Here is a 56,211-nt window from a genome sequence, read left to right as displayed (position 1 = left end):
TATTGTCTCTGGTGTACGTGAGTTCATCGGGCCTTCCGTGAGCGTTCATCTGTTTGGCTCGCGTCTGGACGACTCAAAGCGAGGCGGCGATATCGACCTACTACTGATCTCCAGGACAGCGATTCCTCTGCTTGCCACTGCCGAGCTCAAAATGGCATTGGAGGAACGCATTCAACTGCCGGTAGATATCGTGACCTGCGTATCGACGGATGAGCCAACTCCTTTCCAGGCCATAGCGCTGGGGCAGTCGATCCCTATTGATGGTGAGGAAGCGGCATGAGTCAGGATATTCTCAGCGACCAGCAACGTCATCTTGCGCAGTTACTTGAAGCCATCCAGCGCTGCGCTTGGTTTCTGCAACAGTCTCGCAACAAGGTGACTTGGCCGATTGACGGAGAGTGGCTGGCAGATCACAAGAAAGATGTTGCGCTATTCGAGACGCTCGCCGCCATCAACGAACGTTTTGCCAAGCTGCAGGATTCCTTAGCGTCAGCAATGCGGCACAGTGCCTTGCTTGCAGGTGAATCCACCGACAGCTTTCTCAAGGTACTTGCGCTGTTTGAAAAGCAAGAGGTCATTAACGCGACAAGTGATTGGCAACGCTGCCGCGCTATCCGCAATATTGCGGCACACGACTACGCAACGCCCTACGCTCAGATAGCAGAACACTTCAACCTTCTGAACGAACTCGCCGACATACTCCTGCATACGTCTCGAAATCTCGTGGCCTGGTGCGCTGACCAACTCCAGATTCATCCCGCAAGCCAAGACTTCACCACTGAGTTTGACAGTATCTTTTTATGAGCCAGCCCACCCCACTCGACCCACTCACGCTCCCCCTCCACGGCAGTCGGCTGATTGAAGCCAGCGCGGGAACCGGCAAGACCTTCACCATCGCGCTGCTTTACGTGCGCCTGGTGCTGGGCGGCCAGCACCGCGACGACGACACCGCCTTCGTGCGCCCGCTCACGCCGCCGGAAATCCTCGTGGTCACCTTCACTAACGCCGCGACCCAGGAGCTGCGCGAACGCATCCGCCACCGGTTGGTAGAAGCCGCCGCGGTGTTTCGTCATACGCCTGCTGCCGAGCCACCGGCCGCTGACCCGCTCCTACTCCAGCTCCGCGACCAGTACGACCCGGCCACCTGGCCCGCCTGCGCCCGCCGCCTAGAGCTGGCCGCCGAGTGGATGGACGAGGCCGCCGTCTCCACCATCCACAGCTGGTGCTACCGCATGCTGCGCGAACACGCTTTCGATAGCGGCAGCCTGTTCTCTCTCGACCTGGAAAACGACCAGCACGAACTCGAACAGGAAGTCGTCCGCGACTACTGGCGCACCTTCTACTACCCACTGGACGCCGAAGCGCTGGGCAGCATCACCCGCTACTGGAAATCGCCGCAGCAACTCCACGAAGACGTGCGCAAACTGCTGCCCGAAAGCGACGCCTTGGGTAGCGAGCGGCCCGCACCCGCCGACACCCTCAGCGCCGCCGAGGCCGAACGCCGCGCCACGTTAAACGCGCTAAAAGCCCCCTGGCCCGCCTGGCTGGATGAACTCGGCCCCGCTCTTGAAGACGCTGCCAAGCGCAAAGCCTTCAAAGGCCAAAGCTTCAACGCCAAAAGCCGCGCCAACTGGCTGGGCGCGCTGCGCCAGTGGAGCGAAAGCGACCTGGAGCGCCCCGCACTCACCGACGCCGCCTGGAAACGCATGACGCCGGACGGCATGGCCGAGATCTGGAAAGATGGCGCGCCACCCTGCCCAGAGATATGGCAAGCGCTGGCCGAGCTACCCGCCGCGCTAAACGCCCTGCCCGAGCCGCGCAACGACCTGCTGGTTCATGCCGTGCAGTGGTGCAAAGTGCGCCTAGAGCGCGAACAGGAGCGACGCGCCGAAATGGGGCCCAATGACCTGCTCACCCACCTGGACCGCGCCCTGCAGGGCCCCAACCGCGACGCGCTGGCCGCGCAGATGCTGCGCCAGTTCCCCGTGGCGCTGATCGACGAATTTCAGGACACCGACCCCATCCAGTACCGCATTTTTAACGCGGTGTTTGATGTCGCCAAGCCGCGCCGCGATGCCGCCATTCTGCTGATCGGTGACCCCAAGCAGGCCATCTACGCGTTTCGCGGTGCGGATATCTTCACCTACCTAGAGGCCAGAAGACACACCGCCGGCCGCCACGTTACGCTGGGCACCAACTTCCGTTCCAGCCGCGCCATGGTCGAAGCGGTCAACCACTGTTTCCGTTACGCCGACCAGTACCCCGCCGGGGCCTTTCTGTTCCGCGAAGAGAGTGGCGAGAACCCGCTACCCTTCCAGCCGGTGGGCGCCAAAGGTCGCGACGAACAGCTGATGCACCAGGGCCAGCCGCTGCCCGCGATGACGCTGTGGCCACTTGAAAGCGACGAGCCGCTCTCCAAAACCGCCTACCAGACCGAGATGGCCGAGCGCTGCGCCTCGTACATGACGGAACTGCTCAAGGCAGGCCAGCAGGCACAAAGCGGCTTTCAAGACGGCGATGCGCTTACACCGCTCAAGCCGTCGGACATGGCGGTGCTGGTCAACGGCCTGCAGGAAGCCCGCGCCATTCGACTGGCGCTGGCCAGCCGTGGGGTCAAAAGCGTCTACCTTTCTGACCACGACAAGGTCTTCAGCTCGCCCATGGCCGCCCAGGTGGAGCGCTGGCTGCGCGCCTGCGCCGAGCCGTTGGCGAGCTCCCGCCAGGCCGAAGCCCACCTGCGCGCGGCCCTGGCCACGCCGGTACTGGGCCTGACGCTCGCCGACCTGGACCACCTGCAACAGAGCGAGCTGGCCTGGGAAGAGCGAGTGGAGCAGTTCAGCCGCTACCACCGGCTGTGGCAGCGCCAGGGCGTGCTGCCGCTGGTGCGCCGCATGATGGTGGACTTCGACATCCCCGCCCGCCTGCTGGCGGCGTTCGAAGACGGTGAGCGCTTGCTAACCGACCTTTTACACCTGGGTGAACTGCTCCAGCAAGCCAGCCAGGAACTGGACGGCGAGCACGCGCTGATTCGCTTTCTGGCTGATGCCATCGCCGACCCGGACAGCCACGGCGACACCCACAAGCTGCGCCTGGAAAGCGACGCCGATCTAGTCAAGGTAGTCACCATCCACAAGTCCAAAGGGCTCGAGTACCCGCTGGTATTTTTGCCGTTCATCGCCAACCATCGGCCGGTGAAAGCCGGTGACGTACCGCTGCGCTGGCACGACGGCGAAGGCAACCTGCAACTCAGCCTGGAGGCGGACGAGACCACGCTGGCCACCGCCGACCGCGAACGCCTGGGCGAGGACCTGCGCAAGCTCTACGTCGCGCTGACCCGCGCGCGCCACGCCACCTGGCTGGGGCTCGCGCCGCTCAAGGGCATTGAGGACAGCGCCATCGGCCACCTGATCAACGGCGGCGAAGCCATGGCGCCGGACACGCTCAGCGAAAAACTGGCCGACCTAGCCGCCGGCAGCGAGATCCGTGTCGACGAACCGCCCGCGCCCACCGCCCAGCGGCTGGCGCCCCTCAAGGAGACCGCCACGCTGGGCCATGCCCGCACGCCGCTGCGCCCGGCAAAAGAGCACTGGTGGATTGCCAGCTACTCGGCGCTGCGCCTTTCCGGCACGCTGACCGCCCCGATCACAACGCCGCTGGAACCCACCACCGCCCAGGAAGCCACCGCGTTCGAGGTGCTGGACGAACCCCAGGAACTATCTCAAGAACGATCCCAGCTAGAAGCGTTTCACTTACACAAGTTTCCACGTGGCCCCGGCCCCGGCACCTTTCTGCATGGGCTGCTGGAATGGGCGGGCCGGCAAGGCTTTGACGCCGCCGCGACCGACAGCGATGCCCTCGACGATATGCTCTGGCGGCGGGTGCAGCTGCGCGGCTGGCAGACATGGCAGGAACCGCTTTCCGGCTGGCTGAAAGCGCTGCTCACCACCCCGCTGCCGATGGCCTCTGGGCAGAGTGTGGCGCTTACCGAGCTTGCCCGCTATCAGGTCGAATTGGAGTTCTGGCTGGCCGCCAAGCAGGTGAATACCCAGGCCATTGACGCAGTGGTTAGCAAGCACTTACTGCCGGGCTACGAGCGACCCGCACTGGATGCTGACACCCTCAACGGCATGCTCAAGGGCTTTCTTGATTTAGCCTTTGAGCACCAGGGGCGCTTTTACGTGCTCGACTGGAAATCCAACTACCTGGGGCCGGACGATAGCGCCTATGAACCGGACGCCCTGCGCCACGCGCTGCTGGCCAAGCGCTACGACCTCCAGGCCGCGCTTTATCTGCTGGCCATGCACCGGCTGCTCAAGGCTCGCCTGCCCCACTACGACCCGCACCAGCACTTGGGCGGCTCGATGACGGTCTTTCTGCGCGGCAGCCGCAGCTTGGAGCGTGGGGTATTTTTCGAGCCTGCTCCGGTTGAGCTGATCAACGCCCTGGATCGTCTGTTTACAGGCGCTTCATCGTCATCCCCCGCACAGGAAGCGCTAGTATGAGTCAGCCTAAAGACACCCACACCCTCGACCTGTTTGGGGATGCCCTGACTCACCCTGCGCTGAGCGACACCGCCGAGCTAATGGCCCTCTGCGAGCGCTGGGTCGCCCGAGGCTGGCTACGCGACCTGGACCGTGCCCTGGTGCGCTTTTTAGCAGAGCAAGCACCGGATGCCCCTGCGCTGCTACTGTTAGGCGCGGCGCTGGCCAGCCACCAGCTCGGTCGCGGTCACGTGTGTTTGGATCTCAACGCCACGCTGAACGCGCCGGATTTCGCGCTTTCGCTACCGCCGGAAGGCGACGACCTCACCGACCCGCCGGTGCTGCCAAGCGACGTGCTGGCCACGCTCACGCTGGCCGACTGGAAGGCCGCGCTTGACCACCCCACGCTAGTCAACCAAGGCTCCGGCAATACCCCGCTAGTGCGCAGCGATAGCGAACACACCACCCGCCTCTACCTACGCCGCTACTGGCAGTATGAACAAACCCTGCACCAGGAAATCGCCAGCCGCCTTGAGGCGATGGAAGACCCCAAAACCCCTGATTTACTCCCCCAGGCGCTGGACGTACTGTTCCAACAAACCACGCCCCTGGACTGGCAAAAAATCGCCTGCGCGCTGGCCGCCCGTAGCCGCTTCGGCCTTATCACCGGCGGCCCCGGCACGGGTAAAACCACCACCGTCGTTCGTCTACTCGCCCTGCTGCAAACCCTGCAACTGGCCCAGCACCCCAGCCAACCGCTGCGCATTCGCTTGGCCGCCCCCACCGGCAAAGCCGCCGCCCGGCTGAACGAATCCATCGCCGGGCAGGTGAACGATTTACCGACTGCTCAGCTAAAAGCCCTCTTAACGAATCGCGTCGTGAGTGAAATAGCGATTCCCACCGAAGTGACAACGCTGCATAGGCTGCTTGGTGCAAGGCCGGACACCCGCCACTTCCGCCACAACGCCGCCAACCCGCTGGCGCTTGACGTACTGGTGATCGACGAAGCCTCGATGGTGGATATCGAGATGATGGCCGCCGTGCTGCGCGCACTGCCCGCCGATGCCCAATGCGTGCTACTGGGGGATAAAGACCAGTTAGCCTCGGTGGAGGCTGGGTCGGTGCTCGGCGATCTTTGCCGCCGCGCCGAGGCCGCGCACTACACCCCGGAAACCGCCCGGTGGCTGGAAAGCGCCACCGGCCAGCCGCTGCCCGAGCACTACCTGGACCCCAACGGCCAGCCGCTCGACCAGGCGATTACCATGCTGCGGGTTAGCCACCGCTTCAACGCCGCCAGCGGCATCGGCCAGCTAGCCCAGGCGATCAACCAGCCCCGCCACACCCAGACCGATCAGGAAAAACAGAAGTCGATAAACCGCGTGCTACGCCAAGGCTACCCAGACCTGCACCACCTTGTTCTGACCGACGATGCCGCGCTGGATAAGCTGGTCATTCACGGCAGCCCCGATAAGTTTCTCAACGGCGGCGAGGACCGCGTGAATCATAAAAACGAACCCATCGCCCCGCCCACGGGCTACCGCCACTACCTGAACACGCTAAATGCGCAGCGTCCGCAGGGACTGACGTTTGAGGAAGATCAACAGGCGTATAACGACTGGGCCGGCGCGGTACTCAGCGCCTATAGCCACTTTCAGCTGCTGTGCGCGCTGCGCAAAGGCCCCTGGGGGGTAGAAGGCCTGAACCAGCGCATTGCTAAAACGCTGCGTAGCGAAAAGCTGCTGTACGGGAGTGATTTCACGCTGGAAAAAGGCTGGTATGAAGGCCGCCCAGTGCTGGTGACGCAAAACGACTACGGCCTGAAACTGATGAACGGCGATATCGGCATTACCCTGGCGGTGCCCGACCCGCGCACGCCGGGTAAATCGTTACTGCGCGTCGCCTTTCCTTATACAAGTGCAGCCAGCGACTCGGAAAAAACCATCAACTGGGTGCTGCCCTCCCGCCTGCACGCGGTGGAAACCGTCTTCGCGATGACGGTTCACAAATCCCAGGGCTCGGAGTTCAAACACACCGCCCTGCTGCTACCGCCCACCATCAACCCCATCCTCACCCGCGAGCTGGTCTACACCGGCATCACCCGCGCCCGCGACTGGCTCACGCTGATCGAAGCCAAACGCGGGATATTGAATGATGCGGTGACGAGGGAAGTGATGAGGGTGAGTGGGATGGGAAGGTTGTAATCAAAGCCGACATTACCAATGCTAGTGGTGACGGTTTTCGGCCAATTGCGGACATTGAGGCGATTCTGATGTAGCGGTTTAACGCCTTGCTCACGGGAGAATTGGGAGCACAGCGAGTAATTTTTCCGTGTGCAGCAAATTGTTATGCACCAAGCTAGTACTGGAACTGTACAATATTACTGACAACAACATCTTTGCCTGGCTTCAATGGATTCGGTTGGTGAATTGCAATACGAGCGCTTTTCATCTCGAAATCTGCTTTCTGGAGCTTAAACTCGACACCTTCCAGTTGCCGATGTGAGTACCCGTCAAATACCCATACGACTTGGTTTGGTTCAAGCGGATCAGAAAGCTGAACTCGAACTAAAATTTCTTCTTCGTAGTTGTAGCTATCAGACAATTCAAATACGTTTACTTCTCCGGGCTCTTCTTTATTAAAATCCTTTCCTAGAACGTAATCCCGCCCTCCAACATTCAGTCCAACTATTTTCTTATGCGATATTTTTCCATCATCGTTGAGTTGCTGGTGCTCTGCTTTGCTTATAATTTCTTTTCCTGCCCCGCTCTCAGCCTCATTTCGTGGTCGAGGCGGAGATGGCTTTAGATCACTCCGTTTTCCGTTTGCTAACAATTCCTGCAGACGCGCAATTTCAGTATCTCTCTCAGTAAGGTCAACATAGTAACGAGTCTCAAGTTCGTTGACCTTCCTTTTTAATTGAATGTGCTCCTCTTTAGATGCTGGGGTTTCATCCTCGACTTCGAGCTTTATTTTTTTTAGCTCTTTAAGTTGATTCCGCGTGTACCGGTAAACATACTTCGCTGGAAAAGGATATGCGTACAAGAATGCCATGCCGCTGACCATTGGAAGAAACACAAAATAAATGACGCTCAAGTACCAGTTGGGATACAAGACATTTTCAATAAATGCAATCTTATCGGCTGGAGGAGACGACGCAAATAATATCAGGATTAGCTTGTAGTTCCAAAACACCCACGCGACAGTGACAGCACCTAGCAATGGGTTCGTTACTCGCTCATATAGATGAGCTCTAATTGAACGCGAAAGCTCGTCAATCATTACGACGTGATTCCTTGTATTGCATAACGCCCGCATTTGCGGCTGGTTTGGAGCGCAGCGGAAAACCAGTCCGACAACATGTGCTTGTTAGATTTTTATAATTGTCACGTTTATATAACAGCATGGCGCCCTATGTGAACTGTCTCAACAAACCTTCTAAGGTCCTCCAAACGATCATCATGTAGCGGTATTGAGGATAAAAGCTTGGTGACATATTTCGGGCCATGACTGCCGATTTCTGGGCAAAAATTCTCTATTTCACCTACTGGCACAAGATATATACCTATCTGTTCTAGCCTTTCCTTAAGAGCGCCATAGTCTTTCTGCGCTTCTCCTCTTGGTATACCACGCGAACCATATTTTTTTACTTCAGCCCAAGGTTTTCCTTGCTTCATCGCTTCTATTACGTCACCTTTCGGTAGTTTTTCTGGCTCTGCTTCTTCTAAAAGTGCAGTAATTTCACGTTTTATTTCTTCTGCTTTTTTTGGCTTTATTCCTTCTCTAACAGCCGCGTCAACACGACGCCAAAGCGGCTCTATAGATTTCCATGAACCTCCAAATGCTCCGACTGTAGCTTCTACTAAGCTGCGTTCTGACAAAAAATCAATGTCAAAAACAGCCTTTATTGGAACACCGATTTTACGTAACACTGTTGCTACTTTAGGAACTCCATGCTTTCCACCAGTGGGAACGTAAGAAGTGTCCTGCCATACACCTTCTGAGGAAGAAGATAAATGATCTGCCACACAGTTTATTAGACGACAATCACTATCATCTTCACAAATAACCGTTTGCTCGTGAAAAATACCTTCAAGAGCATTCGAATAACGAAGCTCAGGCTTTTCCCAAAGCTCCTTAATCACATCGGGAGATGCTTCGGAAACTAAGTTCGCACTTCCCTCACGACGGAGTCGAAGAATACGGACGTTACCTTGCGTACCTTCTAAAAAACCTCGCATAATGTCACTGCTGTGCGTCGCCACAAGCAACTGCCCCTTAACTTCTGCAGCTAGAGTCTCTCCTAGGCGACGCATTTGGGGTGGATGCAAAAAAGCTTCTGGCTCGTCGATCAGTGTTATATCTCGATTTGCAAAAATGGCGTCAAAAAGTATACCTGCATAACTTTTCATTCCGTCACCCTGCTTATCAAGCAACGGATTCTCTCGCACAGAACTTACATAAAGATTACTAACTCGATCAGTTACGTTTTCTATATCAGGAGTTTCCCCGCCTCATTCATGAGAACGCCGATTGAGCATTTTTACAGCCCCGGGTTGCCAGCTTCGGTCTTCAGTAGCCGTATTTATGGCGTGTGCATCTGCTGACTAATGCTCCAATGGTGATCTTAACTCAGCTATTTATAACTTTCTGGCATTGATCTCGGCCATCAGGGTAGCCATATCCGCCGGCCACCGTTGTGGCCGCCTTGATCTTGCCTCAGTCAGTATCGCCGGAAGGTCAGCTTAGCGCAGTCAGCTTCGGCAGCCCTTTCAGTAAAGTGGGCCACCATTTGTCAGCAGCGTCACCGAGGTGAACAGTAATGCGCCGAGCGTGCCGTGAGATAGTGGCAGCGACCTTGAGCACCTGCTCGCGCATCCGGCTCAGGCTCCAGCCTTGGCGGGTTTGCCGCGTGAGTAGGCAGCGCAGGCCATGCAGGGTCTGGTAGGCGTAGAGGCTCAGTAGCAGACTCACTTCGTTGCGAGCCATCACCTCCTGAACAGTAGAAGCGCCGCGGTCGGTCGAGGAGAGATGTACGTCGAGTGCTGACTTCACTTCGCCCATGTGCGCCTCGGCGCTGCCGCGTTTGCGGTAGAGCGCCAGGACTTTCTCCGGCGGCCAGTGGAACTTGTTGAGGTTGGTGACCAGGAAGAAGGCATGCAGCAGCAGATCATCGGGACGTTCCTGCACCACCAGCACCACGCGCCGTGACGACGGCCAGGAACCGGCTTGGTACTCCAGGTCGTGGCACCACTCCCGAGGTTGCTCGGGTGGCCGGCCCCGTGGCCGTTTCAGGTACGGCGCTGCCAGCTTCTGCAGTCCCGTGTGACTGCGCAGTCGGCCCAGGTACTCGATGTTGCGGTCTTCCAGGGCCTCCAGCGTGTCGTTGTCGGTGAAGCCAGCGTCAATGCGCACTCGCACCTGGGCGCCGGTGCTCTCGTTGAGTCGCCGTACCAGATGCGGGACCCAGGTGTCGGCATTCTCGGCCGGGCCAGCATTGCCCTCCCGCAGCAAACCGCCCACCATGTCGCCGGTCTCTGCCAACGACGCGACTAGCGGTGAGTAGATGCGGGCACCGTAATGACCATGAAAGGCCGAGCCGCCCTGGTGACCGTGGACCTCAATCGGCAGGCCATCGATGTCCAGTGTCAGTTGATCCGGGCGTTTGCCCTTCTCCAGCGAGGTCAGACGCCAGACCACCAACCGCAGCAAACCTTCGTGTACGGCATCGATGTTGTCGCTACGTCCAAGGCACGTCAGCAGCCGCGACAGCGTGGCTTGGGATGGCCGGTCCTGCGTCAATGGCGTCATCCCGCGCGCATCGCTGCAGGCCAGTTGCCAGAGCGGGTCGTGGCGCAGCATGTCGGTATCGCTGAGATCGATCCAGCCCATCGCACGCTGCAGCACGAGGGTGCGCAGCTGGTTGGCCAGCGAATGGCGGACGCGCAGCGGGTTACGTTGGTCGATCAGGTTTTCATCCAGTGCGTCTATGACACCGCTGCTGTCGAGAGCTTCACGCAGCAGCAAGGCGCCGCTATCGCTTGTGGTGCGCTGGCCATCAAGCTCAACGCGAATGGACCCGTTGCAGGACGGAATCCAGGGAGATACGCTTTCACCCATGGCGGATGGTCCTCTGGAATCAGGTTCTTGCCGGAACGTTCTGATTTCTCAAGAGAATACCATCCGTCATCTTCGTTTTCAGGCTGCCCTCATGAATAAGACGGGGTTTCTCCTACGTGAATTGGAAGCTTGCTCCCCCCTCGGAAGTCGAACATGAGTTCTTTCCCAAATGCGCGACTAAAAAGTTCACTTATTTTCTCCATAAGAACTTCATCGTCATAAAGGATATGCTGCGGTTTGGATTTTTGATCTCCAGGAGCGATGCTATTTTGTTGATCGCAGATTCTTAAGCGATCATCAGCGGCAATTTTCCTTATAAATCCGCCAGCCATGCCCCGAGTCAGGAAAGGTTGCCCCCAAAATTGGAGAACGTTTTCTCTTATCTGCCAATCCTCAAATCGATACATCTCGCCTACTAAATCAGCATTATCGGCTAAAAATTTACGTAACTCTTCGACATTACCTGATTTGGAAACGGTTAAATTAGTAACAACGAGGTTGTTCGGCTTAACTCCATTTTCGCATATAGAAAGTATTTCACGAAGTGATTGAGATTTTCCGCTGTTATTGGGGCCGACGATAATAACCTTTTCGTCTTCCTTAAGCGCAAACGTATTGCCGCCAGAGAATACTATTTCACTGATCGAAGCTGATGGCTTGCTAAAACTTCCTGACATAAAATTATTCCTTAAATCAAACTTTCGGGTTCGCTGCTCCGAAAATCTAACAGCTTTATTCATGCGCATGCGCGTTTTTCTGGGAAGCCCCACCTTGCCAAAATGCATCTAATCTACTGATAAAAAAAGGGGTAAATACTATTTCCTCCTAGTAAGGCTCGTTAGAAAAATGCGCATGCGCGTTAACACTCTCACCTTTCTTTGGATATTGCACATAAACATCAATAGCTTTCACCTAACACTTTGTTTCAAATAAACTTTGAAGAAGCCGCTCCAGAAAAACAAGCATTCATATTTCAAACCCTGCCAGAAAAACGCGCATTGTGAGCCAAAGGTACCTATGAATATCCGGTCTCAGCGAAGACCGCTCAGGGTCCTGGCCGTGTGAAAACAGAAAAAATCTGGTATGACACAAGAATCTTCCCCTTCAACTGCCCGTTGGCCCCATCTGAGCCATTGCTACGATAATCGCCGACCGCTGCTGTTGTGACATATGGAAATGATGGAATCATCAGTAACCCACTGCATTCGCAATCACGGCCCTAGAATACAGAGAAAAAAGGGCTGTTACGCCCTCGCAGCCCTCATCAACGCATTGACGCCCAGGATCTTTATGACGCGCTTCAGGTTGTACGCCAACACATGAAGACTCATTTCCGTGCTCACATTTCTAAAACGCTTTGTCGCGAAGTGTGTCGCCCCCATCCACGCCTTTAGCGTGCCGAATGGATGCTCCACCGTTTGTCGCCTTAGGCGCATCATCTCTGGATTCCAATCGAGACGTGACTGTGCAGGTTCAAGCACATCTTCATGCTCCCAACGTCTGATCCGTCGTTGCTTGCCAGTCGTGCATTTTTCTTTCATAGCGCAGCTTGCACATGCCGAGCTCCAGTAAGTATGCAGCTTCATTCCCTTTTCTATCGTTTCATATCGCCATATGAGCCGCTGACCAGCGGGACAAAAATATTCATTACTTTCAGGCAAGTACCGGAATGCGTCTCTTGGGTAAAAGCCCTTGGCCTGGTTTGGAGATATCATCGGCTTCGGCAGGTAGGTCGTTATCCCTTCTTTATGGCAGGCGAGAATTTCTTCCCCCTTGAAGTAGCCTCTGTCAGCTACGACCTTCAGCTCCTTAATGCCAGTGGCTTCACGCGCTTGCTTCGCCATGTTGAAGAGCTGCCCCCGATCGTGACCAATATTGGTCACCTCATGGGCCACAATTAAATGGTGCTGGCTATCGACCGCTGTCTGCACGTTATAACCTACCGTCCCGGTGCCTCTACCACTGGTGGCCATCGCCCTGGCATCTGGATCCGTCAAAGATACTTGCTGGTCGGGAGATTGCAGCCGCTGTTCCTCAACTGTTTGTAATCGAGCCGTTTCTTCCCTGAGCTTTATAATTTTCTCCTTCAGGTGTTCCGTCTTGGCCTCGGCCAAGGCGGGCTCCGCGTGGTCGGCTGTGTCTAGTTGACCAAGGTACCTATTGAAGCTTTCTTCGATCTGCTCAAGGCGACGCTTCACCTTGGTCGCTGTGAAATTGCGATTGCGGTTGTTGACGGCTTTGAACTTGCTGCCATCGATGGCCACGATGGCTTGGGAGAACAGCTCCAGTCGTCGGCAAAGTACGATGAACTCTCGACACACACGGCGGATGGCATCGCCATTGTCCTTTCTGAAGTCTGCAATCGTCTTGAAATCTGGTGTCAGGCGCTCTGTCAGCCACATCAGCTCGACATTGCGCTGCGTCTCGCGCTCTAAGCGGCGACTCGACTGGATGCGATTAAGGTAGCCGTAGATATAGAGTTTCAGGAGTACAGCGGGATGATAGGCGGGCCTACCTGTTGCATGCGGATCGACGCCCTTGAAACCAAGTTCTCTGAGGTCGAGACCTTCTACGAATGCCTCTATGGCACGGACAGGGTTATCGTCTGCGATGAAGTCGTCCAAAAGCGCAGGGAACAAGGTGCTTTGGTCTCGGGCCTCGCCTACCACGAATCGCTTCATCGCCATTTCCTCATCGGACCTGGTCAAAGTATAGCGGCCAACACGTTTTCACACAGCCTCGGTCGAAAAGCGTCATTCGTTCTTGTCCTCACCAAACGCCACCCTGCCCGCTATCGCTTCCATCCCTTCAATCGGCTGCTCGTAGCTCCAGGCAATGTCTTTATTGTCATTCAGCGAGAAATACACCGTATGGCCTTTAAACGGGCAGTGAGTCGTCGTTTCTGATTTGGCAAGCAACTCCATGCGCACGTCTTTACGCGGCAAGTAGTGGCGCGGTGGGTAGCCGGTTTCGCGGAGTTCGAGGGCTTGGGTGGAGTCGGCTAGCAGCTTACCATCCACATGCACCTGCACGCGTTGGCTAACGGGGTGGAGCGAAATCCGGGGCGCATCCTGCGGCATGGTCTCTTCCTTGTTGGTTTAGTCCTTTCAGGCTAGCAGGGCTCGCCTGGAGGGGCTAGTTAGCCTAAAGCATGACTTGCTGGGTAAGGCGTGGTTTCGATGCGATTAGGTAAGGTGGCAGGTTCTGGCTTTCCTTCAGTTTGCCGGTTTAGAGAAGGCAACAATGGGGCCGCCACTTCCCTGTGGCGGTGAGAGGATTAATTCTCGCGTTGCTCGAAGGCTTCTGCCGCCTGCATGGCGTCCTTGCGAGACTCGTGCTGGCTGACGACGACCTCGTTTTCGGGCTCGGTCTCGTCGATGACGTTCCAGGCAATGATGTTCTGGTGGAGATCATCGGCTTCATAAACGGGATCGACGCGCGCTTGCTTATTGTCTGCCTTGGGCATAAAACCTCCTTCGGCTGATACCACTGGGAAAATGGTCGTGTGCTTCACGGCACTTTACTGGAACCTAGAACTGATCTTCGCTCGGCTCTTCGCGTACTTCCTCGCCCGCCGGCGGCCGGTTGAGTTCATTGCACGGGCACTCGGGGTCGAGGCAATCCATCCCTTCTGGGTGCCCGGCGGCGCAGCCGTTGCAACAGTAGGCCTGGCCTTCCCGGAAGGCGCCATTTTCACTGGTGACGTTGTTTTCGCATCCGGGGCAGGCACAGATTCCCATATCCGCCATTTGCGCTTCCTCCTTTTGCTGACCTCTTCAGTTTCAACGCTTCTGGTCTTCAATGTAGTCAAGCAGGCCCGAGTTGCAAAGCGGAAGTCCCGCTTGCTCACAGCATCTGGGGGAGGAATTGCTGGTGACGGTCGATGATCTCGCCGGCCACCATGAACACTCCGTCGCCCGTGTAGTGCAGGGTCTCGGGGTACTCAGGCGTCGTTGCCGCGCGCCCGGCCACGATCTCAAAGAGAAAGAAGTTATGGCGCTCGATCATGCTGTCGTCCAACAGCCGGCACTCGAAGTTGGCGTAGCACTCACGCACGCCCGGTGTGGTGATCTTATCGGATGGCTCTGGCGTTAGGTTGAAGTGGGTGAATTTGTCAATCTCGCGACCGCTGCTATTGCCGATCCCCACCACCTCATCGGTAAGCGCCGTGGTGGGTACATTGATGACACATTCGCGGCTTTTGCGTACCAGCTCGAAGCTGTGATTGCCCGCTGAAATAAGGCAGCCAAACAGCGACGGCGTGAAGGAGAGAATCATGTGCCAACCCATGGTCATCAGGTTGCGCTCGCCTTCGTGCTCTGACGAGACCAGCACCACGGGCCCCGGTTCCAGATAGCGCCGCGCTCTATCCAGCGGCACCTCGGCTTGGTTCGCCCTCTCATACTTGTGCATCGCGCTCTCCTGTCGGTGCTGAAAACATCGGGTGTGCGTTGGTTACCGTCCAGTCTAGCAGTTGCTTTCACGAAGCAAGGTTTCTCTTATCACCTGTCAACAATGGCTTGACTGCACTCTCGCTAGGCATGCCAAAGTTGCCACAACTGAATAGCAATAATGAAAGAGGGGGGGCGCAGAAGAACATGCCATTAGTGGGGCGCCCCGTTTGGCTAGAGACGATTTATGGATAACCAGTTCAATCAGCTTTACCTACTGCCAGCTTGTGCGAATGAATAGAGTGTCTAGACTGCTTCCCATAAGTCCGCGAAAAGGAAACTTTTACTTAAAAATAAAAAGCGCCGATCGAACTAACGTTATTCACTGACCTGGTGCACTTTCTTAGGCATTGCCACTGTATCAGCAGTTACCGCGTGAGGCTTTTAGTTTCACTGGTATTAAGCCCTTAAACGAAAGGTACGCGGTTGCATGTCACCACTATTCGGCCCAATGGCATCACCACCTCCATGAGTGCCCGAACCAGAGAGCGACAAGGAGAAGCCGTCATGAAAGCCTCAGACCATCACCATGAAATCGTCGTTACCCCTACTACCGCCGAAGATCATATCTGCCTATTCAATGGCAAACAGTGTGGAAAGAGCATAATGCAACTCACCGGAAAAGGCGGACAAAGGCTCGGGCTTAACGAAACTACAGCGCCAAAATCAAAGCATTTGGTCGTGCTGGACACCAATGTGGATGGCTGGCGCGAGTTGGCACGAGGCCTTGAGCAAGACGCAAGGCTTATTCTTATTGCACCCCACGAGAATGGCCTAGCCAAACTGGTTGAGGCACTGGAAGGACAACATGAACTAGCTTCCACTCATCTTCTGGGCCACGGCGAGCCAGGACGGATGCAGCTTGGTACCGCCACGCTGGATACCGCTACGCTTGAGCATCACCCCGAACTTTTTGCGCGCATTGGCCAGGCCTTGCGTCCGGATGGCCAGCTGCTGCTGTATGGGTGCCGGCTTGGCGCAGGTGCCATCGGCACATCGCTAATAGCTCAGCTCGAAGAAGCACTCGGGGTGGATGTCGCCGCATCTGCAACTCTTGTTGGCTCTAAAGAAAAGGGGGGTAATTGGGGCCTTGCTACACGAAGTCTAGTGCCGGCCATGCCCGCCCCTATCGCCTCAGAGGCATTGACGCGGTTTCCCGGTGTGCTGCAGACATTTGGCTTTGATCCAGAAGGTACCGTCAGCGGAGAGTTCGATAATACTCTTACGCAGACCCTGAACGGCAACACGCTGGTCATTGATGGCGGCGAGTTGTTTGACGAATCGCAATTCGTCATCGCGGATCAAGGTTTCCCAAACCTTGATTTTGGTGCCAAAAACGTTGCCGTTGACGGTAATAACGTACCCTTTTACACCATCACATACGATGCAGGCACCGATGGAACACAGAATACCTTTAGTCTAGAAAGCTTCGATGTCGCATCAAACAATATCACCACTGACAATAAGGTCAATGTCACGACATCCGACGCCGATGGCATTGCTATCGGATCTTTTCAAGTGGCGGATACCGATGTCGGCACCGTGGTGGACGTTTCTGATAACCCAGCCTTTGATGACATTTCCTCAATTACGATTAAGCCAGCAAACACTAAAAGCTTCTCACTAGGATTTGACAATTTTGTAATCAGCACACCTGGTTCCGGCAATTCACCACCGAGTTATGGTCAAGTCTGGTGTACAGCGGTCAAGCGGCGTTGCTGTCTGATTGATCGGTTAAAGGCTCACCATCCTGGAACTTCACATTATTCACGACGAGTTCCAGTTTGTTGAACCCGGCTATCCGCTTCCAGCGCTTCTGAGCGCTCTGAAGCAGCTTAAACACCATCGCCAAGGTCGTTGCCCTAGAACCGCAATTCCGGCTGCGTTTGCTCCGCAGGCGAACCGTAGCGAAGGTCGATTCGATCGGATTGGTTGTACGAATATGCAACCAGTGCTCTGCCGGATAGTCGTAGAACGCCAGCAGCGCCTCCCGATCCTTCACCAAGCACGCCATGGCGTTGGGGTACTTGGTGTCAAAGCGTTTCACGGTGCGATCAAACGCCTTGTGTGCTTTGTCGCGTGTCTCGGCCATCCATATCTCGTGCAGGTCAGCCTTGACCTTGCGCTGCACGGATTTCGGCAGTTTGTTCAGTACGTTAGCCGTCTTATGTACCCAGCAACGCTGGTGATCCGTTTCCGGGTAGAGCTTGCTCAACGCCGCCCAGAACCCCATGGCACCGTCGCCGATCGCAAGCTTGGGGGCATGGGTGAGTCCGCGTTCCCGTAGTCCCGTGAGCAGCTCTACCCAGCTGGCTTCCGACTCCCGTCGTCCATCTTCGACGGCAACCAGCTCTTTACGGCCATGCTCGGTCACACCGATGATCACCAGCAGGCACAGGCTGTCATCCATGCGCACCTTGCTGTAGATACCGTCGACCCACCAATAGACATAGCGCTGCTCTGATAGGTCGCGTTTCTGCCAGTCAGCATGCTCGTCCTCCCACTGCTTCTTAAGCCGGGACACGGTGTTCGCCGAAAGGCCTTTGGCCTGATCACCCAGCAGCGCGGCCAGTGCCTCTTGGTAGTCGCCGGTGGAGATTCCCTTCAGGTAGAGCCAGGGGATCAACTCCTCGATACTGCGGGTTCGCTTCAAATAGGGCGGTAGCAGGCTGCTGTTAAAGCAAGCGCCATGGCCGCTGCGGTCCCGTACCTTGGGTACTTGCACGCTAACATCACCGATGCCTGTCTGGATCGTGCGCTCGGGCAAGTGGCCGTTGCGGACCACGGCACGACGCCCATCCTCCAGCGTCTTGTCGGCGTATTGCTCCAGAAACGTCGTTAGCTCCGCCTCCACGGCCTTGGCGATTAAGTCTCGGGCTCCCTGGCGTAGCAGCTCATGCAGCGGGTCCGTGATGTCGTTGTCTGGCTGTGTCACGGCTTGGAGGGTAGAATCAGTCATGGCGTATCCACTTTTGTTGGTTGAGATCTTGGTCGTGATCAATCAACAGGATACGCCACCCTTCCTACTTCCTCCCATACACCAGAATCGAGCTTAACTCTTCACCACCCACGGGTGATGTCTCCATCAGCGGCACCGCCGAGGAAGATCAGACGCTCACAGCCTCCAACGATCTGGCTGACGAGGACGGCCTGGGCACGATCAGCTAACAGTGGCTGCGTGATGGCAATGCCATTAGTGGTGCCACCGATAATACCTACACCCTTACCCAGAAAGATGTTGACGCCGAGATCAGTGTGCGAGCTAGCTACACCGATGACCAAGGAACAGATGAATCGGTAACGTCCGGCACCATAGGTCCTATCGCCAATGTTAACGATCCTCCCACCGGCAGCGTGACCATCGACGGTACCACGACACAGAATCAAACACTCACCGCCAGTAACTCCTTGGCCGACGAGGATGGGCTTGGGGATATCAGCTACCAGTGGCTGCGCAATGATACCGTCATCGACGGTGCCACTGGAGAGACCTATACGCTGACTCAAACCGACGTTGGCGAAAAAATTAGCGTTCGTGCCAACTACACCGATGATCAGGGCACAGAGGAGTCGGTGACATCTAGCGCCACCAGCCCAATTACCGATACCAATGTGTCCCCGGAAGGTACTGTCACCATTAGTGGAACCGCCAAAGAAGATGAGGAACTCACTGCCTCAAATAACTTGGAAGATGATGATGGGCTAACAGATGCCACGATCAGCTACCAATGGCTGCGTGAAGGCAATGCCATTAGCGGTGCCACCGATAACACCTACACCCTTACCCAAGAAGATGTTGACGCCGAGATCAGCGTGCGGGCCAGCTACACCGATGACCAAGGAACGGATGAATCGGTAACTTCCAGCAGCGTAGGTCCTGTCGTCAATGTCAATGATCCTCCCTCCGGAAGCTTGACCATTAACGGCGTCCTGATACAACGAGAAACACTCACCGTCAGCCACAACCTCGCTGACGAGGACGGGTTAGGTGAGATTAGCTACCAGTGGTTGCGTGATAGCAGCACCATCGATGACGCTACCGACGAGGAGTACACCCTCACCCAAGACGATGTGAGCAGTCAGATCAGCGTTCGAGCTTCTTATACGGATGGATACGGTAAGGAAGAGACGTTCACCTCAGAACCCACTCGCTCGATTCTCGACATCAACGCACTTCCCACAGGCAATGTCACTATCAGCGGCACTGCCGAGGAAGGCGAGACACTCACAGCATCGAATACGCTATCTGATAAGGACGGGCTAGGGGATATCAGCTACCAGTGGTTGCGCGATGGCAGCACCATTGATAGCGCCACCGGAGAAGACTATACCCTCACCCAAGCCGATGTAGGTAATCAGATCAGCGTGCGTGCCAGCTACACCGACGACCATGGTACAGAGGAAGCGGTGACCTCTAACGCCATAGGCCCAGTCGCCGACGCTCCAGCACCGACACCAACGCCAATACCGACACCAGAACCTGAGCCCGAGCCCACGCCTGAACCCGATCCTGATGGTATTCCCCTTGAGGAGGAAGCCGAGGTTCCTTCTCTCGATGGCGACACGACAGGTGATGGTAACGGCGACGGCATTGCCGATGCAGAGCAGGACGGTGTTGCATCGGTGTCTTTTCTGGAAACCACCGATCCATCTTCCAACCCTGACGGGGTTCCAGAAGTATTCGTCACCCTGTCATCCATTGGCTCCGAAGCAGAAGATGGCAATGCATCGGATTTACGCGATATACAGCAGCTAGATGCCCCTGATGATCGGCCGGATGACCTGGAGATGCCCCTCGGTTTGATAACCTTTGAAACGGATATCGATACCATCGGTGGATCACGCGATTTTACGCTCTTTGTGGATGATGACCTCAACGCCAATGGTTATTGGAAGCAGGATTCTGGGGGAGATTGGGTCAATCTCGCCAGTGAAGACTTTGGTGGTGATTTCTCGCAAGAAGGCAGCAAGCTGCGGTTTGATTTCATGCTGGAAGATGGTGGCGAATTCGATGCTGATGGCGTTGCCAACGGAGTGATTGCCGATCCGGGAGCCATCGGTTTTCGTCAGGAGGAAGAACCTACTCCGGAGCCAATGCCAGAGCCAATACCTGAACCCGAACCTGAACCCGGACCTGAGACACCTTTCGACCCTCAAACGCCGGGCCTGGAAGACTTTAGCTGGATTTGGCAGACACTGGGATGATTTCGACTCGACAAGGATTCGACATAATGACGAAACAAAATGGTTACCGTGTTGCCTTGGTGGCAGCCATGGGCATGCTCGTAATCAGCCAGGCACAAGGCGCCGGCTATGTATTGCTTGATGGAGGCGCTAGCTACGCTAACCTGTCCACTAAGAGATTCGATCAGGCCGCTACAGACTGGCGTGCATCGTCCACCGCCACGGGTGCTCGTGTTAGTGACGACGATAGAGATACGCTCTGGCGCCTGGGCGCCGGCTATGCCTGGAATGATTACTGGGCGGTCGAGCTGTTCTACGAAAATTTGGGCGAGTACTCGGGAAGCATGACTCTGGAAGGAACTGGCTCTCAAGGGGCCAGTGCCACCCTTGATGCTACCGAAACAGTAGAACTCTCAGGCTTCGGTGCGCACCTTGTCGGGCAATGGCCTCTGAATGATCGCTTCTCAATGCAGGGCACTGCTGGTCTTTCCTACCTTGAAAACGAGCGTGAATACCATGCAGAAGTTAACAACTTCAATACTTCTGTCGATTCAGGCAGCCAAAGCGACGACAGCCGCGAGTGGGTACCCACACTGGGCCTTGGTGCTTCCTTTGCCTTGACCGAGCAACTCGATTTGCGCGGTCGCTACACGCGCTACTTCGAAGCCGGAGAGACAGATAATTTACCTAGCTTTGATGTTGATACCGTAAGTGCAGGATTTACTTGGCGCTGGTAAAACGCCGTCACCAATAAGATGGATGCCTCATCGAGCCGTTGGGCTTATAAATGCCTCACACCAAAAACGGCTGTTTTAGCCGATATTCGTTAAACGAGGTACAGCATTATAAAGGTTCATCCAACGACTCGTTTCACATTACTTTGCATTTAATGGCATCAACCTCGACGTGTTTTTAGCTGGACCAGGTGGTCCAGGTTGACGTGAATAGCGAGGACGTTATCGACGCCGACTTTATTCGTCAGGCGCAGGAAAACGTTCTCCCCGTACACGTGTATACCGTCAATGAGCGCGAGGAAATGCAGCGCCTATTGGATTGGGGCGTTGACGGTATCTTCACCAACTACCCTGACCGCCTGCTAGAGGTGGTGGAGTAGCCGTTTGCTGTCACGCGCCGACGTTGAGGTTTTCCCAGCCCCGCCCTTCCACGAGCGCTTTCAGCTCGGGTGGGCGGTAGCGGGTATCACGCTCATAACGGGCTTTAACGCTCGGGTGGATCAGCGTGGGCTTATCCTCAATAACCAGTTGCCGATCCAGCGGGCGCTTTACGCGATAAACGTGTTTACGCGAGCGGTGTATCTGCCCGTTAGCGCCGTCGGTCAGGTTGTCGCGAATGTGGGATTCCGTCACCAGACCAGCGGCATTGGCCTCATCCAGCATCCAGGCAAGCGGTGTATCGGCGGCTTGCAGGCCGTTTTTATCCGGCTTGTAGGAGCCGCCGATATCAGCGTGTACTCCAGCAAACCAGACTTGCTTTAAATCGACACCTGGGCGGGACATCCAAACGGTGGGGTTGAAATCTTCACGCTTTTCATCGATCGCCAAGACATGGCGGGCAATCGCGACATTGGCCCCCATTTTGGTGTCGTAAAATTCGTCATCGCTTTCAAACAACCCCATGAGGCTGAACGGAATGCCTAGCGCGCCGACCGTGTCCCACACGCCAATAAAGTACACGTCGCGGCTTGGGTGGGAGTAAGCCGCACGGAAGCGTTGGGCAGCGGTGCCAGCGGGGTGGTCGGTTGCTTTAGGGCTTTTGTAGATTTTCCACGCCTCCACCACCAACCTCGCATCGTTGCGCTTTAAAATGCCGCAGTTGTTAATCAACCCGCTGAGCGCCCTAACGGTGTAGGCCCCTCGGCTAAAGCCGAACAGGTAGAGTCGATCCCCCGGGGCGTAGTTCTGCACGATGTAGCGGTAGCCATCGAGGATGTTCTTGTGAATGCCCACGCCGGTCGCCCCGGCGCTTAGCCCGCTGTGGTAGGAGCCTAACCCCCAGTCGTAAAACACCCGCTGTTTAACGCCGTCGGCGTTAGGGCTCACCGCGCGGGCGAGCTTCAGCACATTGGTCGGAAAATCGTTGTCTAAATCCTCTTCCGGCCGGTTCCAGGTACCGTCTGCACACACCACAATATGAGCCATGTGATACCTCGTTTTAATGGGGCACTTACCGGTACCTTTGGAGCAAAGTATCTAGGCCTCAAGGCTGCTGAATACCGGCGTAAACAACACCGGAAAGCTGCGCCATTTCCCGGTTCCATGTGGCGAGATCGTCCGGATTGAACTCGCTCAAGGCCGAGTGGCCACAGGCGCGCGCCATCACCTGCATCAACTCGGTCGAGGCGTTCAGGAAGGTGCAAAGCCGCTTAGCACCAGCATCGACATCCAGACGCTTGCGCAGGGTTTCGCCCTGGGTGGTGACCCCGGCGGGGCAGTTGTTGGTGTGGCAGATGCGCGCGCTAACGCAGCCAATGGCCTGAATGGCGCTATTGGCCAGGGCGATACCGTCGGCGCCGAGCGCCAAGGCTTTGACGTAATCCATCGGCACGCGCAGCCCGCCGGTGACAATCAAAGTGACACGGCCGCTGGCGCCCGTTTGATCCAGATAGCGCCGCGCCCGCGCCAAGGCGGGTATGGTGGGCACGCTAATATGGTCGCGGAACATCAAAGGCGCCGCCCCGGTGCCGCCACCGCGACCGTCAAGAATCAGGTAGTCCGCGCCGGCGTCGAGGGCAAATTGAATATCCCGTTCGATATGGTTGGCGCTGAGTTTGAAGCCCACTGGAATCCCGCCGGTTAACTCGCGCACGCGCCCGGCGAAGCGTTGAAAATCCTCCACGCTGGTAAGGTCTTCAAAGGTGGGGGGCGAAGTGGCCGCCGTACCCTCCTCCAAATTACGCACCTGGGCGATTTTGGCGCTGTTTTTATTGGCGGGCAGATAGCCACCGGTGCCGGTTTTGGCCGCCTGGCCGGCTTTGAAGTGGAAGGCTTGAACACGCTCTAAAAGCGCTTCATCGTAGCCGAATTTAGCGCTGGCAAGCTCATAGAAATAGCGCGAATTTTCCGCCTGCTCTTCGGGCAGCATGCCGCCCTCACCCGAGCAAATGCCCGTGCCCGCCATTTCAGCACCTTTGGCTAGGGCGATTTTGGCCTCTTCAGATAGCGCGCCAAAGCTCATATCGGAGACCAACAGTGGGATGTTTAGCGTGAGCGGCTTTTTGGCCTCCGGCCCAATGACCAGCTCGGTGGACACTTCGGCGTCCTCCATCAGCGGCTTAGTCGCCAATTGAGCGACCATCAGCTGCAGATCGTCCCATTTCGGCAAGGTGTGACCGGGCACCCCCATGGCGTCTATTGGGCCGTGGGGGCCAGTTTTTGACAGCCCCTCTTTGGCCAGCTGATGGATAAATTCGACCGTGGGCTCCTCTTTGGTGGCTTTGGGGGCCGGGGCCTTGTTCTCAGATTCGCTATCGTCTTTCTCTTCTTTATCTTCCTCGTCTGCATCCGGGCCGGGGCCTTCCTTACCCACATCGTCATCGTCAAACTGTGCGTGCGACCCATCGCAGTAAGGCGGGTTCTTCGTGTGCTTGCAGCGGCAGAGCGTCGCCTCGCCGCTCTCGTCGACGGTAAACGCTTGTGGCGTCAAGTCGGTATCGGCATGGGAGCCATCGCAGAAGGGCTGATCACTGGAGCGCCCGCAGACACAAAAATAGTACTCCTTGCCTTCTTTTAGCTCGACATCAATGGGCGAATTTTCCGCCACGATGGGTTGGCTCATTGCTAACGTCCTTTTTTAATGACTCTTTATAAATGACTTTTTTAAAAGACTTTTCGTTTAGGTGCCTCGGTCTTTAAGGGCTCAGCACGTCTTGCGCGTGCATTGCCTTCAGCCTAGCAGGTAAGCGGCAAAAACGTATAAAACGCCGCCATAGCAACTCTCTATGACGACTTTAGGGTGCTGAATCACTTGGAATTAATGAGGTTTCGAGGGCGCTGGCGCCGCACTATACTGGTGAGATCAATCACCATGACCGCGCTGGATGCGCTTAGGGGACTTTATGACCACCTCATCTCACGCCACCCACGGCCAGGAAGCGCTCGATCTCTTGGCCCCTCAGCCCGGAGAGCGCATCTTGGTGCTGGGCTGTGGCGATGGCGTGCTCACCGAACGGCTACTCAAACAGGGCGTTGAGGTGGTGGGCGTCGATACCGTCAAGGAGCGGGTGACCGCCGCGCAAGAGCGCGGAGTGGACGCACGGGTCATGGACGCCTATAAAATGACCTTCGATCGTGAGTTTGATGCGGTGTTTAGCATTGGCTTGCTGCACTGGATGTTGGATCCGCAAACGGTGTTAGCGGGCGTTAAACGGGCGCTAAAACCCGGTGGGCGCTTCATCGCGGAGTTTGGCGGGCATGGCAATACCGCCGCCATCTGCACGGCACTGATCGCCGCGCTGCAGTTTCGCGGCATCAGCACCCACCGGCGCTATCCATGGTACTTCCCCACCCCGGAAGAGTACCGGCACGTGTTAGCCACCGTCGGGTTTAAGGTCGAGCATATTGCCTTGGTGCCCTCTCCGAAGACGCTCCCACCGGGGATGGAGCGCTGGCTTTCGCACTTTGCCGAGCCGTTTTTGCACGGTCTGGATGAGGATTTGCGCTATGCCATCATTGATAATGCCCTGCTCACCCTGGGTTATAGTTTGCGCGATAGCTATGACCACTGGACGGCGGATTACGTCTACCTCAGGGTCAGCGCGCACCTTTAATAAAACAGCCCAAATAGACAACAACGCCACCGGAGAGCCCGGTGGCGTTGTTCGCGATCGCTCGCGCGTGCTGCTGTTGACGCGTTGCTTTTATGTTGTGCTTTTCAGCGATGCCATATCGATCACAAAGCGGTAGTGCACGTCGCCTTTTTTCATCCGCTCAAAGGCCTCGTTGATGTTCTGCATGTCAATCATTTCCACATCGCAGGTAATGTTGTGTTCGGCGCAGAAGTTCAGCAGCTCCTGCGTCTCAGCGATGCCACCAATCAGCGACCCCGCCAGAACACGGCGTTTAAAGATCAAGTTGGCCCCTTGAACAGGCGGTTCAAGGCCGTTGATCAGCCCGACCATGATATGGGTGCCATCGTATTTGAGCGCAGCGAGGTAAGGGTTAATGTCGTGCTCCACCGGTACGGTATCGAGCATAAAATCATAGGTTTCAGCCACCGCTTTCATTTGCGCTTCATCGGTGGAGATCACCACGTGATCGGCGCCATGACGCTTGGCTTCTTCGACTTTATCTTCGGAGCGGGTAAAGACGGTGACCTCAGCGCCCAGCGCCTTGGCGAGCTTCACGCCCATGTGTCCAAGCCCGCCCATGCCGATGACACCGAGCTTATGGCCTTTGCGCACGCCGTAGTGACGAAGCGGTGAGTACGTAGTGATACCGGCGCAAAGAATCGGCGCGGCGGAAGGCAAGTCAATACCTTCCGGCATGGTCAGCACAAAGTGCTCACTGACCACAATCGATTCAGAGTAGCCGCCTTGGGTCATGGTGCCATCGTGGCGGTCATCGCTACCGTAGGTCATGGTGAAGTCGTTTAGGCAGTACTGCTCGACGTCATCCTTACACGCCGCGCAGGTACGACAAGAGTCCACCATGCACCCTACGCCCACCACATCGCCGGGTTTAAAACGCGTAACGTCATCACCCACGCGGGTTACACGACCCACGATTTCATGGCCGGGCACCACCGGATAGCGTGTCAGGCCCCAGTCGTTTTTAGCAAAGTGAAGATCGCTGTGGCATACGCCACAGTAAAGAATCTCAATCGCGACATCATCAGGGCGCGGCGCGCGGCGATCGATCGTTAACGGGGCTAGCGGTTGGTCGTCGGCGTGGGCGGCGTAGGCATTCACTTCGGTCATCTATATAGTTCCTTGATTAAACGGGCTTATCGAAGACCCTCATTTGGCGATCGTGGGTGATGTTATGGGCATTATGCATCCAGCAGGGCCATAAACTGCGCCAACCACTGGGGGTGAGCCGGCCAAGCCGGTGCCGTGACAAGATTGCCGTCGGTGACCGCGTCCGCCACCTCGATGTCAGCAAAGCGCCCGCCCGCGAGTTCGACTTCCGGCTGGCACGCCGGGTAGGCCGAGCACTGCCGACCCTCTAACACCTTGGCGGCTGCGAGTAATTGCGCGGCATGGCAAATCGCCGCCACGGGTTTATTCGCGTCGAAAAAGTGCTGAATCATTTTGAGCACGTCGCCGTTTAAACGCAGGTACTCCGGCGCCCGACCACCCGGCAGTACCAAGGCGTCGTAATCCTCGGGGTTCACACTGGAAAAATCAGCGGTTAGGGAAAAGCGGTGGCCGGGCTTTTCGGTATACGTTTGATCGCCTTCAAAATCGTGAATCGCGGTGGCAACGCTATCCCCTGCTTTTTTGTCCGGACAAACAGCGTCGACTTGGTGACCGACGGCCATCAGTGCTTGGAAAGGCACCATGGTTTCGTAATCCTCGGTAAAATCACCGGTAATCATTAGAATACGTTTGCCGCTCATGTCTGTGCTCCTTTGCCTTTAGGCAGTGAAAAATAGTGCGGTGAAAGAGAATGCAGTGTCAGTGGCATCCACAAAATGAGTGTAGCTGAAAGGCGGTAACTTCAACCCTTGAGCCATTACATGGAGTGCTCTAGGGTGGCACATCGCTTGCCGAGGAATGAGAGAATGATCCAGAAAGCTAACCCCAAACGCCCACTCTCGCCCTGCGTGCAGGTATGCCGTGTCAATCAGGGCACCAACGCCTGCGAAGGGTGCGGACGCACGCTAGATGAAATTGCCGGTTGGGGGCGTATGACCGAGGCCGAGAAGGCCCCGGTGTGGGAGCGACTAGAGGCAGAAGGCTACTGGCCGCCCAGCGGAATACTGGCGTGACGGTCGCTTAAGATATGGTGGAGGTTACCGCAATAGACCAGTGGGTCAGCGCAGTTGATGACGATATTGGAGGTGGCTAGCACGTAACTGCGCCCGGTGATGTTGTTCTCCACCACCTGATACTCCCCCTCCTGATGGGTGGCGGTAAAGGTGCCGATAAAGCCGGTTTCGCGCAGCGAGACGGTTTCCAACTTATCGCCGATATTCAGCCGCCCTTCGTACTGCATCAAGGCGAGCCGCGCCGAGGTACCGGTGCCCGTGGTGCTGCGGCAAATAACCCCGGGGTGAACGTAGGTGGTCGAGCGCGAACGCACATAGCCTTCAGCGATGCGCTCCTCCGGCCCCATAAAGTGCAAAAACGGCAGCGGCCCCACATCGCCCAGGGTGTAGTGGGAGAAGCCCCGCTCGGCCTTGATCGCCTCGACAATCTTGTAGGCGCAGTCGGCCAGCGCTCGCTCCTCTTCACGAATCAATTTGAAACCCAGCGCCTCGGCGTCGACCAGGGCGTAGAAACCGCCGCTATAGGCGATGGAGTAAGTGACGTTGCCAATACCCGGCACGTTGATGGTGGCGCGATAGGTGTCGATGTAGCTCGGCAACCCCTCGCAGGTGACCGACTCCACCACGCCGTTTTTGACCGTCGCGGTGATATTCACAAGCCCCGCGGGGGACTCCAGTTTGAAGTGCTGCACTCCCTCCTGTTTCTTCACGATGCCGTGTTCCAGCACGGCGGTGGCAGTACACAGGGTGTTGGAGCCAGAATAGATCGGATAGCCCATCACCTCCATGATGATGTACCCCGCCTCCGCGTCGGGGTGGGTGGCGGGCACGATCAAATCCACCGACATTTCGGGAATGCCGTAAGGCTCGGTCAGCAGCAATTGGCGCAGGCCATCGGCGTCGTCGCGCAGATACTCCATCTGATCGCGCACCGTCGCGCCCGGGAGCAAATCGATGCCGCCGGTGACGATACGGCTCACGTCGCCGCCTGCGTGGGTATCCATCAGTTGAATGGTATGAGTGGTATTCATCGCGGCTCACTTACTCGTTAGCAGTATGCTTATTAGCGGCATTTAGGGCAAACGGGGCGCCGTGGGCCTCCCACTGGCTATCCGGTACGATCACGATTTTGCCCAGGTAATTGCTACCGCGATTGACGAAGTAGCGTTCGGCCTCGTGCAGCTCGGAGAGCTTGAACGCGGCGTGCAGCACCGGTTTAAGCTCGCCACGGCGAATCCACGCCATCAACTGCTCCGCCTCTTCGCGGGTGCCGTGGGAGACACCAAAAATCTGCACCTGATAGAGGTAGATGCGCGTCCACATCATTTCGCTGACGTTGCCACCGCTAGCACCGGCAATCGATAGGCGCGGGTAGGTGCTGCGCGCGTTCATGTCACCGATCATGGTGTCGATAAAGAGGTGGGTCATCTCACCGCCGACCAAGTCCATCACCGCATCGATGGGGGCGCCATCGGTGGCATCCAGCACGCGATCCACGAAGGTGGGTAAATCGCCGCGATCGATCACCGCTTCGGCGCCGAGTGCCAGCAGCGCGTCGGCCTTATCGGGTTTGCTCACCGCGTAGGGAATCGCCCCGACCACGCGGCAGAGTTGAATCAATGCCGTGCCCACGCCGCCGCTGGCGCCGGTAACCAACACACGCTCGCCCGCATTCACCTTGGCGGAAGTCATCATGTGGTAGGCGGTTTGATACGAGCACATGCCCATGGCGGCGAGTTCGGCGTCCGCAAGCGCTGGGTTGGGAATGTGGTGGAACTGATCAGCGGGAACGACGACGTATTCGGCAAAGCCCCCGTCCGCGCCATGGCCGTAATAATCTGGCGTCAGATTGAGATCGCGCCGTGTATCGGCATAGAGGTTGAAATCCAGCAGGCCGCGCTCGCCCACACGGGTAAGATCAACGCCCTCGCCCACGGCAGCCACACGTCCAGCGATATCGGCGCCTTGAATCCGCGGAAATGTCAGCGTCGGCTCACCGCCCATGGCGAACGAGGTCACATCCGCTTTATCTTTGGTCGGGTAGAGCCCCTCGCGCGCCTTGCGATCGGTATTGTTCTTGGCTGTCGCGGTGACTTGCACCAACACTTCACCCGGGCCGGGGGCGGGAACGGGTACGTCATCACGGTATTCAAGCTTGTCGATGCCACCGTGGCCGGTCAGCACCATAGCGGCCATGCGATTCGGTAGATGAGTCGCGTTGTCTGCCATAAATGCCTCCTCTTGGTTGTATATACTGCTAACGGGCACTCATTTTTCACTACGACGATAGCAAACTTATGCCGTATCGCCATGGGCGTGCGCGCGTTGAGGAGCATAACGCATGGTTTGGGATTACCTGGAAGCGCCCGCGCCGCTGGGGCGTTTGCGCCTGGAAGCGGATGACACGGGATTAACCTCCATCACCTTCTGTTCAGCGGAGACAGCGGCTGAGCCCCCCGCACAGCCGCACCCGCTGCTTGAGCGCGGCAAAGCGCAGCTTGCCGAGTATTTCGCTGGCGAGCGTCAACGCTTTGACCTCCCGCTTGCCGCCTCGGGCACCCCGTTTCAGCGCCGCGTATGGGCGGCCCTTTGCAAGGTGCCGTTTGGGGTTACGTGCTCTTACGGCGACATCGCCGCCGCGCTTGGCCAACCCACCGCCTCCCGTGCGGTGGGGCTGGCGAACGCGCGTAACCCGCTGCCCATTATCGTGCCCTGCCACCGGGTGATCGGCGCAAGCGGCAAGCTGACCGGCTATTCAGGTGGCCTAACGCGCAAGCAGTGGCTGCTGGCCCACGAGTCGGCGAGCTAAAACCAGCGCTTACGCTTAAACAGCCAAATCAGCATGGCGCCGATCCCCAGCATCACGCCCCAGACAAAGAAGTAGCCGTAGCGGTAGCCAAGTTCGGGGATGTACTCAAAGTTCATGCCGTAAACACCGGCGATAAACGTCAGCGGGACAAAAATGGCGGTAATCACCGTCAGCACGCGCATGGTGATATTGAGCTGGTGCGAGGAGATGGAGATGTAGCCATCGACCAGGTCCCCACAGATATCGTAATACATCTGCGTGAGCGTATAGAGGCGTTCAAAGCGCTCTTCCACGTCGGTAATGGCGTGCAGCGTTTCGTTATCCTCACGGGGTAGGTGCGTGTAGTCGTAAGCGGTAAGCTCTTGGGTAATGCCCTTGTGGTAGCTAAACACGCGGCGCATTTTGACTAGCCGTGAGCGATAAGCGGTAATGCGCCGCATCAAGTCGTCGTTGCCCGCCTCAAGTAGCTCATCCTCGATATCACTCAGCGCGGTTTCAAACTGCAGCAGGCTATCGATATAAAACCCGGCGGAGGTGTACATCACGCGCAGCGCCACCCGCTCGGGTGATTGACGTAAAAGCGTCGCGCCCGCCTGGTTGAAGAGCCGCTCGATACTCAACGCCTCCCCCGGGTGCAGCGTGATCAAAAAGCGCTCGCCGACGAAAAAACTCACCTGCTGCGGCACATAGTTAAGCTCGGCATCAAACGAGGAGATACCGCGATAGATAATCAAAGTGTGGGTTTCAAACTCCTCGATCTTCGGCGGGTGGCGCTCTTTATGGGCATCTTGAATGGCCAGCGGATGACACTGAAAATCTTCAAGCAGTGCGCGCTCTCGCGCTTGCGCCTCGCCACGAATATCGACCCAGATATGGCTTTGAGGTGTGTCGTGAAAGCGTGCTATCAGGGTTTCATCGCCCTCTTGCTCGGTGCCATCGGGTAGCGTTAGTAGTACGCGTATCATGTATTTCCTTACTCGGCGACTTTCACTTGCGCTTTGCCGCTATGCTTGGCTTCGTACATGGCGACATCGGCGCGCTTTAGCAGTTCCTGCGGGGTTTCTTGGCTCTCGGGCGCATAGCTTGCCAGGCCTATGCTGGTACTCACGTTGAGCGTGGTTTCGCCTATGGTGATCGGCGCTTCGATCGTACGAATCAGCTTTTCCGCAAAACCCAGCCGCGCTTCGGGCGCCATGCCTTCTAGCACAATCACAAACTCATCCCCCGCCCAGCGGGCCACATAATCGGTTTCACGCACGCTGAGGCTCAAGCGTTTGGCTATTTCGCGCAGCAGCTCATCGCCCATGGCGTGCCCGTAGTGATCGTTCACGGCTTTAAACCCATCCAAGTCTAAAAACAGCACCGCCAAAGGCTGTTGCAGCCGCCGGGCACGGGCCATGGCTTCCGGTAGACGCTCATCCAATGCTCGGCGATTGGGCAGCAGGGTTAAGGCATCCTCACGCGCTTCGCGGTCGCGCAGGCGCTCTAGTTGGCGGCGCTCGGTGATGTCATGGAGAAAAAGGCTATAGCGGTTGCGCCCCTCCACGCTTAGCGACTGCATCCGCACCTCGACGGGCAGCTCGCGCCCATCGCGGCGACAGGCGTTAAGCTCAATAGGGGCCGTTTCATCGTAAACCGGCACCCCCTGGGGGAAAATCAGCCCGCTCAACGGCTGCCCTAATGCCTCATCGCGTGACCAGCCAAACATCGTCTCCGCGGCGCGGTTCCAGTCCGCCACGCGATAGCGCTCATCCACACTAATATAGGCGTCATAGGCGGACTCAATCACCAGGTTCAATTCATGGGTACGTCGCTCGATCTGCTCTTCCAAGCTGCGGTGCAGCGCACTTAGCGCACGCTGCGAGGCCTCACGACGCTGCTGCTCATGAAGGACGTGCTCACGCAGATGAATTTCGTCGTTCAGGATGTCGGTTAAATCCTTTAGCGCGTCGAGTTTTTCCCGACGCAGACGGCGGGGCTTGATATCCACGGCGCACAGCGAGCCAAGGGCGTAGCCTTCCGAGGTCAGTAGCGGTATGCCAGCGTAAAAACGGATGCCTCCGTCGCAATCGACATAGGGGTTATCGCGAAACCGACGGTCTTCGCGGGCATCTTCCACCACCAGCGGTGTGCCTTCGGTGACGGTGTGCGCACAAAACGCTTCACCTCGCGGCGTTTCGCGGATATCAGTGCCCACACCGGACTTAATCCATTGACGCTCGGCGTCGATCAGCGTCACCGTGGCAATTGGCACGTTAAGCAACTTCGTGGTCAAACGCGTGACCCGGTCAAACACCGGATCATTGGGCTTATCCAGCAGCTTCAGCTTATGCAGTACGGCCAAGCGATGTGCTTCATTCGCGGGAATTGGGTAGTTAAGCATAGGCACGGTTATACGCTGAGATTTCCTTTCAGCATAACGTGTTAGTCGCTATCTTGCTGCCTTTGACACGCAGCAACCGTCAACGCTTACGCCGATTTAGGGTTGCCATCACCACGCTTACTAGTGTCGATGCCACCAACGCCCCCAAAAACGGCGGCAGCGTGGGGATACTCTGAGGGAAACTCGCCGCCAGAAGCCCGGCGCTGAGGCTACCCTGCGCGACCCAGCCCGGCACAATGGCGCCGAGCATGCCCGCCACACCGCCAAGCACCGCCGCGCGCGGCGTCATCCGGTGCCATAAACCCAGCAACACCGGCACCACAATCGCCGCGCAGAGCAGATCGGCGATCAAAAATAGCCGCAGTACCGAGTACCCTTGCAGCGCGACTACCACCACCGGCAACATCAGCGCGACCGTGCCCCAGCGCGCCGCCGCCAGCGACCAGCGACTTTTACGGCTATTGCCCGCCGCCAACGACGCAATGCCGTTTTGCAGCGTGTCCACGCTCGATGCCACCAGCGTGACCGCCAGCACCAGCGCCGGTAGCGCCAGCCAGGTCGGCGCCTCGCTTAACAGCGCAAAAAAGGGAATCGGCGGCTCACCTAGGCCAACGCCGCTCATTGCCGCTACCATTCCAAGGCTTCCCACCAGCATCACCACCAGTACGGTCGCGCCGCCACCAAGCCAAGCCCCCCGCCCCAAGCTTTGATTATCCTCGGCGGCCCAGACGCGCTGCCAGTAGCCTTGGTGGAACAAGTTGGCTGCGGTAACAGCAATCACCAGCGTCAGCGCCACGCTCAGCGCACTGCCTAACGGGGCGCTTGGCAGTGGCGCCGCTTGCCCGGTCTTGGGCAGCGATGTCAGCGCCACGCCGCCCACGACCAGCAGAAGCACGATCAACAGCCACGCCTGCCAGCGGTCGGTAGCGAGGCTCGCCCGCAGACCGCCCACGGCGGTATAAGCCAGCGTGGTCAATGCCACGCCCAAGATCACCAGCGCCGGCGGGACATCGGATAACAGAGCGGTAATCGCGCCAATGGCGGTCAACTCGGCGGCGAGAAAACACGCCATATAAGCCACCGATACTAGCGATACCCAGCGCCGAACCCCGCGCCCGTAACACGCCTCGGCGAACTCAGCGATGCTGCGCCCTTCGGGCAGGGCACGACGGATTTTAGGACCATAAAGGCCCAGCACGATAAACGGCAGCGCCGAGCCGATGGCGTATCCCGCGAGCGCGACCGGCCCGACAAAGGCGCCGATCTCCGGCGGGGCGAACAGAATCCACGCCCCCATCCCCGAGGCCAGAAACGACAGCCCCAGCGTGCTCGCCGACTGCGAATTGCGCGCGGTGACGTAATCATCGAGCAGACCATCGGCGCGGCGTGCGCGCAGGCCCAGATAAGCAAAACAGACAAGTGCCGCGGCCAGAGCCGCAGTGGTTAGGTAAGGCATGTCGCACTTCCTCCGCCGGTACGAACCGGATCAGGTTCCAGGGTCAGTGTGAGGCAATGCCCCACGCTCTCTCAGCCCGATTGGGCTCCCCTGGCGACAGTGAATTGAATTGTGAAGCGCTTATTCGCGCCGCGCCTAATGGCTTAGGAGGCGTATGGTTACGCAATTCACCTACACAGTAAAGACGTGGCGCAGTAAAGCCGTGGCGGAGGCGCTATTTATCACGCGGTACGCGCCCCATGAGATAAAACTCCGGATTGGGGGGCGTCCCGGTCAGGGTGACCAGCCGGTTGGAAAGGCTGAAAAACGCCGTAATCGCGCCGATGTCCCAAATATCCTCGCGGGTGAAGCCGACGCCGATGAGTTTCTCCTCCCACTCATCGGTTAACTCGCCTACCTCCAGGCCGCAGTGCAGGGCGAAATCGAGCATCACGCGGTGGCGCTCGCTGATCGCCGCAGTGCGGTGATTCACCGCCACCTGGTCGGCAAGCTCGGGGGTTTTGCTATAGATGCGCACCAGCGCGCCGTGGGCAACCACGCAGTAAAGGCAGCGGTTACGCGCGCTCGTTGCCACCACAATCATCTCTTTTTCGGCTTTGGTGAGGGTGTCGGACTCGCGCTCCATCAGCGCATCGTGGTAGGCAAAAAAGGCGCGAAACTCCTCCGGCCGGTGGGCCAGCATCAAAAACACATTGGGCACAAACCCAGCTTTCTCCTGCACCGCCAGTATGGTTTGACGAATATCCTCGGGCAGGTCGTCCAGCGACGCCGGCACACTAAACCGGCTGATGGGCGTCAACATATAATAACTCCTCTTGTTGTTGTGGGTGCTTAACGCTTTATTGCGTTATTTGGCACTTTTAATCTGGCGCTAGGCTCGCCATACTGAAAATAGATTTTATTACCGCACTTTTACCCGCTATAAAGGCGCTACCCCGCGCCATCGTGAGTTTATAGGGAAGCCCCATGCGCTACACCGAAGCGAAGGAACATACCCCCGGCCGTCTTCACGAGCTATTTGCCGACCCCTACCACGCGTTTGACAACCAAAGCCACGAGCGGCAGTTGCATATCCGCGTGATGCTCTACCTATTGGCCATTCGCCCCATGCAACGCGAGCTGCTCACGCTACGCGTTATTTACGGCTGGGAGAACGGCGGCTGCGAGCTTGCCGACCTCAAGTACGCGGAGTACTCGCTCAGCGAGATGAAAGACTTACACCACGCCGCCGACGAATTTACCACGGCAATTAAAAACAACACCCTGTTTCCCGCACAGGCCGGCTCGCTGCTCGCTAAGCCCCTAAGCGACGCCATCGCCGATGCCGAAGCCGATGGCCAGGTGCTCGATGAAGAAACCAAAGCGCGTCCGGCGCGCTGGCCCTCCTTTGAGGGCGGCCTTGCGCTTTATACGCTGTTCAAAATGTATCACCGGCTGGTTTACGGTGAGGACGACGCCTACCGCAGTAGCCAGTGCCGTACCCCGCAAGGCATGCGCGAGATTCATGAGTTTCACCTCGAAGAGGGTGAGTTCGCGTTTTTGGTCCCCCCTGGGCGGCACTTCGCGACCGAGAAAACCCTTCTCGTGCTCCATGAAAGCCAACTTGAGCCTTTTAGACGCTTGCTGACCGAAAGCGCGCCGCTGTTTGATATCACCTAAATTGACATCGCCCAAGAGCACAGCGCCTCTTTTAAGCAAAGCCCCGCGGATGCGGGGCTTTGTTTTTTGGCAAGATCGCTATTTGGCAAGGTCAATCGCGCTCGGTTTAGCTCAGCGAGATGGTGCTGTTGATGCCGCTAGAGACGTTTTCCGGCTCGAACCAGCGGGCGGTCACGGTTTTGGTTTGGGTCCAGAAGGCAATTGCCTGCTTACCGTTGGGGCCGAGATCACCCAGTTTGGAGGCGCGCGAGCCGGTGAAGCTGAAGTACGCCACCGGCACCGGGATGGGTACGTTGATACCGATCTGACCGACGTCGATATCGGTTTCAAAGCGGCGTGCGACCCAGCCGGAGTTAGTGAAAATCGACGTGCCGTTGCCGTTGGGGTTGGCGTTGATGAACGCGATCGCGTCATCGAGTGTTTCCACGTTCACCACGCACAGCACCGGGCCAAAAATCTCTTCGCGATAGATGGTCATCTCAGCCGTGACATCCGCAAAGAGCGTCGGCCCCACGAAGTTGCCATCGGGGTAGCCGTCCACGGTGCAGCCGCGACCATCCACCATTAGCTTGGCGCCCTCTTTCTCACCGGTGGCAATCAAACGCTCAACGCGCTCTTTGGCCTGGGGCGATACCAGCGGGCCTAAATCCGCGTCACGCTGAGTACCGGGGCCGACTTTCATGTTGCGCGCGCCTTCGACGATATCCTCAAGCCACTCGCGCGCTTCACCGACTAGCACGACAACGGAGTTGGCCATGCAGCGCTGGCCGGCGGCCCCAAAGGCCGAGCCCAGCAGGTTGTTGATCGCCTGGCTGCGGTTGGCATCGGGCATGACCACACAGTGGTTTTTCGCCCCCATCATGGATTGCATGCGCTTGCCGGCGGCCGCCGAACGGTTGTAGAGCAGCGACCCCACGTGGGTGGAGCCGATAAACGACAGCGCTTTAATGTCGCTGTGGTCAGCGATCTGATTGGCCACCTCCGGCCCGCCGTGCACCACGTTGAGCACCCCCGCCGGAATGCCCGCTTCGTGGGCGAGCTCGACCAAGCGCATGGTGGAGCTGGGATCTTGTTCGGAGGGCTTGAGTACGAAGGTATTGCCCGTGGCGATTGCCAGCGGGAACATAAAGCACGGCAGCATGATCGGGAAGTTAAACGCGGTGATGCCCGCGCCCACGCCCAGCGGCTGGTGCATGGTGTAAACATCCACCTCATTGGCGGCGTTTTCCGCCAGCTCGCCTAGCTGCAGCGACGTAATGGAGCAGGCGTGCTCCACCACTTCCAGACCGCGGCCCACTTCACCTTCGGCATCCGGCAGGGTTTTGCCGTGCTCTTCGGTGATCAGCGCGGCAAGCTCGGAGGCATTGTCGCGGATCAACGCCTGTAGCTTGAGCATGATGCGCATGCGCTTACCTAGCGGCACTTTACGCCACTCTTTAAACGCCTCTTTGGCGCTGGCCACCGCGCGCTCCACCTCATCGGCGGTACAAAACGGCACACGGGCCACGACTTCCTGCGTCGCCGGATTCACCACATCGCGCCACTCCTGGCTTTGCGAGGTGACTTGCTTGCCATCGATATACATGGGGATTTCGCGAACGGACATACACTCTCTCCTATCGTCTTTATGCTTGTTCTTAGAGCCGGTTTTAGCAACCGTTTAAAAACGTTTTGATTAAAGGGCACGGCAGTAAGTTAACGTAAGCGTCAACTGGGTGTCACGCGAGTAAACAAGATTCTCGCGGTGGGGTCAATGCTCCTTCCGCCGTGCGCCGACATTGGGCCAAACGTCCCCTAGCGGCTAATCAAAACGTCGGTTAGCCAGGGCAGCCAAGCCAGCAGTATCAGCGTTATAAGCGTTGCCAGCAAAAACGGCAGCAGCGCACGGAATATCTTCAGCGGCGGCGCCCCGGTCATTGATGAGGCGACGAAAAGCCCGGCGCCGACAGGCGGGGTGAGAAGCCCCATCACAAGCGTCAGGCAGACCACCACGCCAAACTGATAAACGCTAATATCAAACTGGTTTTGCGCAATCGGCAGCAAAATCGGCACCACCAAAATCAAGGCGGCGATACCGTCAATCACCATGCCGACCAGTAGCAGCACGCCGATTAACAGCAGCAAAAACATAAACGGATCGGTGGTCAATGCAGCGATCCAGGCAGCTGCCATCTGGGGTAACTGTTCATACACCACCACCCAACCAAACACCCCCGCGGCGGCGATCAGCATGATCACCAACCCGGCGTTGACCGCGGTGCGACGCAGCACTTGCGGCAAGCGCCCAAGATTGAGGTCGCGGTACACAAAGCGGCCAATCAACAGCGCCGCCAACGATGCAAGCGCGGCGGACTCGGTGGGCGTGGCGATACCCAGCAGAATACCGCCAATGATAATCACCGGAATCGAGAGCGCGGGGAGCCCCCAGGCCAAATCAGAGAGCGCTTGGGCGCGCGAGGGCCACGCGCCTTTGGGGTACTGCTGCACAAGCCCCACCACGGCAATCACCACAAAAAAGCTAAACCCCAGCAAAAGCCCGGGCAGAAGCCCGGCGATAAACATTTCGGCAATGGGTACCTGCGCGATCACGCCAAAGAGCACAAACAGCATCGAAGGCGGAATAATCGGCGAGAGCAGACCGCCCGCGGCGGTAATGGCCGCGCTATAGGGTGTATCGTAGCCCTCCTGCTCCATGGCGGGCACCATTGCCCGCGACATGATCGCGATTTGCGAGGCCGCTGAACCGATAATCGCCGCCATCATCATGTTGGCGACAAGGTTGATATAGGCCAAACCGCCGCGAAACCCACCAACAAAAATCCGCGCCAACGCAATCAGTCGTCGCGTGAGCCCGCCTTCATTCATCAGTTCGCCGGCGAGCATAAAAAGCGGAATCGCCAGCAAACCGTAACTCTCAATCGCACTGAAGAGCTGCTGCGGGTAAGAGGCAAAGAGCACGGTATTGCCGGAGGCTTGGATGTACCACATCGCGGTCAGCGCCAGCACCAGGGCAATCGGCACGGCGCTAAGGAGCAGAAGCGCAAAGATCAACGCGGTCATGGCCGCGCCTCCGTCCCGGGCTCTTCGGCCGGGTCACGCCACTGCCAAAGCGCTTGGATAAGGTTCGCCGCCCCGTGTAGCGTCAGCGATAGCGCAAACCACGGCACAATCAGCCAGAACCAGAACTTCTTCACTCCTAGCGTCGATGTGTTTTCGGCGTAGATAAAATTAAACGTCTCACCCTGAAACGCCTGGGTATCGAAACCGAGCCGAGCGAGCGTCAGAGGCTGATACCACTGCCAGCAGAGGACCGCCATCACAAGCGCGAACAGCAATACCACGGCGTCTACCCAAAGGCTCACCAGTTTACGCCCGCTTTGCGACAGCGCCTCGGGCAAGAGCGTCACGGCAATCCCTTGGCGACGTTTTAAAACAGCGCTGGCAATCAAAAATGTCATCCAAATCATGGCGTAGATGGAAAGCTCGCTGATCCAGTAAAGCGGGCTCCCGAAGGCGCGAAAGGCGATGTTGGTAAGGATCAAACACGTCACCACCGCCGCTAGAAAAGCGGCGGCGATCTCTTCGATGCGGGCAAGGCCGGTGGATAAGCGCTGTAGCATCACTTCTCTCGCAAGCGCTCGGCCTCTTCACGCAGCGTTTCTAACATGGGGGCCTTGGGTGCCCAGATCGCTTCCCACTCGGCAATCGCCTCGCTAAAGAACTCAGCGTCAGCCTCGACGATATTCAGATCCAGCGCGCGAATCTCCTCTTCCTGCGCGGCATCCTTCGCCTCAAAGCCAGCCAGGACATTCTCCAGATGCTCTGCCATGGTCGATTCAATCAGCTCGCGATCCTCCGGGGAGAGTTCGCTCCAGACTCGCCCGGATACCACGCCCACCATCGGGAACATCATGTGGTTGGAAATCAGCAAGTGCTCCGCCTGCTCGTAGAATTTCAGAATCAAGATCGAATCAAAATCCATATCGATGGCGTCCACCTGGCCGTTGGCCAGCGCATCGTAGACTTCCAAGAGCGGCATGGGCGCCGGCGCCGCACCGGTAGCGGTGTAGAAGTCACGAATCGGCTCGAAGGGGGTAATGCGTATCCGCAGCCCCTCGAAGTCCTCGGCGGTGGTGATAGGGTCGCGACTCAAGACCTGACGCATCCCCACCATGCCGTAGCCGACCCCCACCAAACCCACGCCCTGGGGCATTAAATCCAAAAGCTCACCTGCCGCATCGGAGCGCAACAGGCGGGCGGCGTGGTTAACGTCATCGACGAGATAAGGGGCGTAGAGCGCACCGAAATCGGGAATTCGATTGGAAATCTCGGCGATGGTCAAAAACGCCATGTCCAGCGCGCCGGTTTGCAACTGCTGCACCATTTGCGCTTCATTGCCCAACTGCTGAGCGGGATAGACCGACACGCTATGCTCGCCGTCTGAGCGCGCGTTTAGGCTATCGGCGAACGCCTCTGCTTCCATTGACCACAAGTGCTGCGGCGGTGTGATCAAGCCCAAACGAAAATCGCGCGCCTGCGCCGATAGCGAAGAGAGCGCTAAGGCGGTGGCCGCCACGGCCAGCGTTACAGTTTTGCGTTGGTTCATGGTGATCCCTTATTCAGCGAAAAAGTCGTGCTCAGCAAGAAAGTCGCACGCGAGCGGGCTGCCGTTGAGAATACCGCAGTGGCAACGTTGATGGCACCCGCTTAAACTAACGACGTAGCGACCGAATCGGCTGAACGGATACCAGGAGCGTTGCATGAGTGAGCAGATTTCATCGGTGATAGTGGCCATCGACGGTTCCCAAGAGGCCGAGGCAGCAACGCGCCACGCCGCGCTACTCGCCAGCCTCTATCACGCCACCTTGCAGCTGGTTAATGTCCTCCCCCTCCACCCCGCCGAACTGAGCGATTTACCCGCCAACCGCGAAGGCGAAGTGGACTTTGATCGCGAACAGCGAGACGCCAAAGCCGATGTGGCTTTTGACCATGCTCGCCATGCACTCAAAGACCTCTCTTTTGCCTCAACGCTAAACGTGGAAGAGGTGCGCCTACGCGGTGAGAGCTTTGTTTCGCACCCCGAGCGGGCGATTGTCGAGCATGCTCGGCAGCAGACAAAATCGCAGCTGGTGATGGGCGCCCGGCATTTGGGCGAAATCGGTAAGTGGATAAAAGGCAGCGTCAGCAATGCGGTGATTCACCGCGCCCAAAGCCCCGTCACCGTTTTGCACGCCGATGCGGAAATTGTCGAAACGGCGCGCATCGGGCGCATCTTGCTGCCCTCAGATGGCTCCGAGGCAAGCGATAATGCCGCACGGCTAGCAGGCGATTTAGCCCGCAGCGGCAATATCCCGGTCGAGATCATCTACTGCCAGCCCTCAAGCGAAGTGCCACCGGGGAACAGTAGTGAGGGAGATGGTAGCGATAGAGATAGTAGCAACAGAGATAGCGGCGAGGCGGAAGCCAAGCGCATTTTTGCCCACACCCGCGACGTGCTAGGTGAGGTGGGCGCAGGGGTTCACGAGTCTTTATTGCAGGCTGAGCGCTACGGCGAGGCCATCGTTGAACAGGCGCGCAACTGCGACGACAGCCCGGTCATCATGATGGGGCGTCGCGGCCTTGGCCGGTGGCGGGAAACTTTACTGGGCAGCGTCAGCCAAAAAGTCATCGAACTGGCCCCCTGCCCGGTCACGGTGGTGGTATAGCCTAGCGATTGGAGGCTTCGTAAGCGGCTTTAAGGCGGTAAAATTCAGCGACAATCGCCTCCATCGCCTCGGGGTCGTAATCGCAAAGACCGCTGACCACGAGCTTTTTCGACCCCACACCCACTGGATTGCCGTCGGATTGAATCGAGAACTCCAACAGCGCATCGGCGCGCTTGCCCAACACCTCAAGCGATGAGCGCGTCAGAGCCAAATCGGGCGAGAGTCCGTCTAGCCGTTCCAGAGTGAACCCCATGCTGTCGTAAATCACCAGCGGACGCTTGGGGTTAAACATCACTCCGTGCGCTTCCATCAATGGCTTCAAGTAGTGCGGGAAGTTTTTTCCCGAAAACGCCACGTAACAGCGCACGAACGCATCGACGGCCGCCTCTTCGTGGGTGGTCGAACCACTGCGGGTCGCCTCTAAATAGCACTTACCGGCTTCATCGCTGACGTGGATCGTGCCGTCATTCGCCTCATCAAAACGCAGCGGCGTATCGGCCCCCACCATGCTCAAAAAGCGAAAATCCATGGTTTGCGACAGCCCGAAGCGCTCAAGCACCAGCGCGAAAAGCAAGTCGCCCGGCACACAAAAGCGCCGCGCATCGGGGTTATGGATGGGGTTATAGTCACCGGCAACGCCCTTGGCGAAGCGGCTGGCCTGCTCGGCGGAGATCACCACATACTCTCCGCGCTGTGCGTAAAAATCCTTGAACATGGCGTTTGCTGCCTGCCTAGCGTTAAAGTTAAACGTCCAACATAAACAACGGCGCGCATCATGCCACAAAACCGCACCCAAAAGGAGCGATTTACGGCGCTTCAGTGACACTACGCTTTTCAGTGGCGCTTACGCTCGCGCCGTATCATACGCACGCGCTCTTTTGCTTTCTGCGGCGTCGAGAGCGGCTGCACCTCGCTCGACGCCTTGGGTGGCAGCGTCACCCAAGCAAACACCGGCAACGACAGGTGCCAGTAAATCGCCGCCAGCCGCAGTGCCAGCGTCGTCGCTAGCGCAGCGCTCATCGTCAGCATAAAGGGCGCGCTCAAGCTATGAAGTAAGACGTAGACACTCCCGCCGGCGATGGCCGCGGTGGCGTAAATCTCCTCGCGCAGCACCATGGGAACGCGCTGGGCCAGAACATCACGGACCATGCCGCCCGCCACACCGGTCATCATGCCCATCAATACCGCCACCACGCCGGCATGACCGAGCAAAAGCGCCTTGTGCGTGCCAATCACCATGAAAAGCGCGAGCCCAAAGGCATCCGCCACCGGCAGAAAACCGCGCGAGAGACGGTGGATATAGTGAAAGCCCAACAACGCGAGGCCCACCGTGGCCAAAATCACCCACAGGTAAGTGGGGTCGGTGACCCAAAATACCGGGCGCACGCCCAGCACCAGATCGCGCAGCGTGCCACCGCCAATACCCGTCACCGCTGCCAGCACCAGCATGCCGAACGGGTCCATGCGCTTGCGGCAGGCCAGAATCACCCCGGAAAGCGCAAACACAATCACTCCGGCCATATCCAGCCAATACACAACCTCTGGCAAGCGCGTCTCCTTTCTTTTTTAAGTCCGTCTGTTTTAAGCCCGCCTGTTTTAAGCTCGCGACATGGCCAAGAAGTGATCGACAAACACGCGATGATCCTGCGCCACACAGTCGGCGTAGGCGTGCGCTAGCGTGGTCACCACGTCGATAAACGCCGCTTCTCGATCCTCCAGTCGCTCGGAGACGGCCTGAGCGAAGCGGGCATGCTCACCCTGATGAAGCGCTTGGGCGCCGCGAAGGTGCTCGCGGGCGAGGATTTCGCCCCACTGGCGCGCCAGCTTGCGGTAGGATTTGGCCCCCGAGAGCTTATGGGTCGGCACGTCTTTTTTGAACGGCGAACGCTCGCGCACCGAGAACACTTTATCGTGCAACGTCAGCCAACCGAGGTAGCGGTCTGGGTGTTCGGCAATGGCGTGAAACGCTGCCGCGTGGCGAATGCCTTCGTTGGGAAAGCTACGCCGCCAAGCGCGCTGATCGGCGGGGCTCATCAGCCGATACGCCTCGGGCGCCACCTGCTCTTTTACATCCAGGATCACGTCGTCGTGTTCGTGATCGCGCCCGCCTTCGATCAGCACATAGTAACGCTCAAGCCCCAACGAGCCGGTGCCGGCATCCAGGCGGCGGGCGATGTCCTTGACGCGAAAATGTTCGGGGTCGGCTTCTTTGACCGGATGCGCAAGCGTCTGTTGATACGCCTGTTCGATCAAGCGCTTGAGCTGGCTGGCGACATCGGCGGGCGGGTTCGCCAACTTGCCTGGGCGCCGGGCAAAGCGCCGCCCCTTCTGCTCGTCTACCTCGGTCCATTTCGCCAGCATTTTGGCACGGCTCTGCTTGTTCGCCACTTTCTGCATAAAGGGCTTCAGCGGCCCCTTGGCGCTCTCCAGAGTCACCGCCTCCAAAGGCGCGCCTTCGTGGTAGTGCTTAAGCGTGTCGATATACCCTGATAGCAGCTTTTTCAGTGCCTTGCGCGTGGCCTTGCGGTTGAGTTCAGCGTTTTCCCGGGCATCCAGCACCACGCTGATCGCTAACCGCCAGACATCGTACTGGTAATCCCCGATCACGGCATCGTCAAAGTCATCCATGCCGTAACGGATAAGGTCGTCGTGGTGGCCGTAGGCACCGAAGTTGTAGGCGTGGGCATCGCCCTGCAGCCAGGTTTGGGTTTCCGGCCAGCCGCCAAACAGCGCAAAGCGCCAGTCGTGCCAGATATCATCCCAGTACAGGTGGTTGGTGCCGCGGAAAAACGCGTAGGGTGAGCCCCCCATCTTGGCGAATTTGGCCTGCCGGTCGGCGCGAGAGAGCGCGGCATTGGCCTGCTGTATGGCGTCAATCACTTGAGCGGGGCGGTTATGCCCCGTTAACGTCAGGCTCATGATACCTCCTTAGCGGGTGGCTCGATCTCAATGCCCCGCTTACGCAGCATGCGCGTGCGCTGCCAGTTGGAGTAGATAGTCAGCGCGGTGACCGTCACCAAGATGAGCACCATGCCGGCGATTTGTAAGCCTTTGAGCTGCTGGGCAAAAATCGCATACCCCAGCAGCGTGGCCGTGACCGGCTCCACCAGCGCCACGATCGACGCCACCGTCGGCAGGCTCAGCTTAAGCCCCTGAAAATAGAGCACGAAGGAGAGCCCCGCGCCGAGAAAGCCAAGGCCCGCCAGCAGCGCAAATGTTTGGGAATCGAGCGCCGGTAGCGCAAACCCCGTGCGAAGACCGGACCAAACGCTCATCACCCCCACCATCACGACAAAGGAAATACTCAAACTCGCCTGGTTACTGCCGTGCACCGACGCATGCTTAAAGCCAAAGATAAACAGCGTATAGGAGAGCCCGGCAAGCAGGCCGGTGACGATCCCCGTCGCCGTGACATCCCCGGCACTGACATCATAAAGACGGGTAAGCAGCACGATACCCAGCATCACCAGTAAAATAGCGCCGCAGTTAATCACCGTTGGGCGCTCAATCTTCAGGGCAAACGATACCAGGTAGACAAACACCGGCGCGCAGTACATCAACGTCGCCGCGATCGCGATGCTGCCTTCCGCGATGCTAAGAAAATAAAACGTAAAGTTGCCCGCCACACCCAGACCGGCCAGCAACGACCATTTCCACAGCTGGGGGTTGGATAGGCCACTTTGTTGCGGCCGCAAGGCCAACCAAGCGAGAAAACACAGAAGCCCGATCGCGCCGCGGCATAGCGACACCAGGGCGGCATCCCACCCTAGCGCCATCAGCTGCGTGGCGATCGCCCCCGTAATCCCCCAAAACAGGGCGGCGAGGGCAACAAAAATACTGCCGATATACATGGCTCAGACTCCAGGCGATGGCACGTTGGGATTGCCCGCGTTACCGGGATAATGCCGACTATGCGTGATTGAGCTGAAACGGGTAGATCGCGCCAAGCTGTAAAAGCTGCGTGAGCTCATCCAGCGCGGTAAGCGACTCCTCGGCAAGCAGCGGGTCGGCGAGGTCTTCCGGGGCCAAGCGGTCGCGATAATGGCGATTCACCCACGCGGTCAAATCCGCCACCAGCGTTGGGGTCAGCAGCGTGCGACCGCTGAGCGCCGTCTGCTCCGCCTCTGATAACGCCACCCGCAAGCGTAGGCAAGCGGGACCGCCGCCGTTTCGCATGCTCTGCTTGAGGTCTTTCACGACCACTTCGCTGATTGGGTTATGGCCCGCGAGCAGGTAATCCTGGAGGGTGCGCCACACCGCTTCGCGCTCCTGGCATTCGCCGGGCACCACCAGCGTCATGCTGCCATCCGGGTTAGAGAGGAGCTGCGAGTTGAACAGGTAAGACGCCACCGCGTCTTCAAGGCTGACCGCTTCCAGCGGCACGCGCACCGGAATCAGGGGCGTGCTCATCTTGGCGCGCAACTCATCCAGGGTGCGCTCCTCGTCCAAGAACGCCATTTCGTGGTAAAGCAGCACGGGGCCATTGCCCACCGCAATCACATCGTTGTGAAAGACACCCGCATCAATGGCATCGGGGTGCTGCTGAGCAAACACCGTTTGCGCCTCCGTTAGCCCGTGCTGGCGCGCCACGGCTTGGCTGGCTTCCAGCGTCTGGCGTGCAGGAAAGCGCTTAGGTTCGCGCCCGCCGCCAAATGCCCGGCGGCCATAGACAAACAGATGCACGCCCGGCTCGCCGTGCGCGCCGCACAAGCGGGTGTGGTTGGCCGCGCCCTCGTCGGCGAATGCCGGCGTGGCGGGGAGCACCGGGTTGGCCGCGCCCTCGTCGGCGAATGCCGGCGTGGCGGGGAGCACCGGGTGGTGAGCAAAGCGCTGCTCGTCGTGAAAAATCGCCTGCAGCACGCGGGCGGTGGTGAACGGCTCAAGAAAGCGGTGAAAACTCGACTGCAGGTTCGCCGGAGTGAAATGCACCCGGCCATCCGGGGCATCCACGCTGGGCGTCACGGTGCCGGCGTTGGCGCTCCACATGCTGGAGGCCGAGCAGACCGCGCGCAGTAGTGGCGGCGCCTCACGCGCGGCATGCGCCAGCACCTCGCGGTCGCTCCCGCGAAAGCCTAAGTCGCGCAGCGCGCCAATATCCGGGCGCTGCTGAGGGGGCAGCACGCCTTGAGCGTAGCCGGCCTCCATCAGCGACTGCATTTTCAAAATCCCCTGCAGCGCGGCCTCCTTGGGGTTGGCCACCTGGCCTTGGTGGTTCATGGAGGCGACGTTACCCAGGGCTAGCCCCGAGTAGTTATGGGTCGGCCCCACCAGCCCATCAAAATTCACTTCCTGAACATTTGGCAGAGGAACACGGCTCATAAGTTGACTCCCGGGGGCAGCGTGTCGGGCATTTCCAGGGTATCGGTTTCCATGGAGGCCACCGGATAGGCGCAGTAGTCGGCGGCATAAAACGCACTGGGGCGATGGTTACCGCTCTCTCCCACGCCACCGAAGGGGGCATCGCCGGAGGCGCCCGTGGTTTGGCGATTCCAGTTCACGATGCCCGCGCGAACGCGGAGTAAAAAGTCGTCCCAATCGGCTTTTTCACCGCCGATCAAGCCGGCGGAAAGCCCGTAACGGGTGTCATTGGCGAGCCGCAACGCGTCGTCCCAGTCGCTATAGCGGTGAACTTGCAAAAGCGGCCCAAAGTGCTCTTCATCGGGCACCTCCAAGCCGGTGACATCGATCAGCGCGGGGCTTACCAGGCTGGTGTGCTCTTTTAACCGCTGCATGCGGTTGATCACCGTCGCGCCCTGCGCTTCAAGCGCTTCCTGGGCCTTGAGCAGGCCATCGGCGGCGGCCACGCTCACCAAACCGGCGTAAAACGGCGCGGGCGCTTCCTCAAAAGGCCCGGCCACGTGCAGCTTGGCGATCGCATCAGCGAGCGCCTCAATCAACCGGTCGCCGACAGCGCCTTGGGGCACGATCAAGCGCCGCGCACAGGTGCAGCGCTGCCCGCCGGAGAGAAACGCCGACTGCAAAATGGTGAGCACCGCGGCACGCTGGTCGGGAACATCTTTCACCACCAGCGGGTTGTTGCCCCCCAGTTCCAGCGCGAGAATTTTATCCAGCTGCCCGGCAAACTGGCGATGCAGCATGCCGCCCACCTGGGCACTACCGGTAAAGAGCAGCCCATCAATGTCGCGACTTCCCGCCAACGCCTGCCCGACCGCGACGCCACCCTGCACCAGGTTAATCACCCCGGCGGGCAGACCGGCGTCCAGCCAGCACTGCAGGGTTAAATCGGCGCTGAGCGGGGTTTGCTCGCTGGGTTTAAAGACCACCGTGTTCCCCGCCAACAGCGCTGGCACGATATGGCCATTGGGCAGGTGGCCGGGGAAATTGTAGGCGCCAAAGACCGCCATCACGCCGTGGGGGCGATGACGCAGCACTGCTTTCGCGCCGCCAACGTCTTTTTCGCGCTCGCCGGTACGCTCATGGTAGGCCTTAATCGACAGCGCCACCTTGCCGACCATCGCGCCCACTTCGGTGCGTGCTTCCCAGAGTGGCTTGCCGGTCTCACTGGCGATCGCCACCGCCAGCGCCTCGCTGTGCTGCTTCAACGCTTCGACAAAGCGCTGGGCCAGCGCTTGGCGCTCGGCGAAAGGCGTGCGCGCCCAGCCCGGGAAAGCTCCCCGCGCGGCCTCCACCGCTCCTGCCACCTGCTCGCTGGAAGCGGCGTTTCCCTGCCAAAGTTCGGCACCAGAGACGCCATCGCGTTTGCTGAAAGATTCAGCGCTGCCCGCGATCCAGGCACCGTTGATCAGTTGCTGCTGTTGGGCGTGCATAAAATGCTCCTAGATGTCATCTACCCTATCCGCTTCGGCTAGGTGTCGAGTACGCGCAGGGTATCGCCGTTGGTCACGCCTAGCCGAGCCGCTTCCGGCTCGCTCAGCACAATAACGCCATCATCGCCAGGCGCGCGCCCGACCCAGCCCGCGGTAAAGGTGAGCATATCGGTGGTCGCGGCCAGCCAGCGGCTAACGCTCTCTTGGGGAGCGCTGGCTGATACCACCACCTGATAGAGGCGCGAATTGCGAATCGCGCGCACATCATCAATATAGGCTTCCACCGTGGGACCGCCGTCAAAAATATCGATATACCCTTCCCAGCGTAACCCCTCTTTTTTGAGCATTGCCAGCGCCGGCCGAGTATCGCGATGAACCTGACCGATACAGGCACGCGCCTGCTCGCTCATAAAGGTGGTGTAGATGGGAAATTTGGGCATCAACTCGCCGATAAAGCTCTTCTGGCCCAGGCCAGTCAAGCGGTCGGCCTCATCGAAATCCATGGGGAAGAAGTGCTTGCCCAGGCTCTCCCAGAACGGGCTTTTACTGTGCTCATCGAACACGCCGCGCATTTCCGCCAGCACCTTCTCCGGGAACTGATCACGAAACTGGGCGATAAACAGCCAGCGCGCTTTCGACAGCAGCGCGCCGTTGCGCAGGTGCTTGTTGGCTTCGCCACGGTACTTTTCGCGCAGAAACAGCGAGCAGACCTCGGCATCGCCGGTGTGGTCGGAGCTTAAAAACAGCGTGTCGATGGTGCGGTGCAAATCCAGCTGCTGCGAAGAGTGCGCAAGCGTCCCCAAGCGGTAGTTATAGAACGGCACTTCGCGGCCAACCTGCCCCTCGATGGCGCAGCAGCCCGCCAAGTCACCGTTGGATTCGTCTTCCAAGACAAAAAAGTAGAGCCGGTCATCTTTGGGCGTGCGCTGCTCAAACGCGCGGGCGGCGGTTTCGATCTTGCTGGCCAGGAACTCGCGGTTATCCGGTAGGGAGGTAAACCCCACACCGGTCTCGCGCGCCAGCACCTGAAGCGCCTCCAAGTCATCGCGGGCAATGGGGCGAAGACGCATTACCGCTCTCCTTCATCAAAGGTGGCGCTTGGCAGGGTTAATGGCGCGGCCAGCACGGCACTTCCCTCTTCCACCCCTAGCTGTTTAGCATGCGCGGGGGAGAGCCAAAGCTGGCCCGTGGACGAGCGCACGTAGGGCGCGACAACACAGCGAAAGGTACGGCACCCCTGGTTGGCGACCATCGCCGGTTTTCTGTCAGGCAAGCGCTCATGATAAATCCGCACCGGATGCCACGCCGCGCGACGGGATGTGGCGAGCCGTTCGCGCTCGGCTTCAACGACCGGCCCGGCGTCGAAAATATCCACGTGACGCGAGCGCACAAAGCCCTCGTCGAGCAGCTCGGCCAGCGCCTTTTCATGGGCCGGGTGCTCACGCCCAATGGCGGCGCGGGCACTGCCTGCGAGCAGCGGCAAATAGAGCGGAAACTGCGGCATGACCTCGGCGATAAAGCTCTTCGAGCGCACCCCGGCGATGTGATTCATCTCCTGAAAGCCGCGGGCGAAAAAGTGGCGCCCGACGCTCTCCCAAAACGGCGAACGCGACTGGTCATCAAGATAGCCCGGAAACGCCACCGCCAGCGTGCGCGAGAAGCGCTCGGGGTACTGGGCGATCAACATCAGCCGTGCCCGGCGCAAAAGGCTTTCCGCGTGAGTGCCTTTGTAGCACGGGTCAAGCGAGAGCGCGCACAGCAGCGTGGCCTCGGAGACCTCATGGGAGAGCGAGAGGGTTTTGACTTCCCGGCGCACGTTAAGCTGCTGGGAGGCGTGTATCAGCGTCTCCTGGCGATAGGTGTAGTAAGCCTCCGTCGCGCCCGCCTTAGCGCGAACGGTGGCGGTCCCTAGCACCTCCTCCGCTGCTCCCGCCTTGGCGTCGGCTCTTACCAGCACGAACATATAGTGCTCGTTGCCAGGTGACGTTACCTCGTCGCTGAACGCTTGCTGGGAGCGCGCGATGCGCTCCGCTAGCCGTTCACGGCTGGCGGGTAGATTGGTGAGCCGTGGCGTGGCGCTTTCCGCCAATCGCGCCAGGGCGTCAAGGTCGCGCGTCTCAACGGGGCGGATGAGGTTCATCCTTCGGCAGTCCTTGACTCTTGAGCGACCAAGCGCGCAATCGCACGCTCTAGGCGCGCCATCCCTGCGTGAATATCCGCCTCGGGGATCACCAATGAAGGGGCCATGCGCAGCACGTTGGGGCCGGCGATCAGGGCCATGAGCCCCTCCTCAATCGCCAGCGGCAGGATGTCTTTCGCCCGGCCTTCGTACTCCGCCGTCATCTGCGCACCCAGCAAAAGCCCCATGCCACGGATCTCCTTAAACACACCGTGCTTGCGATTAATGGCCTCCAAATGCTCACGGAACAGAGCGTGGCGTTTTTTCACGCCCTCCAGCACCTTGGGCGTGTCGATAAATTCCACCGCCGCCAGCGCCACCGCCGAGGCGAGCGCATTGCCGCCGTAGGTGGAACCGTGAGTACCCACCGCCAGCGACGTGGCGATGGCGTCGGTGGTGAGCATCGCGCCGATCGGAAAGCCACCGCCGAGCGATTTGGCACTGGTGAGAATATCCGGGGTAACGCCGTAGTTTTGGTAAGCGTAGAGCTCGCCGCTGCGGCCCACGCCGGTCTGCACCTCGTCGAAAATCAACAGTGCTTGGTGGTCGTCGCACAGCTCGCGCAATCCGTGTAAAAACGCCGGATCGGCGGGCACGATGCCACCCTCGCCCTGCATCGGCTCGACCATGATCGCGCAGGTGTCGTCGCCGATGAGCTTGCGCACGCTCTCTAAGTCGTTGAACTCGGCGTGCAGAATGCCGCCCGGCACCGGGCCAAAGCCTTGGGAGTACTTGGGCTGGCCGCCCACACTCACGGTAAAAAAGGTGCGGCCGTGGAAGGAGTGATAAAACGAGATGATTTTATCTTTGTGCTCCCCGTGGTGCTCGACGGCGTAGCGGCGGGCGAGTTTGAGCGCAGCCTCATTGGCTTCGCCCCCGGAGGAGCAGAGAAACACCTTGTCGGCGAAGGTGCGCTCAACCAACGCTTTGGCCAGCTTCATCGCCGGCTCGTTGGTAAAGACGTTGGAGACGTGCCAGAGCGTGTCGGCCTGGGCTTTTAACGCCTCGACCAGCACCGGATGGCAGTGACCCAGCGCGTTCACCGCGATGCCCCCGGCGAAATCGATATACGCCTTGCCCTCTTGGTCCCAGAGCCAACTCCCCTCACCGCGCACCGGCACCACCTGCTGCGGGGCGTAGTTGGGCGCCATGTAGTGATCAAAATCCTGACGGCTCGGGGTGTGGCTCATGGGACGCTACCTCCAGTGGGGGACGTAAATAAAAAAGACGCTGACTAGGTTAACCGGTTTCTCGGTGAGGCGAAAATTATGCCCCACGAAGTGCCACATGACAGCGTTAACATTTACTGGATCACTGGCCGGGCTTTACCCAGTCTTGCGTGCGCAAACCAGGAACCCGCTGAAACTCTCGCATGTTGTTCGTGACAAGAGTCAGTCCCTTTGAGCGAGCATGGGCCGCAATCATTTGGTCAAAAGGACCTATTGGCTTACCTGCTTTTGCTTGTTCGGCTCGGAGCTGGCCTGTGTGCGCTGCAGCAGCCTCGTCATAGTCCAATACGTCCAATCGAGCCGCAAACCCTTCTACGACGCCTAGATTCCGCTCAGGAAAAGCAGATTTCTCGGCGCCATAGATCAGCTCCATCAACGTGACAGAGCTAATGCACATCTGCCCATGGTGCAGTTTGAATGTCTCGCGCACCTCTTGCGGGCGATGCTTAATCGTGAAGAGGCAGATATTAGTGTCGAGCATGAACTTGAGCATCAGAGCGCCTCGCGCTCCTGGGCGGACGGCTGCTCCCTCGACGACATGAAATCGCCTGAAACACCATCACCCTCAAACCAGCTATCCCATGCTTCTCCTGCGGGTGTGAGAATGCGCGCACGACCAATCGCGACAATATCGACACGCTTGACGCCTTCAGGCAGCGCCAGCGACTTAGGAAGGCGTACCGCCTGGCTCCGATTGCTCTTAAATACAGCCCCTTGCTCCATGATCAACCCTCGATGGATATGCCAAATGTATATCCCAACATAGCCGAAAACTGGGATATGTCAAAAGCATATACAAACCACTCTATCGCTCCCCAGGCCGATCAAGACCGTCGCCTTGAAGAAGCGCTGAAATGCCCCATAGTCAAAGTAGGCTATTACACCTATCAGCGTATTAACCCCGAACGCTAGAGGAGAAGACGTATGCATATTGACCTGAGCGGTAAGCACGCCATCATCAGCGGCTCCACGGCAGGCATTGGCTTTGCCATTGCCAAAGGGCTGGCCAACGCGGGGGCCAAAGTCGTCATCACCGGGCGCACTCAAGCGCGGGTCGACGAGGCGATCGAGGCCCTGAAGAAAAGCACGCCCAACGCTAAAATAGAAGGAGTCGCTGCGGATTTAGGCACCGCGGAAGGGTGCCAAACGCTTATTGCGCAGCAGCCCGATACCGATATTTTGGTCAATAACCTAGGCATCTTCGCCCCGCAGGACTTTTTCGAGGTCGATGACGCCACCTGGCAGCAGTTTTTTGACGTTAACATCATGAGCGCAGTACGCCTCTCCCGTCACTACGCGCAGGGCATGCGCGAGCGCGATTGGGGGCGCATCCAGTTTCTCTCCAGCGAGTCGGGCATTAATATCCCCAGCGAAATGGTCCATTACGGCATGACCAAATCGGCCGTGCTCTCGGTGTCGCGCGGGCTTGCCAAGGTACTCAGCGGCACCCAGGTCACCGTTAACGCGATTCTCCCCGGGCCCACACGCTCGGAAGGCGTGCTTAACATGATTGCCGACATGGCCGAAAAAGAGGGCGTCTCGCAGCAGGAAGTTGAAGCTCGCTTTGTGCAAGAGAACCGGCCGTCATCGATTATTCAGCGCCTGGCCACCCCCGAAGAGGTCGCCAACATGAGCGTCTACGTCGCTTCTCCTCAAGCGAGTGCCACGACCGGCGCGGCCCTGCGGGTGGAAGGCGGCATCGTGGACACGCTCACGTAAACGCTTTTTCAAACGCAATACGCATGTGACGTACGAAAAGGCCGGGCTAATAAGCCCGGCCTTACGTTTGTCGCGGAGAGCGGCGGTTAATCAGCCCCGCCGCCAAAGTACAAAAGCGCCACCACCAAAATACCCACCCCGATAATGATCAGCGGCAGTACTTTGTGTATGCCATCGGAAGGCGTTTTTGCCTCGGGCTGGCTTTCGGGCTCGGAGGTTTCGTAATCCTCCGGTATCAGCTCGTTCCTCAGATGCTCTTTCACTTCTTCCGGTGTCTTGCTTTCTCGGGTATCCATAAGATACCTCCCGACGTCTGGTTAAGAGACACACGAGGTTCTCACAACTGGACGACATCGAACTCCACGACCGGGTTCACATCGGCATCGTAATCAACGTCGTCACGCTCAAAGCCAAACAGCTTCAAGAACTCGTGCTTATACCCAGCATAGTCGGTAATGTCGAATAAGTTGTCGGTGGTGACTTCCGGCCACAGATCCTTGCACGCCTGCTGGACGTCATCGCGCAGCTCCCAGTCATCCAGGCGAATGCGGCCCGCATCGTCGGTGCTTGCATCAGCGCCGTAAAGCTTCTCGTCGAACAGACGATTAAGCTGATCGATCGTGCCTTCGTGCAGGCCCTTCTCTTTCATGATGCGGTACACCATGGCGATATAGAGCGGCATGACGGGGATCGCGGCACTTGCCTGGGTCACCACCGATTTCAGCACGGCTACGTTGGCGCCACCGCCCTTCTCGTTAAGCTTTTTATCGATCTCGCCGGCGGCGCGGTCCAGGTCTTCCTTGGCTTTACCCAAGGCGCCGTGCCAGTAAATCGGCCAGGTGATCTCGGTGCCGATGTAGCTAAACGCCACGCTGCGCGCGCCTTGTGCCAATACGCCCGCTTTATCCAGCGCCTCCATCCATAGCTCCCAATCTTCGCCGCCCATCACCGCGATGGTGTCGTCGATCTCCTGCTGTGTCGCCGGCTCCACTTCGGTTTCCATGATGGCGTCTTTGTTGGTGTCGATGGCGGTGGCGCGATACGTTTCGCCAATCGGCTTGAGGCTTGAGCGCTTGACCTCGCCGCTATCGGGGAGCCTGCGCACCGGCGAGGCCAGCGAGTAGACCACCAGATCCACTTCGCCCATGTCCTGCTTGATCAGCTGGATGGCTTTTTCCCGCGCCTCGTGCGAGAACGCATCGCCGTTGATGGACTTGCTGTAGAGCCCTTCCTCTTTGGCGAACTTGTCAAACGCGGCGCTGTTGTACCAACCCGCCGTGCCCGGCTTTTTCTCGCTACCCGGCTTTTCAAAAAATATCCCCAGGGTGTCGGCGCCGTAGCCAAACGCCGCGGTAATGCGCGCTGCCAAGCCATAACCGCTTGAAGCGCCAATCACCAGGACTTTCTTGGGCCCGGCGTTTTTATCCAGCCCGCGCGCGCGGGTCGCTTCGATCTGCTCGCGAACGTTCTGCTCGCAGCCTTTCGGATGAGTCGTGGTGCAGATAAAGCCGCGCACTTTGGGTTTAATAATCACATCGAACCTCGTTATCCAGTGTTGCCGTTAGGCGCTAAAATAAACAGTGGCCTTATTCTAGCCGCCAACGGCTGCGCTGTCCGCCCCTGCGGGAATGAAGAGGCGGTTTCTGGTTGAGATGGCCACGTATTCCCGGCAGGATAGCGGGCGAAACACGGGCGCAAAGAGGCAAGGCATGAACGCACAGCAGTTGGTCGATGAACGCGGAGATTTATGGTTGGCGCTGGCCCCCTTGTGGCTCGACCGTGAGCCCAGCGAGCGTGATTTTGCCGCCATGGTCGAAGAGATTCAGCGCCATGATATGACGCTGAAAGAGCTGGAGTGGATGTTTCGCCTGGAGCTCGCGCCGGTCATGTCGCGCCACCAGCTCTCGATTGCCAGCGAGTGGCGCGAATACGACGATTACAAGCTCATGAAGCAGTTGGTCAGCCACAATCTGCGCTTAACCGGCTGGCGGCGTAAGAGCTGGGCGCTGTTTTCCGGCCTTACCACCATGATGGTGCGCCACCGCTGGCACGAGTTGATGCAGCGGGTGCTGGTCGCCCGCGGCGAGCGCCCTTTTTGAGCGCACATTTACTCGGCGTCGAGCGCGCGCTCCAACTCTCTCTCTAAGGCCGGCCCATGGGCTTTTGGCCCAAAGCGGGCCACCGCATGGCCATCCCGCCCGACGAGAAACTTGGTGAAGTTCCATTTGATCGCTTTGGTGCCCATCACGCCGGGCGCTTCTTTTTTGAGCTGAACAAAGAGCGGGTGAGCGTCAGGGCCGTTGACCTTCACTTTTTCCATCAGGGGGAACTCGACGCTATATTCCCGCTTGGCAAACGTGCAAAAGGCTTCAGCGTCCTCGGGGGTTTGGCGACCAAATTGATTGCAGGGAAATCCCAGCACCGTCAAGCCGCGCTCACGGTAGCGCTGATAGAGCGTTTCCAGCTCTTTTAGCTGCGGGGTAAAACCGCACTGGCTTGCGACATTGACCACCAGCAGCACTTGGCCTTGTAGCGCGCGCAGGTTAAACGGCTGCCCTTCGTGGGTGTAACAATCATGCTCGTAGATGCTCATAGCAGACCCATTCTGGCAACAAGTGGCACAATCTTTAAACACAGTCTTTGCAACACAGTCCTTGCAACACGGTGCTTATACTATAGCGCTTACCCTGCCACGCCGCCGAAGATCACGCCAGTTTTCAGCCGCACCAAGCGCTGGCGGTATGAAGCTAGCCCGCTCGGTTAAACCCAAGGCCCCAGCAAGACGCGTAGCGCCAACGCGAGCAGCATCACCCCGGTGGCACGGTTGATCCAGTGGGCATGCTGTTGCAGCCATGGCAGCACGCGCGAATGCGAGAGCATAAGCGCCACCAGCACGTACCAGGCGCCATCGATGATCATCGCCGTCAACACAATAATCGCTTTCGCCGCCGGGCTCATTTCAGGCGACACAAACTGGCTCAACAGTGCCACAAAAAACAAGATAAGCTTGGGATTGCTCAGCGCCACCAGCACGCCCTCGCGCGCCGCCTGGGGCGTGGTCGTGAGCGCCGCCTCTGCCCGCACCGCCCCGGCTCTACCCGCC

Annotated in this window: 53 protein-coding genes, 1 pseudogene and 1 riboswitch (1 of these 55 cut by a window edge); of the genes and pseudogenes, 15 read left to right on the top strand and 39 right to left on the bottom strand. The window is 58.3% G+C overall.

Annotated features, from left to right (window positions below; genetic code table 11):
• The 4 genes in view from BQ9846_RS01420 to recD are tightly spaced (each overlapping or abutting the next) and all read left to right on the top strand, a layout consistent with a single transcriptional unit that may run on beyond the window.
• On the top strand, positions 1–280 hold the 3' portion of the coding sequence (locus tag BQ9846_RS01420; protein ID WP_075878838.1) for a nucleotidyltransferase domain-containing protein. The gene continues 29 nt to the left of window position 1, outside the view; only the last 280 of its 309 coding nucleotides appear in the window; its start codon lies beyond the left edge, outside the window; it ends in the stop codon at positions 278–280.
• The gene (locus BQ9846_RS01415) at positions 277–804 is read left to right on the top strand and encodes a hypothetical protein (RefSeq protein ID WP_075878837.1); all 528 of its coding nucleotides are present in this window, start codon (positions 277–279) and stop codon (positions 802–804) included. Before BQ9846_RS01420 ends, BQ9846_RS01415 begins: the two co-directional genes overlap by 4 nt.
• Positions 801–4,502, top strand: a complete 3,702-nt coding sequence (recB, locus tag BQ9846_RS01410) for an exodeoxyribonuclease V subunit beta (RefSeq protein WP_075878836.1) — start codon at positions 801–803, stop codon at positions 4,500–4,502. Before BQ9846_RS01415 ends, recB begins: the two co-directional genes overlap by 4 nt.
• Entirely contained in the window at positions 4,499–6,682 is a 2,184-nt protein-coding gene (recD, locus tag BQ9846_RS01405; protein WP_075878835.1) for an exodeoxyribonuclease V subunit alpha, read from the top strand. The genes recB and recD overlap by 4 nt, the downstream gene beginning before the upstream one ends.
• Positions 6,683–6,836: 154 nt before the next feature.
• Here the strand turns inward: recD and BQ9846_RS01400 are convergent, their stop codons facing one another.
• From BQ9846_RS01400 to BQ9846_RS01360, 9 genes are all read right to left on the bottom strand, one after another.
• Positions 6,837–7,760 (bottom strand): hypothetical protein, encoded by a 924-nt coding sequence (locus BQ9846_RS01400; protein WP_075878834.1) that lies wholly within the window; start codon positions 7,758–7,760, stop codon positions 6,837–6,839.
• A 110-nt stretch (positions 7,761–7,870) separates the two neighbouring features.
• Positions 7,871–8,890: an AAA family ATPase gene (locus BQ9846_RS01395; RefSeq protein WP_075878833.1), complete on the bottom strand. Its 1,020-nt coding sequence runs from the start codon at positions 8,888–8,890 to the stop codon at positions 7,871–7,873.
• Between the two features lie 328 nt (positions 8,891–9,218).
• The gene (locus BQ9846_RS01390; RefSeq protein ID WP_075878607.1) at positions 9,219–10,598 is read right to left on the bottom strand and encodes an IS1380 family transposase; all 1,380 of its coding nucleotides are present in this window, start codon (positions 10,596–10,598) and stop codon (positions 9,219–9,221) included.
• 89 nt (positions 10,599–10,687) lie between these two features.
• Positions 10,688–11,338, bottom strand: coding sequence for a hypothetical protein (locus BQ9846_RS01385; RefSeq protein ID WP_144049362.1), 651 nt, complete (start codon positions 11,336–11,338; stop codon positions 10,688–10,690).
• Positions 11,339–11,842: 504 nt separating this feature from the next.
• The gene (locus BQ9846_RS01380) at positions 11,843–13,279 is read right to left on the bottom strand and encodes an IS1182 family transposase (protein WP_075878831.1); all 1,437 of its coding nucleotides are present in this window, start codon (positions 13,277–13,279) and stop codon (positions 11,843–11,845) included.
• A 72-nt stretch (positions 13,280–13,351) separates the two neighbouring features.
• A complete protein-coding gene (locus BQ9846_RS01375; RefSeq protein ID WP_075878830.1) occupies positions 13,352–13,678 on the bottom strand; it encodes a DUF427 domain-containing protein in 327 nt (108 codons plus the stop codon).
• A gap of 197 nt (positions 13,679–13,875) precedes the next feature.
• On the bottom strand, positions 13,876–14,064 hold the full coding sequence (locus BQ9846_RS01370) for a hypothetical protein (protein ID WP_075878829.1): 189 nt from the start codon (positions 14,062–14,064) through the stop codon (positions 13,876–13,878).
• Between the two features lie 64 nt (positions 14,065–14,128).
• Complete coding sequence (locus BQ9846_RS01365; protein WP_075878828.1) at positions 14,129–14,347, bottom strand: hypothetical protein; 219 nt, start codon at positions 14,345–14,347, stop codon at positions 14,129–14,131.
• Positions 14,348–14,444: 97 nt separating this feature from the next.
• Positions 14,445–15,011, bottom strand: a complete 567-nt coding sequence (locus BQ9846_RS01360; RefSeq protein ID WP_075878827.1) for a flavin reductase family protein — start codon at positions 15,009–15,011, stop codon at positions 14,445–14,447.
• 545 nt (positions 15,012–15,556) lie between these two features.
• Between BQ9846_RS01360 and BQ9846_RS01355 the strand changes: the two genes are divergently transcribed.
• Positions 15,557–16,840 carry a DUF4347 domain-containing protein gene (locus BQ9846_RS01355; protein ID WP_075878826.1) on the top strand — a complete coding sequence of 428 codons (1,284 nt, stop codon included), beginning with the start codon at positions 15,557–15,559 and terminating at the stop codon, positions 16,838–16,840.
• Here the strand turns inward: BQ9846_RS01355 and BQ9846_RS01350 are convergent.
• Positions 16,755–18,008: an IS256 family transposase gene (locus tag BQ9846_RS01350; protein WP_075878825.1), complete on the bottom strand. Its 1,254-nt coding sequence runs from the start codon at positions 18,006–18,008 to the stop codon at positions 16,755–16,757. The genes BQ9846_RS01355 and BQ9846_RS01350 overlap by 86 nt on opposite strands.
• 296 nt (positions 18,009–18,304) lie before the next feature.
• On the opposite strand from BQ9846_RS01350, the gene BQ9846_RS01340 reads away from it, so the two are divergent.
• From BQ9846_RS01340 to BQ9846_RS01330, 3 genes and pseudogenes are all read left to right on the top strand, one after another.
• Positions 18,305–20,254 carry a choice-of-anchor U domain-containing protein gene (locus BQ9846_RS01340; protein ID WP_144049361.1) on the top strand — a complete coding sequence of 650 codons (1,950 nt, stop codon included), beginning with the start codon at positions 18,305–18,307 and terminating at the stop codon, positions 20,252–20,254.
• Between the two features lie 26 nt (positions 20,255–20,280).
• A complete protein-coding gene (locus BQ9846_RS01335) occupies positions 20,281–20,970 on the top strand; it encodes a TonB-dependent receptor domain-containing protein (RefSeq protein ID WP_075878822.1) in 690 nt (229 codons plus the stop codon).
• Positions 20,971–21,182: 212 nt separating this feature from the next.
• A pseudogene (locus BQ9846_RS01330) lies at positions 21,183–21,347 on the top strand (glycerophosphodiester phosphodiesterase); the annotation flags it as partial.
• Between the two features lie 10 nt (positions 21,348–21,357).
• Here BQ9846_RS01330 and BQ9846_RS01325 read toward each other — a convergent pair.
• Together BQ9846_RS01325 and BQ9846_RS01320 are read right to left on the bottom strand one after the other, a co-directional pair.
• Positions 21,358–22,392, bottom strand: coding sequence for a DUF2235 domain-containing protein (locus tag BQ9846_RS01325; RefSeq protein WP_075878821.1), 1,035 nt, complete (start codon positions 22,390–22,392; stop codon positions 21,358–21,360).
• A 58-nt stretch (positions 22,393–22,450) separates the two neighbouring features.
• Positions 22,451–24,028, bottom strand: a complete 1,578-nt coding sequence (locus tag BQ9846_RS01320) for a glutamate synthase-related protein (RefSeq protein ID WP_075878820.1) — start codon at positions 24,026–24,028, stop codon at positions 22,451–22,453.
• Positions 24,029–24,308: 280 nt separating this feature from the next.
• Between BQ9846_RS01320 and BQ9846_RS01315 the strand changes: the two genes are divergently transcribed.
• A complete protein-coding gene (locus BQ9846_RS01315; protein ID WP_075878819.1) occupies positions 24,309–25,019 on the top strand; it encodes a class I SAM-dependent methyltransferase in 711 nt (236 codons plus the stop codon).
• Positions 25,020–25,109: 90 nt separating this feature from the next.
• On the opposite strand, the gene BQ9846_RS01310 is transcribed toward BQ9846_RS01315, so the two are convergent.
• Together BQ9846_RS01310 and BQ9846_RS01305 are read right to left on the bottom strand one after the other, a co-directional pair.
• On the bottom strand, positions 25,110–26,168 hold the full coding sequence (locus tag BQ9846_RS01310) for an NAD(P)-dependent alcohol dehydrogenase (protein WP_075878818.1): 1,059 nt from the start codon (positions 26,166–26,168) through the stop codon (positions 25,110–25,112).
• Between the two features lie 71 nt (positions 26,169–26,239).
• On the bottom strand, positions 26,240–26,809 hold the full coding sequence (locus BQ9846_RS01305; protein WP_075878817.1) for a DJ-1/PfpI family protein: 570 nt from the start codon (positions 26,807–26,809) through the stop codon (positions 26,240–26,242).
• Positions 26,810–26,974: 165 nt separating this feature from the next.
• On the opposite strand from BQ9846_RS01305, the gene BQ9846_RS01300 reads away from it, so the two are divergent.
• Positions 26,975–27,181 carry a DUF1289 domain-containing protein gene (locus BQ9846_RS01300; protein ID WP_075878816.1) on the top strand — a complete coding sequence of 69 codons (207 nt, stop codon included), beginning with the start codon at positions 26,975–26,977 and terminating at the stop codon, positions 27,179–27,181.
• On the opposite strand, the gene BQ9846_RS01295 is transcribed toward BQ9846_RS01300, so the two are convergent.
• The gene (locus tag BQ9846_RS01295; protein ID WP_075878815.1) at positions 27,151–28,212 is read right to left on the bottom strand and encodes a proline racemase family protein; all 1,062 of its coding nucleotides are present in this window, start codon (positions 28,210–28,212) and stop codon (positions 27,151–27,153) included. The two genes, BQ9846_RS01300 and BQ9846_RS01295, sit on opposite strands and share 31 nt — an antisense overlap.
• 10 nt (positions 28,213–28,222) lie before the next feature.
• The gene (locus tag BQ9846_RS01290; RefSeq protein WP_075878814.1) at positions 28,223–29,410 is read right to left on the bottom strand and encodes an alcohol dehydrogenase catalytic domain-containing protein; all 1,188 of its coding nucleotides are present in this window, start codon (positions 29,408–29,410) and stop codon (positions 28,223–28,225) included.
• Positions 29,411–29,522: 112 nt separating this feature from the next.
• Here BQ9846_RS01290 and BQ9846_RS01285 point away from each other — a divergent pair, with 112 nt between their 5' ends.
• Positions 29,523–29,990, top strand: coding sequence for a methylated-DNA--[protein]-cysteine S-methyltransferase (locus tag BQ9846_RS01285; RefSeq protein ID WP_075878813.1), 468 nt, complete (start codon positions 29,523–29,525; stop codon positions 29,988–29,990).
• On the opposite strand, the gene BQ9846_RS01280 is transcribed toward BQ9846_RS01285, so the two are convergent.
• From BQ9846_RS01280 to BQ9846_RS01265, 4 genes are all read right to left on the bottom strand, one after another.
• Positions 29,987–30,955 carry a magnesium transporter CorA family protein gene (locus BQ9846_RS01280; RefSeq protein WP_075878812.1) on the bottom strand — a complete coding sequence of 323 codons (969 nt, stop codon included), beginning with the start codon at positions 30,953–30,955 and terminating at the stop codon, positions 29,987–29,989. The two genes, BQ9846_RS01285 and BQ9846_RS01280, sit on opposite strands and share 4 nt — an antisense overlap.
• An 8-nt stretch (positions 30,956–30,963) precedes the next feature.
• Positions 30,964–32,373, bottom strand: a complete 1,410-nt coding sequence (locus BQ9846_RS01275) for a sensor domain-containing diguanylate cyclase (protein WP_075878811.1) — start codon at positions 32,371–32,373, stop codon at positions 30,964–30,966.
• A gap of 79 nt (positions 32,374–32,452) precedes the next feature.
• Positions 32,453–33,829, bottom strand: coding sequence for an SLC5/6 family protein (locus BQ9846_RS01270; protein WP_075878810.1), 1,377 nt, complete (start codon positions 33,827–33,829; stop codon positions 32,453–32,455).
• Positions 33,819–33,931, bottom strand: a riboswitch (TPP riboswitch). It overlaps the preceding gene by 11 nt.
• A 112-nt stretch (positions 33,932–34,043) precedes the next feature.
• Positions 34,044–34,631 (bottom strand): peroxidase-related enzyme, encoded by a 588-nt coding sequence (locus BQ9846_RS01265; RefSeq protein ID WP_075878809.1) that lies wholly within the window; start codon positions 34,629–34,631, stop codon positions 34,044–34,046.
• Positions 34,632–34,795: 164 nt separating this feature from the next.
• Here BQ9846_RS01265 and BQ9846_RS01260 point away from each other — a divergent pair, with 164 nt between their 5' ends.
• Positions 34,796–35,488, top strand: a complete 693-nt coding sequence (locus BQ9846_RS01260) for a hypothetical protein (protein WP_075878808.1) — start codon at positions 34,796–34,798, stop codon at positions 35,486–35,488.
• A 106-nt stretch (positions 35,489–35,594) separates the two neighbouring features.
• On the opposite strand, the gene BQ9846_RS01255 is transcribed toward BQ9846_RS01260, so the two are convergent.
• The 4 genes from BQ9846_RS01255 to BQ9846_RS01240 all read right to left on the bottom strand — a co-directional run bounded on the left by BQ9846_RS01255 (position 35,595) and on the right by BQ9846_RS01240 (position 40,094).
• On the bottom strand, positions 35,595–37,094 hold the full coding sequence (locus tag BQ9846_RS01255) for a CoA-acylating methylmalonate-semialdehyde dehydrogenase (protein ID WP_075878807.1): 1,500 nt from the start codon (positions 37,092–37,094) through the stop codon (positions 35,595–35,597).
• A gap of 188 nt (positions 37,095–37,282) precedes the next feature.
• Positions 37,283–38,548, bottom strand: a complete 1,266-nt coding sequence (locus tag BQ9846_RS01250) for a TRAP transporter large permease (RefSeq protein WP_075878806.1) — start codon at positions 38,546–38,548, stop codon at positions 37,283–37,285.
• On the bottom strand, positions 38,545–39,108 hold the full coding sequence (locus tag BQ9846_RS01245) for a TRAP transporter small permease (RefSeq protein ID WP_075878805.1): 564 nt from the start codon (positions 39,106–39,108) through the stop codon (positions 38,545–38,547). The genes BQ9846_RS01250 and BQ9846_RS01245 overlap by 4 nt, the downstream gene beginning before the upstream one ends.
• Positions 39,108–40,094: a TRAP transporter substrate-binding protein gene (locus tag BQ9846_RS01240; protein ID WP_075878804.1), complete on the bottom strand. Its 987-nt coding sequence runs from the start codon at positions 40,092–40,094 to the stop codon at positions 39,108–39,110. The genes BQ9846_RS01245 and BQ9846_RS01240 overlap by 1 nt, the downstream gene beginning before the upstream one ends.
• A gap of 154 nt (positions 40,095–40,248) precedes the next feature.
• Here BQ9846_RS01240 and BQ9846_RS01235 point away from each other — a divergent pair, with 154 nt between their 5' ends.
• A complete protein-coding gene (locus BQ9846_RS01235) occupies positions 40,249–41,193 on the top strand; it encodes a universal stress protein (protein WP_075878803.1) in 945 nt (314 codons plus the stop codon).
• A 1-nt stretch (position 41,194) separates the two neighbouring features.
• On the opposite strand, the gene BQ9846_RS01230 is transcribed toward BQ9846_RS01235, so the two are convergent.
• The 11 genes from BQ9846_RS01230 to vapB form a co-directional block, all read right to left on the bottom strand.
• On the bottom strand, positions 41,195–41,908 hold the full coding sequence (locus BQ9846_RS01230; protein ID WP_075878802.1) for a DUF3581 family protein: 714 nt from the start codon (positions 41,906–41,908) through the stop codon (positions 41,195–41,197).
• Between the two features lie 119 nt (positions 41,909–42,027).
• Complete coding sequence (locus BQ9846_RS01225) at positions 42,028–42,741, bottom strand: trimeric intracellular cation channel family protein (RefSeq protein ID WP_144049360.1); 714 nt, start codon at positions 42,739–42,741, stop codon at positions 42,028–42,030.
• 48 nt (positions 42,742–42,789) lie between these two features.
• Complete coding sequence (locus BQ9846_RS01220; RefSeq protein ID WP_075878801.1) at positions 42,790–44,112, bottom strand: DUF2252 domain-containing protein; 1,323 nt, start codon at positions 44,110–44,112, stop codon at positions 42,790–42,792.
• On the bottom strand, positions 44,109–45,044 hold the full coding sequence (locus BQ9846_RS01215; protein WP_075878800.1) for a DMT family transporter: 936 nt from the start codon (positions 45,042–45,044) through the stop codon (positions 44,109–44,111). Before BQ9846_RS01215 ends, BQ9846_RS01220 begins: the two co-directional genes overlap by 4 nt.
• A 58-nt stretch (positions 45,045–45,102) precedes the next feature.
• Positions 45,103–46,512, bottom strand: coding sequence for an N-succinylarginine dihydrolase (locus BQ9846_RS01210; RefSeq protein WP_075878799.1), 1,410 nt, complete (start codon positions 46,510–46,512; stop codon positions 45,103–45,105).
• Positions 46,509–47,981, bottom strand: coding sequence for a succinylglutamate-semialdehyde dehydrogenase (astD, locus tag BQ9846_RS01205; protein ID WP_075878798.1), 1,473 nt, complete (start codon positions 47,979–47,981; stop codon positions 46,509–46,511). Before astD ends, BQ9846_RS01210 begins: the two co-directional genes overlap by 4 nt.
• A 38-nt stretch (positions 47,982–48,019) precedes the next feature.
• A complete protein-coding gene (gene astA / locus BQ9846_RS01200) occupies positions 48,020–49,051 on the bottom strand; it encodes an arginine N-succinyltransferase (protein WP_075878797.1) in 1,032 nt (343 codons plus the stop codon).
• Positions 49,051–50,121 carry an arginine N-succinyltransferase gene (locus tag BQ9846_RS01195; protein ID WP_075878796.1) on the bottom strand — a complete coding sequence of 357 codons (1,071 nt, stop codon included), beginning with the start codon at positions 50,119–50,121 and terminating at the stop codon, positions 49,051–49,053. The genes astA and BQ9846_RS01195 overlap by 1 nt, the downstream gene beginning before the upstream one ends.
• On the bottom strand, positions 50,118–51,350 hold the full coding sequence (locus BQ9846_RS01190) for an aspartate aminotransferase family protein (RefSeq protein WP_075878795.1): 1,233 nt from the start codon (positions 51,348–51,350) through the stop codon (positions 50,118–50,120). The genes BQ9846_RS01195 and BQ9846_RS01190 overlap by 4 nt, the downstream gene beginning before the upstream one ends.
• 121 nt (positions 51,351–51,471) lie before the next feature.
• Complete coding sequence (vapC, locus tag BQ9846_RS01185; RefSeq protein WP_075878794.1) at positions 51,472–51,882, bottom strand: type II toxin-antitoxin system tRNA(fMet)-specific endonuclease VapC; 411 nt, start codon at positions 51,880–51,882, stop codon at positions 51,472–51,474.
• Positions 51,882–52,112 carry a type II toxin-antitoxin system VapB family antitoxin gene (gene vapB / locus BQ9846_RS01180; protein ID WP_075878793.1) on the bottom strand — a complete coding sequence of 77 codons (231 nt, stop codon included), beginning with the start codon at positions 52,110–52,112 and terminating at the stop codon, positions 51,882–51,884. Before vapB ends, vapC begins: the two co-directional genes overlap by 1 nt.
• 201 nt (positions 52,113–52,313) lie before the next feature.
• On the opposite strand from vapB, the gene BQ9846_RS01175 reads away from it, so the two are divergent.
• A complete protein-coding gene (locus tag BQ9846_RS01175) occupies positions 52,314–53,108 on the top strand; it encodes an SDR family NAD(P)-dependent oxidoreductase (RefSeq protein WP_075878792.1) in 795 nt (264 codons plus the stop codon).
• A gap of 86 nt (positions 53,109–53,194) precedes the next feature.
• Here the strand turns inward: BQ9846_RS01175 and BQ9846_RS01170 are convergent, their stop codons facing one another.
• Both BQ9846_RS01170 and fabV read right to left on the bottom strand, forming a co-directional pair.
• The gene (locus tag BQ9846_RS01170; RefSeq protein ID WP_075878791.1) at positions 53,195–53,404 is read right to left on the bottom strand and encodes a hypothetical protein; all 210 of its coding nucleotides are present in this window, start codon (positions 53,402–53,404) and stop codon (positions 53,195–53,197) included.
• A 41-nt stretch (positions 53,405–53,445) separates the two neighbouring features.
• Complete coding sequence (gene fabV / locus BQ9846_RS01165) at positions 53,446–54,642, bottom strand: enoyl-ACP reductase FabV (protein WP_075878790.1); 1,197 nt, start codon at positions 54,640–54,642, stop codon at positions 53,446–53,448.
• Positions 54,643–54,817: 175 nt separating this feature from the next.
• Here fabV and BQ9846_RS01160 point away from each other — a divergent pair, with 175 nt between their 5' ends.
• A complete protein-coding gene (locus BQ9846_RS01160; RefSeq protein WP_075878789.1) occupies positions 54,818–55,207 on the top strand; it encodes a DUF7079 family protein in 390 nt (129 codons plus the stop codon).
• An 8-nt stretch (positions 55,208–55,215) separates the two neighbouring features.
• Here the strand turns inward: BQ9846_RS01160 and BQ9846_RS01155 are convergent, their stop codons facing one another.
• Together BQ9846_RS01155 and BQ9846_RS01150 are read right to left on the bottom strand one after the other, a co-directional pair.
• A complete protein-coding gene (locus BQ9846_RS01155) occupies positions 55,216–55,701 on the bottom strand; it encodes a glutathione peroxidase (RefSeq protein ID WP_075878788.1) in 486 nt (161 codons plus the stop codon).
• A gap of 167 nt (positions 55,702–55,868) precedes the next feature.
• Positions 55,869–56,211: LysE family translocator (locus BQ9846_RS01150; protein ID WP_159437900.1), on the bottom strand; the 343-nt coding region annotated here is incomplete at its 5' end.

It is taken from the genome of Vreelandella massiliensis (genome assembly GCF_900155385.1).
GTDB lineage: Bacteria > Pseudomonadota > Gammaproteobacteria > Pseudomonadales > Halomonadaceae > Vreelandella > Vreelandella massiliensis.
The sequence above is the reverse complement of the archived record's forward strand: the minus strand, read 5'-3'. Positions and strand labels throughout refer to the sequence as shown.

What these genes read in the sequence shown, in the direction of transcription:
- BQ9846_RS01415 (WP_075878837.1), top strand. Translation starts at nt 277, where the DNA reads ATGAGTCAGGATATTCTCAGCGACCAGCAACGTCATCTTGCGCAGTTA.
- recB (WP_075878836.1), top strand. Translation starts at nt 801, where the DNA reads ATGAGCCAGCCCACCCCACTCGACCCACTCACGCTCCCCCTCCACGGC.
- recD (WP_075878835.1), top strand. Translation starts at nt 4,499, where the DNA reads ATGAGTCAGCCTAAAGACACCCACACCCTCGACCTGTTTGGGGATGCC.
- BQ9846_RS01400 (WP_075878834.1), bottom strand. Translation starts at nt 7,760, where the DNA reads ATGATTGACGAGCTTTCGCGTTCAATTAGAGCTCATCTATATGAGCGA.
- BQ9846_RS01395 (WP_075878833.1), bottom strand. Translation starts at nt 8,890, where the DNA reads ATGAAAAGTTATGCAGGTATACTTTTTGACGCCATTTTTGCAAATCGA.
- BQ9846_RS01390 (WP_075878607.1), bottom strand. Translation starts at nt 10,598, where the DNA reads ATGGGTGAAAGCGTATCTCCCTGGATTCCGTCCTGCAACGGGTCCATT.
- BQ9846_RS01385 (WP_144049362.1), bottom strand. Translation starts at nt 11,338, where the DNA reads ATGAATAAAGCTGTTAGATTTTCGGAGCAGCGAACCCGAAAGTTTGAT.
- BQ9846_RS01380 (WP_075878831.1), bottom strand. Translation starts at nt 13,279, where the DNA reads ATGAAGCGATTCGTGGTAGGCGAGGCCCGAGACCAAAGCACCTTGTTC.
- BQ9846_RS01375 (WP_075878830.1), bottom strand. Translation starts at nt 13,678, where the DNA reads ATGCCGCAGGATGCGCCCCGGATTTCGCTCCACCCCGTTAGCCAACGC.
- BQ9846_RS01370 (WP_075878829.1), bottom strand. Translation starts at nt 14,064, where the DNA reads ATGCCCAAGGCAGACAATAAGCAAGCGCGCGTCGATCCCGTTTATGAA.
- BQ9846_RS01365 (WP_075878828.1), bottom strand. Translation starts at nt 14,347, where the DNA reads ATGGCGGATATGGGAATCTGTGCCTGCCCCGGATGCGAAAACAACGTC.
- BQ9846_RS01360 (WP_075878827.1), bottom strand. Translation starts at nt 15,011, where the DNA reads ATGCACAAGTATGAGAGGGCGAACCAAGCCGAGGTGCCGCTGGATAGA.
- BQ9846_RS01355 (WP_075878826.1), top strand. Translation starts at nt 15,557, where the DNA reads ATGAAAGCCTCAGACCATCACCATGAAATCGTCGTTACCCCTACTACC.
- BQ9846_RS01350 (WP_075878825.1), bottom strand. Translation starts at nt 18,008, where the DNA reads ATGACTGATTCTACCCTCCAAGCCGTGACACAGCCAGACAACGACATC.
- BQ9846_RS01335 (WP_075878822.1), top strand. Translation starts at nt 20,281, where the DNA reads ATGACGAAACAAAATGGTTACCGTGTTGCCTTGGTGGCAGCCATGGGC.
- BQ9846_RS01325 (WP_075878821.1), bottom strand. Translation starts at nt 22,392, where the DNA reads ATGGCTCATATTGTGGTGTGTGCAGACGGTACCTGGAACCGGCCGGAA.
- BQ9846_RS01320 (WP_075878820.1), bottom strand. Translation starts at nt 24,028, where the DNA reads ATGAGCCAACCCATCGTGGCGGAAAATTCGCCCATTGATGTCGAGCTA.
- BQ9846_RS01315 (WP_075878819.1), top strand. Translation starts at nt 24,309, where the DNA reads ATGACCACCTCATCTCACGCCACCCACGGCCAGGAAGCGCTCGATCTC.
- BQ9846_RS01310 (WP_075878818.1), bottom strand. Translation starts at nt 26,168, where the DNA reads ATGACCGAAGTGAATGCCTACGCCGCCCACGCCGACGACCAACCGCTA.
- BQ9846_RS01305 (WP_075878817.1), bottom strand. Translation starts at nt 26,809, where the DNA reads ATGAGCGGCAAACGTATTCTAATGATTACCGGTGATTTTACCGAGGAT.
- BQ9846_RS01300 (WP_075878816.1), top strand. Translation starts at nt 26,975, where the DNA reads ATGATCCAGAAAGCTAACCCCAAACGCCCACTCTCGCCCTGCGTGCAG.
- BQ9846_RS01295 (WP_075878815.1), bottom strand. Translation starts at nt 28,212, where the DNA reads ATGAATACCACTCATACCATTCAACTGATGGATACCCACGCAGGCGGC.
- BQ9846_RS01290 (WP_075878814.1), bottom strand. Translation starts at nt 29,410, where the DNA reads ATGGCAGACAACGCGACTCATCTACCGAATCGCATGGCCGCTATGGTG.
- BQ9846_RS01285 (WP_075878813.1), top strand. Translation starts at nt 29,523, where the DNA reads ATGGTTTGGGATTACCTGGAAGCGCCCGCGCCGCTGGGGCGTTTGCGC.
- BQ9846_RS01280 (WP_075878812.1), bottom strand. Translation starts at nt 30,955, where the DNA reads ATGATACGCGTACTACTAACGCTACCCGATGGCACCGAGCAAGAGGGC.
- BQ9846_RS01275 (WP_075878811.1), bottom strand. Translation starts at nt 32,373, where the DNA reads ATGCTTAACTACCCAATTCCCGCGAATGAAGCACATCGCTTGGCCGTA.
- BQ9846_RS01270 (WP_075878810.1), bottom strand. Translation starts at nt 33,829, where the DNA reads ATGCCTTACCTAACCACTGCGGCTCTGGCCGCGGCACTTGTCTGTTTT.
- BQ9846_RS01265 (WP_075878809.1), bottom strand. Translation starts at nt 34,631, where the DNA reads ATGTTGACGCCCATCAGCCGGTTTAGTGTGCCGGCGTCGCTGGACGAC.
- BQ9846_RS01260 (WP_075878808.1), top strand. Translation starts at nt 34,796, where the DNA reads ATGCGCTACACCGAAGCGAAGGAACATACCCCCGGCCGTCTTCACGAG.
- BQ9846_RS01255 (WP_075878807.1), bottom strand. Translation starts at nt 37,094, where the DNA reads ATGTCCGTTCGCGAAATCCCCATGTATATCGATGGCAAGCAAGTCACC.
- BQ9846_RS01250 (WP_075878806.1), bottom strand. Translation starts at nt 38,548, where the DNA reads ATGACCGCGTTGATCTTTGCGCTTCTGCTCCTTAGCGCCGTGCCGATT.
- BQ9846_RS01245 (WP_075878805.1), bottom strand. Translation starts at nt 39,108, where the DNA reads ATGCTACAGCGCTTATCCACCGGCCTTGCCCGCATCGAAGAGATCGCC.
- BQ9846_RS01240 (WP_075878804.1), bottom strand. Translation starts at nt 40,094, where the DNA reads ATGAACCAACGCAAAACTGTAACGCTGGCCGTGGCGGCCACCGCCTTA.
- BQ9846_RS01235 (WP_075878803.1), top strand. Translation starts at nt 40,249, where the DNA reads ATGAGTGAGCAGATTTCATCGGTGATAGTGGCCATCGACGGTTCCCAA.
- BQ9846_RS01230 (WP_075878802.1), bottom strand. Translation starts at nt 41,908, where the DNA reads ATGTTCAAGGATTTTTACGCACAGCGCGGAGAGTATGTGGTGATCTCC.
- BQ9846_RS01220 (WP_075878801.1), bottom strand. Translation starts at nt 44,112, where the DNA reads ATGAGCCTGACGTTAACGGGGCATAACCGCCCCGCTCAAGTGATTGAC.
- BQ9846_RS01215 (WP_075878800.1), bottom strand. Translation starts at nt 45,044, where the DNA reads ATGTATATCGGCAGTATTTTTGTTGCCCTCGCCGCCCTGTTTTGGGGG.
- BQ9846_RS01210 (WP_075878799.1), bottom strand. Translation starts at nt 46,512, where the DNA reads ATGAGCCGTGTTCCTCTGCCAAATGTTCAGGAAGTGAATTTTGATGGG.
- astD (WP_075878798.1), bottom strand. Translation starts at nt 47,981, where the DNA reads ATGCACGCCCAACAGCAGCAACTGATCAACGGTGCCTGGATCGCGGGC.
- astA (WP_075878797.1), bottom strand. Translation starts at nt 49,051, where the DNA reads ATGCGTCTTCGCCCCATTGCCCGCGATGACTTGGAGGCGCTTCAGGTG.
- BQ9846_RS01195 (WP_075878796.1), bottom strand. Translation starts at nt 50,121, where the DNA reads ATGAACCTCATCCGCCCCGTTGAGACGCGCGACCTTGACGCCCTGGCG.
- BQ9846_RS01190 (WP_075878795.1), bottom strand. Translation starts at nt 51,350, where the DNA reads ATGAGCCACACCCCGAGCCGTCAGGATTTTGATCACTACATGGCGCCC.
- vapC (WP_075878794.1), bottom strand. Translation starts at nt 51,882, where the DNA reads ATGCTCAAGTTCATGCTCGACACTAATATCTGCCTCTTCACGATTAAG.
- vapB (WP_075878793.1), bottom strand. Translation starts at nt 52,112, where the DNA reads ATGGAGCAAGGGGCTGTATTTAAGAGCAATCGGAGCCAGGCGGTACGC.
- BQ9846_RS01175 (WP_075878792.1), top strand. Translation starts at nt 52,314, where the DNA reads ATGCATATTGACCTGAGCGGTAAGCACGCCATCATCAGCGGCTCCACG.
- BQ9846_RS01170 (WP_075878791.1), bottom strand. Translation starts at nt 53,404, where the DNA reads ATGGATACCCGAGAAAGCAAGACACCGGAAGAAGTGAAAGAGCATCTG.
- BQ9846_RS01160 (WP_075878789.1), top strand. Translation starts at nt 54,818, where the DNA reads ATGAACGCACAGCAGTTGGTCGATGAACGCGGAGATTTATGGTTGGCG.
- BQ9846_RS01155 (WP_075878788.1), bottom strand. Translation starts at nt 55,701, where the DNA reads ATGAGCATCTACGAGCATGATTGTTACACCCACGAAGGGCAGCCGTTT.